The organism is Bacillus sp. SA1-12 (assembly GCF_000981385.1).
Lineage (GTDB): Bacteria > Bacillota > Bacilli > Bacillales > Bacillaceae > Metabacillus.
On the sequence record NZ_LATZ01000131.1, the window covers coordinates 173,014 to 230,684 of the forward strand.

48 protein-coding genes and 1 riboswitch (2 of these 49 only partly in view) are annotated in these 57,671 nt (G+C 37.5%); of the genes, 11 read left to right on the top strand and 37 right to left on the bottom strand.

What is annotated here, in order from left to right:
- The 11 genes from WQ54_RS28225 to WQ54_RS28275 form a co-directional block, all read right to left on the bottom strand.
- A protein-coding gene (locus tag WQ54_RS28225) for a sucrose-6-phosphate hydrolase (protein ID WP_046589650.1) crosses the window boundary here: on the bottom strand, positions 1–1,433 show its 5' portion. It extends 31 nt beyond the left edge of the window; the window shows 1,433 of its 1,464 coding nt (coding positions 1–1,433); it begins with the start codon at positions 1,431–1,433; its stop codon lies beyond the left edge, outside the window.
- A 235-nt stretch (positions 1,434–1,668) separates the two neighbouring features.
- The gene (locus WQ54_RS28230; protein ID WP_046589652.1) at positions 1,669–3,093 is read right to left on the bottom strand and encodes a sucrose-specific PTS transporter subunit IIBC; all 1,425 of its coding nucleotides are present in this window, start codon (positions 3,091–3,093) and stop codon (positions 1,669–1,671) included.
- 134 nt (positions 3,094–3,227) lie between these two features.
- Positions 3,228–4,262 carry a LacI family DNA-binding transcriptional regulator gene (locus WQ54_RS28235; RefSeq protein ID WP_046589654.1) on the bottom strand — a complete coding sequence of 345 codons (1,035 nt, stop codon included), beginning with the start codon at positions 4,260–4,262 and terminating at the stop codon, positions 3,228–3,230.
- Between the two features lie 325 nt (positions 4,263–4,587).
- A complete protein-coding gene (locus tag WQ54_RS28240) occupies positions 4,588–5,949 on the bottom strand; it encodes an aspartate kinase (protein ID WP_046589656.1) in 1,362 nt (453 codons plus the stop codon).
- Between the two features lie 222 nt (positions 5,950–6,171).
- Positions 6,172–6,894, bottom strand: a complete 723-nt coding sequence (locus tag WQ54_RS28245) for an amino acid ABC transporter ATP-binding protein (RefSeq protein ID WP_046589657.1) — start codon at positions 6,892–6,894, stop codon at positions 6,172–6,174.
- Positions 6,891–7,547 (bottom strand): amino acid ABC transporter permease, encoded by a 657-nt coding sequence (locus tag WQ54_RS28250; protein ID WP_046589659.1) that lies wholly within the window; start codon positions 7,545–7,547, stop codon positions 6,891–6,893. The genes WQ54_RS28245 and WQ54_RS28250 overlap by 4 nt, the downstream gene beginning before the upstream one ends.
- 458 nt (positions 7,548–8,005) lie before the next feature.
- Positions 8,006–8,827 (bottom strand): basic amino acid ABC transporter substrate-binding protein, encoded by an 822-nt coding sequence (locus WQ54_RS28255; RefSeq protein ID WP_046589663.1) that lies wholly within the window; start codon positions 8,825–8,827, stop codon positions 8,006–8,008.
- 451 nt (positions 8,828–9,278) lie between these two features.
- Positions 9,279–10,280, bottom strand: coding sequence for an ABC transporter permease (locus WQ54_RS28260; protein WP_046589665.1), 1,002 nt, complete (start codon positions 10,278–10,280; stop codon positions 9,279–9,281).
- Positions 10,281–10,282: 2 nt separating this feature from the next.
- Entirely contained in the window at positions 10,283–11,767 is a 1,485-nt protein-coding gene (locus WQ54_RS28265; RefSeq protein WP_046589775.1) for a sugar ABC transporter ATP-binding protein, read from the bottom strand.
- Positions 11,768–12,192: 425 nt separating this feature from the next.
- Positions 12,193–13,314 carry a sugar ABC transporter substrate-binding protein gene (locus WQ54_RS28270; RefSeq protein WP_046589666.1) on the bottom strand — a complete coding sequence of 374 codons (1,122 nt, stop codon included), beginning with the start codon at positions 13,312–13,314 and terminating at the stop codon, positions 12,193–12,195.
- A 141-nt stretch (positions 13,315–13,455) separates the two neighbouring features.
- Positions 13,456–13,565: riboswitch (SAM riboswitch) on the bottom strand.
- A gap of 110 nt (positions 13,566–13,675) precedes the next feature.
- Positions 13,676–14,911 (bottom strand): MFS transporter, encoded by a 1,236-nt coding sequence (locus WQ54_RS28275; RefSeq protein WP_156178214.1) that lies wholly within the window; start codon positions 14,909–14,911, stop codon positions 13,676–13,678.
- A 248-nt stretch (positions 14,912–15,159) separates the two neighbouring features.
- Here WQ54_RS28275 and WQ54_RS28280 point away from each other — a divergent pair, with 248 nt between their 5' ends.
- Positions 15,160–16,839 carry a glutamine--tRNA ligase/YqeY domain fusion protein gene (locus tag WQ54_RS28280; protein WP_046589668.1) on the top strand — a complete coding sequence of 560 codons (1,680 nt, stop codon included), beginning with the start codon at positions 15,160–15,162 and terminating at the stop codon, positions 16,837–16,839.
- Between the two features lie 536 nt (positions 16,840–17,375).
- Here WQ54_RS28280 and WQ54_RS28285 read toward each other — a convergent pair.
- The 8 genes from WQ54_RS28285 to WQ54_RS28315 all read right to left on the bottom strand — a co-directional run bounded on the left by WQ54_RS28285 (position 17,376) and on the right by WQ54_RS28315 (position 26,258).
- Positions 17,376–19,169, bottom strand: coding sequence for an ATP-binding protein (locus WQ54_RS28285; protein ID WP_046589779.1), 1,794 nt, complete (start codon positions 19,167–19,169; stop codon positions 17,376–17,378).
- Between the two features lie 18 nt (positions 19,170–19,187).
- Entirely contained in the window at positions 19,188–20,195 is a 1,008-nt protein-coding gene (locus WQ54_RS28290; protein WP_046589781.1) for a BMP family ABC transporter substrate-binding protein, read from the bottom strand.
- A 185-nt stretch (positions 20,196–20,380) separates the two neighbouring features.
- Positions 20,381–21,154, bottom strand: a complete 774-nt coding sequence (locus WQ54_RS28295; protein WP_052738023.1) for an alpha/beta hydrolase — start codon at positions 21,152–21,154, stop codon at positions 20,381–20,383.
- Positions 21,120–21,350, bottom strand: coding sequence for a hypothetical protein (locus WQ54_RS32265; protein WP_052738024.1), 231 nt, complete (start codon positions 21,348–21,350; stop codon positions 21,120–21,122). Before WQ54_RS32265 ends, WQ54_RS28295 begins: the two co-directional genes overlap by 35 nt.
- Before the next feature lie 137 nt (positions 21,351–21,487).
- Positions 21,488–21,718: an excisionase family DNA-binding protein gene (locus WQ54_RS28300; protein WP_046589670.1), complete on the bottom strand. Its 231-nt coding sequence runs from the start codon at positions 21,716–21,718 to the stop codon at positions 21,488–21,490.
- A gap of 72 nt (positions 21,719–21,790) precedes the next feature.
- Positions 21,791–23,737 (bottom strand): PTS fructose transporter subunit IIABC, encoded by a 1,947-nt coding sequence (locus tag WQ54_RS28305; protein WP_046589671.1) that lies wholly within the window; start codon positions 23,735–23,737, stop codon positions 21,791–21,793.
- Between the two features lie 323 nt (positions 23,738–24,060).
- Entirely contained in the window at positions 24,061–24,903 is an 843-nt protein-coding gene (locus tag WQ54_RS28310; RefSeq protein ID WP_046589674.1) for an aldo/keto reductase, read from the bottom strand.
- A gap of 161 nt (positions 24,904–25,064) precedes the next feature.
- Entirely contained in the window at positions 25,065–26,258 is a 1,194-nt protein-coding gene (locus WQ54_RS28315; protein WP_046589675.1) for an MFS transporter, read from the bottom strand.
- A gap of 223 nt (positions 26,259–26,481) precedes the next feature.
- Here WQ54_RS28315 and WQ54_RS28320 point away from each other — a divergent pair, with 223 nt between their 5' ends.
- Positions 26,482–26,847, top strand: coding sequence for a helix-turn-helix domain-containing protein (locus WQ54_RS28320; protein ID WP_046589677.1), 366 nt, complete (start codon positions 26,482–26,484; stop codon positions 26,845–26,847).
- 253 nt (positions 26,848–27,100) lie between these two features.
- Here WQ54_RS28320 and WQ54_RS28325 read toward each other — a convergent pair whose 3' ends face one another.
- Positions 27,101–29,044, bottom strand: coding sequence for a BglG family transcription antiterminator (locus WQ54_RS28325; protein WP_046589679.1), 1,944 nt, complete (start codon positions 29,042–29,044; stop codon positions 27,101–27,103).
- Positions 29,045–29,244: 200 nt separating this feature from the next.
- Between WQ54_RS28325 and WQ54_RS28330 the strand changes: the two genes are divergently transcribed.
- The gene (locus tag WQ54_RS28330) at positions 29,245–30,003 is read left to right on the top strand and encodes a DeoR/GlpR family DNA-binding transcription regulator (RefSeq protein WP_046589681.1); all 759 of its coding nucleotides are present in this window, start codon (positions 29,245–29,247) and stop codon (positions 30,001–30,003) included.
- Between the two features lie 28 nt (positions 30,004–30,031).
- The gene (locus WQ54_RS28335; RefSeq protein WP_046589682.1) at positions 30,032–30,910 is read left to right on the top strand and encodes a Cof-type HAD-IIB family hydrolase; all 879 of its coding nucleotides are present in this window, start codon (positions 30,032–30,034) and stop codon (positions 30,908–30,910) included.
- A gap of 419 nt (positions 30,911–31,329) precedes the next feature.
- Here the strand turns inward: WQ54_RS28335 and WQ54_RS34040 are convergent, their stop codons facing one another.
- Genes WQ54_RS34040 through WQ54_RS28345 form a run of 3 tightly spaced genes read right to left on the bottom strand, consistent with a single transcriptional unit; the run spans position 31,330 to position 34,270 of the window.
- Entirely contained in the window at positions 31,330–31,494 is a 165-nt protein-coding gene (locus WQ54_RS34040) for a hypothetical protein (RefSeq protein WP_156178216.1), read from the bottom strand.
- Between the two features lie 31 nt (positions 31,495–31,525).
- Positions 31,526–32,677: a Ger(x)C family spore germination protein gene (locus WQ54_RS28340; protein WP_046589684.1), complete on the bottom strand. Its 1,152-nt coding sequence runs from the start codon at positions 32,675–32,677 to the stop codon at positions 31,526–31,528.
- A 33-nt stretch (positions 32,678–32,710) separates the two neighbouring features.
- Positions 32,711–34,270 (bottom strand): spore germination protein, encoded by a 1,560-nt coding sequence (locus tag WQ54_RS28345; protein WP_052738025.1) that lies wholly within the window; start codon positions 34,268–34,270, stop codon positions 32,711–32,713.
- Positions 34,271–34,648: 378 nt separating this feature from the next.
- On the opposite strand from WQ54_RS28345, the gene WQ54_RS28350 reads away from it, so the two are divergent.
- The 4 genes from WQ54_RS28350 (at position 34,649) to WQ54_RS28365 (ending at position 37,066) form a co-directional block, all read left to right on the top strand.
- Positions 34,649–34,870 (top strand): aspartyl-phosphate phosphatase Spo0E family protein, encoded by a 222-nt coding sequence (locus WQ54_RS28350; protein ID WP_046589686.1) that lies wholly within the window; start codon positions 34,649–34,651, stop codon positions 34,868–34,870.
- Positions 34,871–34,995: 125 nt separating this feature from the next.
- Positions 34,996–35,883 carry a LysR family transcriptional regulator gene (locus WQ54_RS28355; protein WP_046589687.1) on the top strand — a complete coding sequence of 296 codons (888 nt, stop codon included), beginning with the start codon at positions 34,996–34,998 and terminating at the stop codon, positions 35,881–35,883.
- 279 nt (positions 35,884–36,162) lie between these two features.
- Positions 36,163–36,720, top strand: a complete 558-nt coding sequence (locus WQ54_RS28360) for an acyl-CoA thioesterase (RefSeq protein ID WP_046589692.1) — start codon at positions 36,163–36,165, stop codon at positions 36,718–36,720.
- Positions 36,695–37,066 (top strand): hypothetical protein, encoded by a 372-nt coding sequence (locus WQ54_RS28365; RefSeq protein WP_046589694.1) that lies wholly within the window; start codon positions 36,695–36,697, stop codon positions 37,064–37,066. Before WQ54_RS28360 ends, WQ54_RS28365 begins: the two co-directional genes overlap by 26 nt.
- 38 nt (positions 37,067–37,104) lie before the next feature.
- Here the strand turns inward: WQ54_RS28365 and WQ54_RS28370 are convergent, their stop codons facing one another.
- Positions 37,105–38,067, bottom strand: a complete 963-nt coding sequence (locus WQ54_RS28370; RefSeq protein WP_231597678.1) for a cation diffusion facilitator family transporter — start codon at positions 38,065–38,067, stop codon at positions 37,105–37,107.
- 197 nt (positions 38,068–38,264) lie between these two features.
- Here WQ54_RS28370 and WQ54_RS28375 point away from each other — a divergent pair, with 197 nt between their 5' ends.
- Positions 38,265–38,843 carry a YitT family protein gene (locus tag WQ54_RS28375; protein ID WP_046589696.1) on the top strand — a complete coding sequence of 193 codons (579 nt, stop codon included), beginning with the start codon at positions 38,265–38,267 and terminating at the stop codon, positions 38,841–38,843.
- A 201-nt stretch (positions 38,844–39,044) separates the two neighbouring features.
- The gene (locus tag WQ54_RS28380; protein WP_046589697.1) at positions 39,045–39,347 is read left to right on the top strand and encodes a DUF5634 family protein; all 303 of its coding nucleotides are present in this window, start codon (positions 39,045–39,047) and stop codon (positions 39,345–39,347) included.
- A 91-nt stretch (positions 39,348–39,438) separates the two neighbouring features.
- Here the strand turns inward: WQ54_RS28380 and WQ54_RS28385 are convergent, their stop codons facing one another.
- From WQ54_RS28385 to WQ54_RS28435, 11 genes are all read right to left on the bottom strand, one after another.
- Positions 39,439–40,857 carry a sodium:alanine symporter family protein gene (locus WQ54_RS28385; protein ID WP_046589698.1) on the bottom strand — a complete coding sequence of 473 codons (1,419 nt, stop codon included), beginning with the start codon at positions 40,855–40,857 and terminating at the stop codon, positions 39,439–39,441.
- Between the two features lie 253 nt (positions 40,858–41,110).
- Positions 41,111–42,301, bottom strand: a complete 1,191-nt coding sequence (gene megL, locus WQ54_RS28390) for a methionine gamma-lyase (RefSeq protein ID WP_046589700.1) — start codon at positions 42,299–42,301, stop codon at positions 41,111–41,113.
- Between the two features lie 391 nt (positions 42,302–42,692).
- Positions 42,693–43,820 carry an acyl-CoA dehydrogenase family protein gene (locus WQ54_RS28395; protein ID WP_046589705.1) on the bottom strand — a complete coding sequence of 376 codons (1,128 nt, stop codon included), beginning with the start codon at positions 43,818–43,820 and terminating at the stop codon, positions 42,693–42,695.
- 178 nt (positions 43,821–43,998) lie between these two features.
- Complete coding sequence (locus WQ54_RS28400; RefSeq protein ID WP_046589708.1) at positions 43,999–44,373, bottom strand: DUF5367 domain-containing protein; 375 nt, start codon at positions 44,371–44,373, stop codon at positions 43,999–44,001.
- 37 nt (positions 44,374–44,410) lie between these two features.
- The gene (locus WQ54_RS28405; RefSeq protein WP_046589710.1) at positions 44,411–45,013 is read right to left on the bottom strand and encodes a TetR/AcrR family transcriptional regulator; all 603 of its coding nucleotides are present in this window, start codon (positions 45,011–45,013) and stop codon (positions 44,411–44,413) included.
- Positions 45,014–45,252: 239 nt separating this feature from the next.
- Entirely contained in the window at positions 45,253–46,476 is a 1,224-nt protein-coding gene (locus WQ54_RS28410) for an MFS transporter (RefSeq protein ID WP_046589712.1), read from the bottom strand.
- A gap of 1 nt (position 46,477) precedes the next feature.
- Complete coding sequence (locus WQ54_RS28415) at positions 46,478–47,641, bottom strand: Glu/Leu/Phe/Val dehydrogenase (RefSeq protein WP_046589714.1); 1,164 nt, start codon at positions 47,639–47,641, stop codon at positions 46,478–46,480.
- Complete coding sequence (locus tag WQ54_RS28420) at positions 47,638–48,804, bottom strand: DUF3419 family protein (protein WP_046589717.1); 1,167 nt, start codon at positions 48,802–48,804, stop codon at positions 47,638–47,640. Before WQ54_RS28420 ends, WQ54_RS28415 begins: the two co-directional genes overlap by 4 nt.
- A gap of 22 nt (positions 48,805–48,826) precedes the next feature.
- Positions 48,827–51,475 (bottom strand): aminotransferase class III-fold pyridoxal phosphate-dependent enzyme, encoded by a 2,649-nt coding sequence (locus WQ54_RS28425; RefSeq protein WP_046589719.1) that lies wholly within the window; start codon positions 51,473–51,475, stop codon positions 48,827–48,829.
- A gap of 453 nt (positions 51,476–51,928) precedes the next feature.
- The gene (locus tag WQ54_RS28430) at positions 51,929–53,368 is read right to left on the bottom strand and encodes a protoporphyrinogen oxidase (protein ID WP_084822369.1); all 1,440 of its coding nucleotides are present in this window, start codon (positions 53,366–53,368) and stop codon (positions 51,929–51,931) included.
- 289 nt (positions 53,369–53,657) lie between these two features.
- Positions 53,658–54,266 (bottom strand): methyltransferase domain-containing protein, encoded by a 609-nt coding sequence (locus tag WQ54_RS28435; protein WP_046589721.1) that lies wholly within the window; start codon positions 54,264–54,266, stop codon positions 53,658–53,660.
- Positions 54,267–54,462: 196 nt separating this feature from the next.
- Between WQ54_RS28435 and WQ54_RS28440 the strand changes: the two genes are divergently transcribed.
- Complete coding sequence (locus WQ54_RS28440; RefSeq protein ID WP_046589723.1) at positions 54,463–54,987, top strand: YpiB family protein; 525 nt, start codon at positions 54,463–54,465, stop codon at positions 54,985–54,987.
- Positions 54,988–55,471: 484 nt separating this feature from the next.
- On the opposite strand, the gene WQ54_RS28445 is transcribed toward WQ54_RS28440, so the two are convergent.
- The gene (locus WQ54_RS28445; protein WP_046589790.1) at positions 55,472–57,043 is read right to left on the bottom strand and encodes a glycoside hydrolase family 32 protein; all 1,572 of its coding nucleotides are present in this window, start codon (positions 57,041–57,043) and stop codon (positions 55,472–55,474) included.
- Between the two features lie 141 nt (positions 57,044–57,184).
- Positions 57,185–57,671: the final stretch of a glycoside hydrolase family 68 protein gene (locus WQ54_RS28450; RefSeq protein WP_046589726.1), read on the bottom strand. 980 nt of this gene lie beyond the right edge of the window; 487 of the gene's 1,467 nt are visible here — the last part of the coding sequence; its start codon lies off the right edge, out of view; the stop codon is at positions 57,185–57,187.

A 57,671-nucleotide genomic window follows, 5' to 3' on the forward strand; every position in this document is an offset into this window, starting at 1 on the left:
ACACTGCCTTCATTCGCAAAAAAGCGAATTTCATCGCTTGTTTGTTTAGGGAAAATTCTGCTTGTGAAAACCTCCTCACCATCATTTACAAAAATTTCAACAGAGGATGTATCAACAAATAAGTGAAACTTGATATTTCCATCTCTTACTGAGCATTGCCTTTTCGTTCCAAATGACTCCCCGGCAGGTTGTCCAGACATACTTCTGTCTAACACAATTTTTCTCTGCCTTTTATCATACTTAACGATCGTTTTTTCATCATCTTTTGCACGGAACTCGATCCCCAATTCTTCTGAGCTGTTTTCGGCAAACTCACAAATCAGCTCAAAAGAAACTCCATTAAAAACATGAAGGGTTTCATTGGAAATTGGTCCTTTCCATACACTCTTATTCTTCCGTAGTGCTGCAAGTTCCTGCACAGGCTGCTGTATTAGTTTGCCGTTTTCGACCTTTAACTCTCTTGGCAAGGTTAAGCAATGTGCCCAATCATGCTTATCTGTTGGATATTCAAGCTCAGGAAGACCCATCCAGCCTACTAAAAGCCGACGTCCGTCATTCGCTAAGGTTGTTTGTGGTGCATAAAAATCAAAGCCACGATCAAGCTCATTGAAATGACCGTGAGAGAAAGACAGAGTATCTGGATCCAGTTTTTGTCCAATTAAGTAACCAGATTGATAGATATTTTGATAGTAATCCCCTTCAGGCTCAAGTCCTTGCGGTGAAAAAACAAACACACCATGACCATCTAATTCAAAGTAATCAGGACATTCCCACATATATCCGAACTGAGGTAAATTTGTTTTCATTTCACCAAGAAATGTCCAGTCTGTTAGATTCATAGACTTATATAATACGGCACAGCCTGTCTTATTTTCCCTTTGAGCGCCAATTACGGCGTAAAAAGCATCACCTGATTTCCATAGCTTCGGGTCTCTGAAATGGTCTGTATAACCAGTTGGGACATCAGCTATAACAGGTTCCTTTGGCTTGATCATTTCACCATTCTTATTCATCACAGCCATTACCTGATAGGGATGGCGTTCCCATTGCTCATTTCGGGTATTTCCTGTATACATTAAATATAACTGATCATGATGGACAATGGCACTGCCAGAATAAGCTCCATGACTGTCATATTCATGATCAGGCTTAATTGCAATCCCTGCATTCTCCCAATGAACCAAGTCCTTTGATTTTGTATGATACCAATATTTTAAACCATGAACAGGTCCAAGTGGAAACCATTGATAAAACAAATGATATTCACCGTTAAAATAAGAAAATCCATTTGGATCATTTAATAGGCCGGTTGGCGGTTGAATATGGTAGCTTTGCCTCCACTGACAGCTATTCACATTGTTTTTGATTGTTTCCAGCATTTCTGTACTTACATCTTCGAGTCGGCGATACCTCATCTCTTTCGTCCATTCCATGATAAATCGTTCTCCTTAACATTTACATATTTGTCTCTTTATGAAGCGAGACTTCTTTAGTAGCGGCTTTCTCTATCTCTTACCGGTAGTTATACTAAGACTTACTACATTTAAACCGTCATAACCTAATATCCTGTCAGATCTTTTACGTGAGGTATCCCCACTTCTCTCCCCGAATTCTCCTAAAAAATAGGAAAAAGTAAGAGAGGAGAATCACAATGATTCCCCCATCTTACTAGGCCTGTTTTGTTGCTGCCCTTTTTCCTAAAATGAATGTCGCGATAAACGCAACCGCACAAGAAATGAGCATGCCTATCACATAAATAGTAATGGATCCTGGTTTAATTGAGATAATACCAGGAAGACCTGCTGCACCTAATGCAATTGCCTTAACATGAAACAGTGCCAGAAAGCCTGATGCTACCGCTGCACCAATAATTGCACCGATAAATGGGTAACGAAGTTTTAAATTAACACCAAACATTGCCGGCTCTGTAATTCCTAATAAGGCAGAAATACCTGCTGCCGATGCTACACCTTTTACCTTTGCATCACGGGCAATTAACAGTACAGCAAGTGTTGCTGCCCCTTGTGCAACGTTTGACATGGCAGCAACTGGAAATATGAACGAACCTCCTGTTTTGGCAAGATCGGCAAGCAATTGTGTTTCAACAGCTATGAAGCTATGATGCATACCAGTTATTACGATCGGTCCATATGCGAAACCGAATATAGCTGCACCAATAAAGCCAGTTGTATCATATAACCAAATAAGTCCATCAGATAATAGATTTCCTGCCGTTCTGGTAATAGGACCTACAAATGTAAAGGTTAATATCCCAGTAATAAAAATAGATAAAAGCGGTGTTAATAAGTTATCCAATGATGATGGTGTAATCTTTCTTAAATTTGTTTCTATTTTTGCCAATATGAATGAAGCAACCAGTACAGGCAAGACCGTGCCTTGATAACCAATTTTTGCGATCTCAAAACCAAAGATATTCCAATATGGTATTTCGCCATTTGTCAGAGCTTCACCATAGCCCCATCCATTTAATAAATCTGGATGAACCATTAGCATTCCTAATGTTGCTCCTAAATAAGGATTGCCGCCGAATCGTTGTGTTGCGGAAAACCCGATTAAAATAGGTAAAAAGACAAATGCGGCATTTGCAAACGTATTAATGAGGGCAGCCAAATCCGCCATGCCAGGATTCGCTTCAACTAGTGACATCCCATCAATAAATAAGTCTTGTGCCGTTAATAGGTTATTAATTCCCATTAATAAACCGCCAGCAACAATTGCCGGGATGATCGGAACAAAAATATCAGAAAGCATTTTTACAAATCGCTGAAGCGGATTCATTTTCTTTGAACCAGCACTGTTTACCTCTTTTGTTGACATATCCCCTAAGCCTGTCAATGTGGAAAGCTCTTTATAAACATTGTTTACGATACCTGATCCTAAAATGATTTGATATTGTCCTCCTGTTGAAAATGTACCCTTTACAATATCCATCTCATCTAATTTCGCTTGATCGACCTTTTCTTCATCATGTAAAACGAGCCGCAGTCTTGTTGCACAGTGTGCGGCAGCAGAAACATTCTCTTTCCCGCCGATTGCTTCTAAAATCTCCTTTGAAATTTGCGGATAATTCATTTGTTATCACCCTTTACAAGTATTTAATCGGAACCGGTTCCATCAAGTGTCAAAAAAAATTAATAGGAACCAGTTCCGTTTCGCATTAAAACGAAAACCGATGTGGAACCGGTTTCAACTAAATTATATTTTTATTATGAAAGTTTGTCAACACTATTTCGTAGAATGATGTCGAAATTTGAAACTGTTACTTTTTCAACCTCATCCCCATTCACTAATTTTATTAATTTTTTCGCTGCAAGGACCCCTGCTTCCTGATAGAAAAATTTAGCAGTTGTAATGCCAGGATGAATAATCTCTGTTATCTCATAGCCGCCAAATCCAGTAATGGAAACATCTCCCGGGATTTGTAAACCCTCCATCTGTGCTGCTTTTAATACACCTAATGCAATATTATCGGTTGCACAAACAAATATTGAAGGGTTATAGGCCGCTAAGATATCGGGAACCATCCTAATGGCTTCTTTCAAATTGAAGCTTGTTTCAAAATAATTGACCTCGCAATCTTTTGCTTCCTGAACAGCTTTTTGAAAGCCGAGCTTTCGTTTGACTCCAACCGCGATATCCTTTTCCGTTACGCCGAGATAAGCAATTTTTCGATGTCCTTGATTAAGGACATATCGGCCTATTTCAAAGCCTGCTGCTTCATCATTATGAATTAAGCTATAGCAATGCTCATGCTGCTGTCCAACTAATAATACCGGAACATCTATTTTTTGGAATGCCTCTAAATGTTCGCCGGTTATTTGTGTAGCTAGCAAGATGATTCCTGCTATTTTTTGATTGGCTAAACTATATATACTTTCAATCTCGCGTTCTAAGTTTTGACTTGTATTGGATATTAATAGCTGGTAGTTTTGATCGCGCAGCTCTTCATCAATTCCGATTAATGTCTGTGATGTTGCATACGAATTAAGCCTAGGAACAATCGTACCGATAATATTCGTCTTTTTGGCTTTCAAGCTTCGTGCAAAAGTATTTGGAATATAGCCTGTTTCTTTAATGACACGTTCTATTTTTAATTTTGTTATTTCTCCCACCGAACCGCCGTTTAAATATCTTGATACGGTACTTTTGGCAACGCCTGCAAGTTTTGCTATTTCCGCTATTGTCATTTTCTTCACAACTCCGTTATTTTGCTCGTTACCAAGAAGTATACACGAAAACATTTGGCAGAATAACTCATTTTGTAAAAATTGGCCGATGTAAATAACTTATTTCAAGAAAAAAAGCGCAAGTGCCTTGAACACCCTAGGGCAAATAAGCCAGAATAAAATAGAAAGCGTTTTTTGCCTTCAATTTCATTTTAGCTAGACCATAAAGGGGCTAGGCGCTGGGTCTTGATTGTGGACACTTATCCAAAGTACAGAGATTTGATAGTTCTTAATCCTTAAGAAAGGGTCAATCTCCAAAAGTAAGATTAAAAGGTTTTATCTTACTTTTGTTGATCAGACCCTTTTCTGATACGTCTTTATCTAAATAACCACTAGAAGCTTAAACAAGTACTGCAACAAAGAATTCATTATATAATGCTTGTACAGCGCTGTTTTCTTGCGGCTCTTTTACGCCAAACATCATACTTACCTCTGAAGAGCCTTGGTTGATCATTTCGATATTTACCCCGGCATTTGCAAGTGCTTTAGAAGCACGTGCTGTAGTACCTACATTATGGCGCATACCTTCCCCAACAACCATGATCAAAGCAAGATTGTGTTCGATAATGACCTCATCTGCTTGTAATTCAGTCATAATTCGGTCGGTTATCTTTTCTTCAATCTCTTTATCCATTTGATTTTGTCGTAAGATAACAGTTACATCATCAATACCAGATGGAACATGCTCATAAGTTAAACCGTAATCCTCAAGGATTTGCAGGAGCTTACGACCAAAGCCGATTTCCCTGTTCATCAAATATTTACTGACATAAATGCTGCAGAAACCTTTATCACTAGCGATTCCTATGACCGGTCCATTTGTATTTGCCCGCTCATTAACAATTCTTGTACCTGGTGCCGATGGATTGTTGGTATTCTTTACATTCACAGGGATACCGGCACGGAATGCAGGGATTAACGCCTCATCATGGAATACAGAAAAGCCTGCATAAGATAACTCACGCATTTCACGATATGTTAATTCCTTAATTTCCTTTGGGTTTTCCACAATATTAGGATTTACTGAGTAAACGGCATCAACATCTGTAAAGTTTTCATATAGATCAGCTTTCATTCCGTTTGCTAGGATGGAGCCTGTAATGTCTGATCCGCTTCTTGAGAACGTTAAAACCTCTCCGCTTTTGCTATAGCCAAAAAATCCGGGGAATACAATAATTCCTGAACGATCACGCAACCTATACAAATTTTCATATGACTCTGGCAATACTTGTGCATTTCCAGGCTCGTCTGATACTAATAGGCCTGCTTCCTTTGGACTGACATATTGTGCATCCACACCGCTATGCTGGAAGTAAGCGGCAATCAGCTTTGCGTTATTATCCTCGCCGCTTGCTTTAACTGCATCTAAAAAACTTTCCGGTTTGCTTTTATCTCCATTTAAAAGATCTTTTAAATCCTTTGAAATAGTTTCAACAATATCTGAAGAAATCTCTAATTCTCTGGCAATGCTGGCATATCGTTCAATGATTGTGTCAAACACATCTTCAGCAGATTCATTTGCTAAATGCTTTTCCGCACATTCTATAAGCAAGTCCGTTACTTTAATATCATCAGAATAACGTTTCCCTGGAGCAGAGACAACGACAGCCTTTCTTTCTGGGTCTGAAACTACGATTTCCAATACTTTTTTAAGCTGTTCTCCTGAGGCTAAGGAGGAACCGCCAAACTTTACGACCTTCATGTCCACATCTCCTACTATTTATAATTTTCAGTCAAATTTTAGTTTTTATTATCGCTTGTTTTTAGTAAATAATCAAGAGTTTTCTTTTCTATAAAAACAATTGTTTTTATAGAGAGGACAAACGATGTGATTTTTGCCAAATAAGAAGGAGACTAACCCTGCAGTCTCCCATCTTCTATAGCCTATACTCAATTTACTAAAAAATAGTAAGTAAACGATCTGTTATAATACCTTGCTTAAGAAAGCTTTCGTTCTTTCATGCTGCGGTTGGTCAAATAGCTGTTTCGGTTCATTTTCCTCTATAATATATCCACCATCCATAAAAATTACGCGGTCTCCAACTTCTTTTGCAAAACCCATTTCATGCGTGACAACTACCATTGTCATACCTTCCTTGGCCAGCTGCTTCATTACCTCTAAAACTTCACCGACCATTTCAGGATCTAAAGCTGACGTAGGTTCGTCAAATAACATGATTTTTGGCTCCATCGCTAATGCCCTTGCTATTGCAACCCGCTGTTTTTGTCCCCCGGATAATGAGCTAGGATAGGCATGTGCCTTTTCCTCCAGGCCAACCTTTTTTAAAAGCATCATTCCTTTTTCTTTTGCTTGCTTTGCACTTATTTTTTTTACTTTTATAGGAGCTAATGTAATATTTTCAAGGACTGTTTTATGCGGGAACAAATTGAATTGCTGAAACACCATCCCGACTTCTTCACGGATCTTATTAATATCTGTCTTCTTATCTGTCAGATCGCTGCCATTCAATGTAACCTGACCGCCTGTTATCGATTCTAGCAAATTCAAACAGCGTAAAAATGTTGATTTACCCGAGCCTGATGGTCCAATTACCACCACAACCTCTTGCGGCTTAATTTGTACATTGATATCCTTTAATACTTCGTTTGAACCAAATGATTTTTTTAATCGTTGAACAGTTATCATTCTGTCTTCAGCCTTCTTTCAAGTAGATTCAGCAGGAAGCTAAGCGATAGTGTAAGGATTAAATAAATCAATGCAACCGTTAAGTATGGTTCCCATACACGATAGTATTGACTTGACATCGCACGGCCCCAATACATAATCTCTGGAGCCGCAACAACAGATACTAAAGAGGAATCCTTTATTAAAACAATGAACTCATTGCCAAACGGAGGAATCATTCTTTTTATGGCTTGAGGCAAAATAACATACCTCATTGCTTGAAAATGATTCATACCCAGTGAGCGCGCTGCTTCCATTTGCCCGCGATCAATCGATTGAATGCCCCCTCGAAAAATTTCGGCAATATAAGCAGCAGCATTTAAGGAAAGTGCAATAATTCCGGCTGCTATTCCATTTGTTTCACCTGTAAATAGGGGCACTACACCAAAATGAACTATCAATATTTGTACAAATAACGGCGTTCCGCGAAAGAACGTAATATACCAATTAAAGGGAAGTGCCAACCATTTATTCTGCATCATTTTCCCAAGCCCGATTCCTAGCCCGAGAATCATGCCGAGGATTATCCCCGCGAGTGATAAGCCAATTGTTAGCAGCATCCCTTTTATTAAAAACGGAGCATATTCAATAATAATATCAAAGCGAAAATCCATCTTCCTATCCCCCATAAGAAAAGCGCAAGCACCTTGACTAGCCTCAGGCAAATAAGACGCTCAAGAATAGAAGACGTTTTTTGTCTTCAATTCCTAAGTGGCTAGGCGGTAGAGCTAGACACCAAAATTAAGTATAAAAAGTTATACTTTCTTTTCTCCTAAAAAATTGCGCAGCACCTTTTCTAAGATGATACGCAATCATTTTCCCATTTCCCTCTCATAACGGGTTGTAATAAGACTGCCCGTAACGATCTGATAAATTTCACTACCTTTCAGTTGGGTTACCCCTCAACTGAATGAAGTCTCACTTTATCCCATCATAACGGGCAGTAAGGCCAGCACCTTTTAGATTCTGATTTCATAAAATTTCAAAGAAGGTAGTGATAACTGCCCGTAATGATCCGATAAGTTTCACTACCTTTCAGTTGGGTTACCCCTCAACTGAATGAAGTCTCACTTTACTGTTGTGCCTTTAAGTTTTCAACATCCGGATCAGAACCGAACCATTCATTATAAATTTCAGTATATTTCCCGTTGTCTAATATTTTGTTAATGGCCTCATCAAACTCTGCCTTTAATTCACTGTCTTTAGGAAACATTAATCCGTAGTATTCAGCAGCAAAACTATCGGCATCTTCTACCACCTTTAACTTTTTATCTGGATTATTTTTCACATATTCTTCAACAACCGTATTATCTGCAACTACAGCTTCTGCACCGCCGCTATTTAACTCCATAATAGCTAAGTTATTATTCTCAAACTTTTTAACATCAGGATTATTTTTTCCTACTATACTATCAACTGCTTCTTGACCTGTTGTACCTGTTTGTACTGCAATGACTTTACCCTTTAAGTCTTCAGCAGATTTTATGTCACTGCCCTCAGGGACTAAAATTTTATTTGTTGATAGGAAATATGGTACCGAAAAATCATATGTTTGCTTGCGATCATCGTTTATGGTTATCGCAGATAAGCCAATGTCTGCAATCTTATCTTTTACTTCAACGAATAATGGGTCCCAGCCAACGTTTACTACTTCTACTTCATAGCCGGCCTCTTTTGCAACAGCATTGATAAAATCAATATCGAATCCAACTACTTCACCCTTGTCCTGATATTCAAAAGGTGCATAATTGGCTTCTGTTACAACTCTAAGTTTTTCCTTAGCTTTTCCAGTATCATCTGATTCCCCTCCAGAAGTCTCCTGGCTTGTTCCACAAGCAGCTAAAACCATCATCATGGCAATAGCCATTATTAAAGAAAATATCCCTTTTTTCATCTTTAATTCCCCCTTAATCCCCCTATAATAAGATAATTCAGAAAACTCAAGTTGCTATGTAGCCATATAATTATTTATCCAAATAAAAAAGCATATAAACATTTTTAAACTATGACTACCTTTTTCTCTTTTATAGATATAAGATATGCATGTATGAAGTATATCAGTATATGTATTTAAATACAATAGTATGTATAAAAAACTTTTATTAGAATAGAATTTATTTTCAATTTATTTAATAACAAACCCCATTTTTCCTTATATTTTATGTTTTTACAAAAATCTGTCAACCAATTTGTAAGATACAATGACAAGAATTACCTTTTTAAATTATGAATCTCAACTTATAAAATTCGTTATATTTATGCACTTTCGTTCTGTATATTTACATCACAATAAAAGAATGAGGCTGCCTCAGGAAGGATAAAAACCATTTGAGACAGCCTTATTCTTATTTTTGTTTATAGTAAGTAAGAGCAAGTGCAAATGCTAGAACGGTACCTTTTACAATATCCATTGCATAGTAAGGAACCGACATCATGACAAGTCCATTTTGGAGGATTCCTATCAATACAGCACCTATAAATGTGCCAAATGCATTTGGCTTCCCTGCTCCAAGCACTGAAAATCCAATAAATGCTGCTGCAACAGCATCCATTAAATATGGTGCTCCTGCATTAATTTCTGCCGTCATAACCCGGGAAGCTAATACAATGCCTCCTATTGCAGCAAACAATCCAGATAATAGATAAGCCGCTACTTTATATTTATTAACAGGAATCCCTGACAGCCTTGCTGCTTCTATATTCCCCCCAATAACATACATATATCGTCCATGCTTTGTATAGGTAAGAAAAATATGAACAACCGCAACCACAATGACCATAATGATGATGATCCATGGGACCTGTCCGATTTTTTCAAAAGCAGGGCTGATAAGTCCTGTTGAAAATGTTCCATCAGGCATAACCATATTCTGTGAAATGGTTGCCCCTCTTGTGTATGTGAGGGCAATGCCTTGTACGATAAACATTGTTGCTAACGTGAGCAGCATATCAGGAACTTTTAATTTTACAATGATAAAAGAGTTTAATGCACCTACTATCAATGATGCCGCTACTGCAGAAAGGATCGCTATAAACGTGTTTTGAGAAAACCAGACAAACATTGATATAACAATCGCATTTGATAAGGATGCCACAGATCCAACTGAAAGATCAAATCCGTTGACTGATAACGATATCGTAATACCAATCGCGATAATGGTTACAATTGAAATGGAGCGTAAGATATTTATAAGATTATTGCCTTGGATAAACGTTGGATTTGATAAGGCAAATACAATAATAAGAATAAAGATCGTTAAGATCGTTCCATACCTATATAAAAATTGAAAGAGATCAAATGGCCTTTTTGACGGAATATTTGCATGTACAGGATTTGACTGCTTCATCCCTATTTGCCTCCTGTTGAATAAATTAATAGTTCTTCTTCGTTCGTTACATTTGTTTCTACTTCCTTAACAACTTGACCGTCGTATAAAACATAAACTCGATTTGTAATTCCAATAATCTCCGCAAGCTCGGAGGATGCATAAATGATTGCTTTTCCTCTTCTCGCCAAACCGCTGATCAATTCAAAGATATCTTTTTTAGCGCCAACGTCGACTCCCTTTGTCGGCTCATCAAAGATATAAACATCAGCATCAGCAATTAGCCATTTACCGATCGCAATTTTTTGTTGATTTCCCCCCGAAAGATTTTGAACAATTGCTTCCTCTGAAGGAGTTTTTATCCCAAGACTGTCAATCAGTTCTAACGCCTTCTGTTTCTCTGCTTTTCTGTTTAAGAAACTAAACGCCTTTGTAAAGGCACCTAAATTAGCTGATGTTAAGTTCGTGGCCACAGATTCTTTTACAAGAATCCCTTCTTTTCTTCTTTCCTCAGGCACTAAGGCAATTCCTTGCTTCACTGCTTGATATGGATCTGTTAATGAAAGCACCTTTCCATCAAGCTTAACTATACCTGTCTTTATCCTTGATTCTCCAAATAATGCTTTGCATAATTCTGTTTTTCCAGCTCCAACTAATCCAGCAATCCCTACAATTTCACCCTTGTGGACAGTCATGGATATATCTCTTAGCTTACCGGCATCGCAAAGTGCATTGACCTCAAATAGCACGCCTCCTACTTGAACAGACTTCTGTGGGAATTGTTCTTGAAGCTCTCTTCCTAACATTAACTCTACAACTTTATTTGGTGTAAGTTGAGCAACAAACTCATGTGATACTAGCTTCCCGTTCCTCATAATCGTCATTTCATCACAGATTTCAAAAATTTCTGGGAGGCGATGGGAAATAAAGATAATCCCTACATTCTTATCTTTTAGCTCCCGAACAATGCGAAATAGTTCTTTTGTTTCTGAATGGCTAAGGGGTGCTGTTGGTTCATCTAAAATAAGAAACTTGCAATCTGTTGAAACCGTCCTGGCGATTAGCACCATTTGTTTTTCAGCCAATGACAGTTCACTAACTAATTTTTTTGTAGATACACGGATATTTAAGCTTTTTAAAATAGTTGCTGCTTGTTTATGAATCTCTGCCCATTTTATAAATTGCTTTTTTCCCATATCATTAACCGTTCTTGTCAGCATGATGTTTTCCCCAACTGTCAAATAAGGGATAAGGGCTGTATCAACCTCTTGATGAACAATTTGAATGCCATTCTCCTGTGCATCCTTTGGTGTTCTGATCTCAGTCTTTTTACCATCTATAATGATGCATCCTGTGTAATGGGCATATGCGCCTGATAATACCTTCATTAAAGTAGACTTCCCAGCTCCATTTGCTCCGATTAGGGCATGGGCTGTACCAGCTTTCATCATAAAATTTACAGAATCCAGTGCCTTCACACCTGGAAATTCAATTGAGATATCCTTCATTTCTAAGATTGATTGATTCAATTTGCTTTCCTCCTCCCTTTCAAAAGCGTAAGCGCCTCGAACAGCCCCGAAAAACATAAGACGAATTGGAATAGAAGGCGTTCTTTTCCTTCATTTCCAATTTGGCTTATGACCTCGAGGGGCTAGGCGCTGGAGCTGGATGTCTTATAGTCTCCTAAATCACTAAGAAAACCGCAAGCGCCTTAAAGAACTAGACGATGGCAGTCAAAAATGCTTCCTCATTCCCATGACTGCACTTGCACGTCCTGTGCTTCAGAACCAGACAAGAATTTTCCTCTTTTTCACCTTTTAAAAAAGGGTTAACCCCCAAACATATATTGAGAGCCTAATCTAGCAGGAAGCTCCGTATATTAGTGTTTGTTTGGAGGTTAGACCCTTTTGTTATATGAAGAAATAAATACATGTTATTTTTTATAATATTCTTTTAATGTTTTTATCCATTCTTCTTCAAATGCTGTTGATTGCCCCCAGCCTTCTACTGTCTTTGCAAGATTCACCATATTAACTGGTTCGCTTGCTTTTAATAATGTCTCTTGAGAAATGAGTGAAGCCTCAAGATTATAAGTTTGCGGCGTTTCCTCACCAGCTAGCTTTTTAGCTAGTAATCTCATATCTACTGCCCCAATTAGCTTTGGATCAACGGCTGCTGTGTATTTCCAAGAGCTCCTTTTATCTTGAATTTCTTGAAGGTCTGCATTCGAAACATCAATTCCATAGATTTTGATTTCATCTCTTCCAGCTTCTTTAATCGCCCGGGCTGCTCCAATAGCAAATGCATCCCAAGTAGCAAAGATTGCATCTATTTCACCCTTTGGATGCTTATTAAGCATCGCAGCTACTGCATTTTGTGTTTGCACCGAAGTATCTGCAGCTGCTACACCAAAGCGCTCAATTTCTTTGATACCAGGGTTGTTATTTAATGTTTCTTGATAAACTTGATTACGTCTTACCATTGGAGGGAAGCCATCTACCCAAAGGTACACTATATTTGCTTCACCATTTGTATCTTTAATTAATTGTTCTAATGCTAATGTAGCAAGTGCTTCATCATCCTGTGAAGTTAATGTTACACCTTCGATTTGAGATAATTCTTCAGTAGAGTCGAAGGTAACTACGCTTTTTCCAGCATCAACAAGCTTTTGGACCGCATTAACCGTTGCTGCATCATCCCCGTGAGAAATTATAAATCCATCATAATCCTCTTCAAGTCCTTGTGCGATTGCATCATGGAATTTTGCTGTATCTCCATTTGCGGTAAATACATCAACTTGGAAGCCTAATGCTTCACCTTCTTCCTTCGCACCAGCTAAAAATTGTGCTGTATGATCATCACCGCCGATTTTACGGATGACTTTAATTTTTGCTCCTTCACCCTTAGCAAAGCGTTCTGGAACATTTTCCAATGATACGTTTGGATTCCCTTTTACAGGTTCAGCTGTTTCAGCTCCATTTGAAGAACAGCCTGTTACGAACAATGTAAGGACAAGTATGAAAATAAATGCAGAGTTAAATCGTCTGTTTTTCATGTTTGTAAACTCCCCTTTTCTATTTTTGTTATCATTTTTTCTTCCTTTACTCTTGAACTCGAGGTAATTAAGTTCATTTAGACGCAAAAAAACCTCTCAAAGATAGAGAGGTTTCGCCACATGTGTATATAGGAGTCTCCTCTCTTATCTTTCAAAACCTAATATAGGTTTTGCAGGAATTAGCACCAATTCTATAAAAGAACGGTTGCCGGGCATCATAGGGCCAGTCCCTCTGCCACTCTTGATAAGAGATTTACTATGCAATTAAGTAAAATTAAGAATATATTTACTTTAATCGGGTATAGAAGTCTTGTCAACTATTTTTTTGATAATTTTCAAAAAGGGATAACATGATTGATCACTATACATTTGCCTTTATCTGCTTTTTCACCGGCTTTTCCATGACGAGCGGGAGAACAAGAATTACGCCTATGATCATGCATATAGCAGAAACTTGGTAAGATATAACAAGGCCTATCCATGTTTTTAATACACCGGCTAAGCTCATCATTAGCACCATTGCTCCCATAAATAACGGTGTCATGATCCCATTTACCCGACCAACAAACGATTCCTCTGCATTTTGCAAAATCATTGTATTTATACTAATTTGAATCGCCGGCATCATTAATCCGGTAAAAAACTGGGCGATTAAAGAGAGCCAAAGAATCTCTGAAAATCCTATAATTGAAATCATGACTGAATTTACAATCATACCCGCAGCAAGCATTCGAATAGGCGTAATTTTTTTTGATAATGCTAAGGCAATGCCTCCGCCAATAATCATAGCTACGCCGTTTATTGCCATAAACCATTGAATGAATTCTTTTTCCATTAAAAGTTGTTCCGTCACAATGAAGATTCCTAATGGTTGGATTAAGCCAATAGCTAAACCTGCAACAAAGAAATTGGTTCCTAATATCGTTAAGAATCTATTTTTTGCCACATACTTAAATCCCTGAACAAACTCATCCAACACAGTTGTTTTCACAGACGACCTATCTACGATCTTATCAGCAGGAAGGAACATAAGCGCCGTAGCTGAAAGCAAGAACATTACACCCGTGATGGCGATTGATATTTCAATGCCAAATTGTTGATAAATAATCGTTCCTATTACAGGACCAATAATCATAAAAAGAGCAAACATCGTTTGATAAATGGACATTCCCATTTGAAGCTGCTCCTCTGGAACATGAACCTTGAACAGTTTCATTCCTGATGGCTGTGAAAATTGCGATAGAATTGACGATATAAGCATTGCAAAAAAGACAACTTGCCATGTTGAAAATACCAATGTTACTAATACAGCAAAAACCGAAAGTGCACTTAAGATATCACACCATACCATCGTTTGTTTGGGTTTCCACCGGTCCGCGAATGTTCCGCCTATTATGGAAAAAATAAAGATAGGTGCATACTCTGCAACAGAAATCATCGAGACAGCAAAAGGGTCCTCGTTTGTTTGCTCCATGATAAATAATAGAACAGCAAAATTCCTTACCCAAATTCCAATCTGCAAAAATAAACCCGAAAGCAATATAGCTCTTACAAACCGATTCCGCAGAAACTCCTTAAAACTTGATTCTCGTTTCATATTTTTCCTCCACTCTGCCATATACAGAATACTTTCAAACACACACCATATATCATAATTCCCCCTCACCCAAAAAATTCCTTTTTATAGATTTTTATTTTCATTCAGCTCGTATACAGATGAACGATTCATGTAAATATATATACTATTATCATAAAATTCATTTCGAAAATTAACCTTTTGCTTATGAATTGGTATAATGGAAGGCAGAACTTATTTTTACATATAAAAGAAAGGTTTGATCTGATTTGGAACACAATTCCTCAAACTTTATTAAAAGCATCATTAAAGAGGATCTTGAAACAGGAAAACGTGATTATGTCTATACTCGTTTCCCTCCAGAGCCTAACGGATACTTACACATTGGTCATGCAAAATCGATCGTCATTAATTTTGGATTAGCTGATGACTTTAATGGAAAAACAAACTTACGCTTTGATGATACAAACCCATTAAAGGAAGATACTGAATTCGTTGAAGCGATTAAGAAAGATGTAGAATGGCTTGGCTACCAATGGGATGGTTTGTTTTTTGCCTCTGATTACTTTGAAGAAATGTACAATCGTGCTGTTCTCCTTATTAATAAGGGAAAAGCATATGTAGATGACTTAACAGCAGATGAAATTAGGCAATATCGCGGTACACTTACTGAGCCAGGAAAAGAAAGCCCATATCGAAATCGTTCGGTTGATGAAAACTTAGCTTTATTTGAAAGAATGCGTAATGGTGAATTCGCCAATGGTGAGAAAGTGCTTCGTGCAAAAATTGATATGTCTTCACCTAATATAAATTTGCGTGATCCTGTTATTTACCGGATCTCACATGCAACACACCATAATACTGGTGATGCATGGTGCATTTATCCGATGTATGCCTTCGCCCATCCGCTAGAGGATGCCATTGAAGGAATTACCCATTCATTATGCACAACAGAATTTGAAGATCAACGACCTCTTTATAACTGGGTAATTGAAGAATGTGAAATGGAAAATAAACCGCAGCAAATCGAATTTGGGCGTTTAGGCATTAGAAATACTGTCATGAGTAAACGTAAGCTAAAGCAACTTGTTGATGAAAACTTCGTTGACGGCTGGGATGATCCACGAATGCCAACCATTTCAGGTTTAAGAAGAAAAGGATATACACCTGAAGCCATCCGTGAATTTGTCAAGGAAACTGGTGTATCTAAAGGATCTTCAGCGGTTGATGAGGCAATGCTTGAGCACTTCGTAAGAGAAGACTTAAAGTTAAAAGCTCCACGTACAATGGGAATTTTAAAGCCATTGAAGGTTGTCATTACGAACTATCCTGAAGATCAAGTTGAGATGCTGGACGCAGAAATTAACCCGGAAGTACCTGAAATGGGGATGAGACAAATTCCATTTTCTCGTGAAATTTACATTGAGCAGGAAGACTTTATGGAGGATCCTCCTAAAAAATATTTCCGTCTCTTCCCTGGAAATGAAGTGCGTTTAAAACATGCCTACTTCATCAAATGTGAGGAAGTTATTAAAGATGAAGCTGGAAATGTCATTGAAATCCATTGTACTTATGATCCTGAAACAAAGAGCGGTACAGGTTTTACTGGACGTAAAGTAAAAGGTACATTGCATTGGGTTGATGCAAAGCATGCAATTCCTGCAGAATTCCGCTTATATGAACCATTGATTCTTGATAATAGTGAAAATGAAGATGTCGAAACAGACGTGGATAACAATGAGGAAAAAACATTCCTCGATTATGTTAATAAAAACTCACTAGAAGTTTTACAAGGGTTCATCGAGCCTAATATGAAAGATAGTAAAGAACATGATAAATTCCAATTTTTCCGTCACGGATACTTTAATGTTGACCCTAAACAATCTACTCAAGAAAAAAAGGTCTTTAACAGAATTGTATCTTTAAAGAGCTCGTTTAAACTAAAATAAATGCAAAAAAAACAGAGTACCGAAATAAAAGAAATGACGTGTGACAATTCACACGTCATTTTCAGTTTTATTAAGGAAAAATAATTAACTTTTTATTGCTTGTTCTTAAGAGGCATTAGCAACGACTTTTGCTGCCAATTCTACGAGAGTTTTGGCATTTAGAACCTCGCTCAAAGACATTTGCTACCAATTCTAAAAGAAATTTGGTCTTCAGAACCGCTCTCAAGCACTTTTTCTATCGATTCAACAAGAGTTTTGGTCTTCAGAACCTCTCTCATGGACTTTTACTATCGATTCAACAAGAGTTTTGGTCTTCAGATCCACTCTCAAGCACTTTTACTTATCGATTCAACAAGAATTGTGGCCTTAAAAACCGATCTCAAGCACTTTTGCTACCACTTCAACAATAGTTCCGCCCAGCATAAGCGCTTCCAAGAAGATTCAATACCATTTCAACAAGGAATCTCTTTTCTCTTTGACAAAAATTAATTATGCCACATCTTAACAGAATCCTTTTCCCAAAAGGATTCTGTTTTTTATTTTGTTAGTGGCAAGCTTATAAGGAAAGTAGTGCCAGCATCTGATGTTTCATACAATTTAATACAGCCACCATGATTTTCCACAATCCGCTTGACGATCGTAAGCCCTAAACCAGTACCATTTTCCTTTGAACTAGAAAAAGGCTCGAATAGGGAATCCATAATAGAAGCAGGAATGCCCGGACCTGAATCTTTTAAAAAGATTTGATAGTCCTTGTCAGTTACCTGTGAAGAAATCGAGATAACACCCTTTCCCCCCATCGCTTCTATGCTGTTTCGGATCATATTATGGAAAACCTGTTTGATTTGCTTGGCATCTACTTCCAAAGGAATACGATCCAATTTGATAGTAAATTCAACTTCCTCAGATGAATGAATAATCAGCGGCAGGAAATCACCTAAAATATCCTCAAGATAGGTTTCTCTTTTAATTGGTGCCCCCGGCTTTGATAATAGCAGCATTTCTTCAATAATAACGTTAATACGTTCAATCTCCTTCATAATGAGAGACAAATGATACTTGCTTTTATCCTGTTCTGAAAAGGATTGATTCATTAACGATAAAAAACCGTGGACAACTGCAAGCGGATTGCGAATCTCATGTGCGGCCCCTGCAGCCATTTCCCCTACAGCCGCCAGCTTTTCAGATTGATGAATACGTTTCTCCAGTTTATCTGTCTCTGTAATGTCAATAAAGTTGATAATCCGGCCAATCACGAGGTGGTTTTGATTTAATAATTCTGTTTGCGACACTAATAGAAAGCGTTCATCTTCAGAAGTAGTAAAAGGCACCTTCGTATGCTTGTCATTTTTCTTTGACGACAATATGCTCCAAAACAGCTCATTCTCTTGATTGTGATAACTAGAAGCCAGCTGTTTTACCTGAAGTTCATTTGTATGCAGCAGCTTAACGGCTGCTGTGTTCAACGATATTTCAGAGGTCTGATCATTGATTGTAATGATTCCTACAGGCAAGGAGTTCAAAATTTGCTCACGATACATTTTGTCATTTAAGATCGTATTAAACGATTCTTGCAGCCTGCTTGACATTTGGTTAATGGAATGGGTTAAATGCTGCAGTTCTAGCTGATTTGGGGAATCAAGCGTTAATCCATATCTCCCATTTGCAATCAGGTCCACTTTATCGATCATTGTTTCGATTGGTTTCGTTAAACTGGCACTAATCCTGTAAGATACAAAAATAGATAAAGCAATTGCACCTGTGGTTAATAATATTAACAGCCACAAGGAATTCTTTATAATATCAGTAAATGAATTAGAGTGTCCATCTAGTCGCGAATAGGACGCTTCCTTAGCTGCTTCTAAATCTTTCTTTAACTCAGTAAGCTGCGGGAGATACTGGGTAGTAATATACTCCTCTGCAGCTTTTTTATCATTATAATTGAGAAGTCCTTGAACATTATTGATAATTATGAAATCCAATAGATTAATGCTTTTTATTAAAGGCTCGAGGGATTTAGGAATTGAATCCTCATTTCTCTCCGTAAGATCAGAAGAAGCATATGCTTGATACTCCTTGGTCAACTCACAGCACATCTCGTTTTTGATAGCATTTTTAACAATGTATTCTTTGACATCCAGCTCTTTCTCCAGCTGAGAAAGCCAAACAAGCTCAGGGATGTTTCGCTCCTTGATTTTATTACTAACCTGGGTAATGTCTTCTATTGATTGGACTAAGATAAGCGAAAAGCCGCTTAGCACAACGGTTAATAAAAGAAGAATTGTGAGAATCTTCGTTCGAAAAGACATATTTCTACTTAATTTCTTCATCACAATTCCTTTCCTCCTCTAAGGAAACATTAATTCCCTGCGATCATACTTCTTCATCTCTTTTTTGATAAATTGAATCTCTTTTTCCGTAAACATTGGTCCAAAAGGAGCTAAACTATAGACTCCATGGCTTTCATTTAATATAACTTTACCAGAATTCATACCCTTTTCGCTAAAAAAATCATTCATAATTGCTACATAAGTTTGTGAAACATCATTCATTACACTTGTTAAAACATGTTCTTTCCCCATGTAGGATTGATCATCAAGATAACCGATCACATATACATTCTCTTTTTTTGCCAAGTCAATCACATCACGATTATAGGAATTGCCCTTGCTATAAATAACATCAACACCTTCAGCAAGTAACTCCTTCATCAACTCAACAGCCTTTTTGCCATCATCTCTGCTTCCAACAACCTTCGTATAAATACTTACTTCTGGTTTATAATAGGCCAAACCTGTTTCAAATTCAGGATACTCATCTCCTGATTTCGTTGGATTAATAACCCCTACTCTATTAGTCTTCGTCTTAAGAGCAGCAGCTAACCCTGCAAAATACTCAATTTCACCCTGGTCAAAGGTGTAAACCGTTTGGTTAGGATATTTTGCTGTCCCATGTATGGTCACAAATCGCACATCCGGATTGGTTAGGGCTGAGGTTGCAAAAACCTCTGAAAACTCCCGGCCATGGCCAATAATCAGCTTAGATCCATCTTGAATGGCTTTTTTGATCGTTTGAAACATTAATTTTTCCGTATTGACTTCACTATATAGTGTAACATTCACCGGGAACTGTTCTTCTATTTTAAGCTGGCCTTTATAGGCAAGGCTTCCCCAGCTTTGATCAGCTACAACGTCTGAGGTAAGAATCGTCACCTTTGTTTTTTCTATTGTCCTGCTAGAGCTAGTCTCTGCCTCTAGCATAATCCCTTTCGTTTTCAGCACAATTGTTCCTACTAGAGCGATAACAACAATCAGCGTAATAAACCCTATTATTCTAAGTTGTTTTGATTGCTGCAACTTTTTTCTCCCCTTATCATATACCATCCTCCTTAACCATTATAACGAACAAAGCATTATCAATCTACAAATATCTCAAAATATCTACACAATTCGACATAATCTTCACAATTGAAAACAGACGAACAAAACGAAAGGCTCCGTCCCCAATAATAAAGGGATCAGAGCCTATAAAGCGAATAAATTTAGCTTTTTACATAGTATTTTATTAACCAGTCACTTAGCTCATCTTTTAAATGTTTGTGTATTGGCTCATTTGCTTCTTTTTTATATTGCTTTAATAAATTCAGAACCGTTTTCTCTCCTTTAAATTCCTTCAGCATATGGTCCATGTTTTTAATGACCACTGTCTTTGTATTTGGTTTTTCAAGATCGTCAATTCGTTTTAAATCTTCCAAATTTACCTGAACATCCTTATCCCCTGTTATAGCAAAAATTGGACAATTCGCCTGTTTCAAGGCCTCGAGGACATCTTCAGAACGATAAAGGAAATGCTCTCTAAACCACTTTGCCGGCATCTTTTTCATCTTAAACCTGATTGTATCACCGGTTGAGCCTTCCATTTTGCTAAAAAGCTCTTCAATCTGCTTTGCAATTTTATGTTCTTTAACAAGAAGCCTTAACAACTTTCCTTTTATGCCTTTGAGGTTCTTTATTTCCTTGATTGTTTGACGATTTTGATAAATAATTGGTTCTTTTAAATTTGTGCCTGCCCCTGCGAGCAGTACTAATCCTGTAACAGGGAGTGTTTCATTTACCTTTGTTGCCAAAATACACCCTTCACTATGACCAAGTAAAATGATCTGATCACTGTTAACTTTAGGGTGATTCCTCAAAAAGTTGATGGCACTTTTTATGTCATTAACTAAATCAAGCATTCCGCTTGTTTTTGGGTCTCCTTCACTTTCACCGATTGAGCGTTTATCATATCGCAACGTAACAAAGCCTAAATCTGTCAAAAAACGGGGCGAGCTCTTTGTATAAATCTGACATAAGGGCAGGCTTCTTCATATTTCCATCCCTATCTGCCCCACCTGAACCGTTTATAATAATAATCGCTGGATTCTGATATGCTTCTGTATTAGGACGTGCCAGTGTACCTTTTAATGTGACGTCACTTCTGAAACTAACCGATTCTTCTACGATAGAGTTCATACATGACTCTCCTCTTTTTATTATTATTATCAATAATAATAACATTAATTAATAATAAATGACAGTAGATTTAGCGATTTGACTAAAATAAAAAGAACTGGGCTCTAACAGTAAAAACCCAGTTCTTTTTCTCTTCATTAATCCTCATCCTTGACATCTACATCCTCTGGAATCGGTTCTTTCATATATTCATCATATAATGTTTTGTACTTTTCTAACTGCTCAAAATGAGTTTCAAATTGGTCTTTGTAAATAAGATACTGCTCTCCATCATATATAGCTCTAATTTTCTTTTGCAGCACTAAACTTGTCACAATTTCTTCTGACAGTGATAAATATTCTGCCGTTTCAGAAATGGTTAAATACATCATTATTCACCCTTTAAAAAAGCCTTCCCTAATAAGATTATTAGGAAAGGCTGAAAATGTAAAGATGCAATCTTATTCAATTTCATTTAACAGAGCAAAAGCTTCTTCTTTTGATTTAGCTGCTAATAATTGATCTCTAAAATGATCATCCATTAATTTTCGAGACAACATTTGCAGAATTTTCAAATGTGCATCACCCTGGCCCGTTTTTGGTACGGCAATCATAAAGATCAATTTTGCTTCCGTTCCATCAAGACTTTTCCAGTCCACACCATCCTGCTTAATACCAAATACCACTCTCGGTTTCGTGACTGCATCTGATTTACCATGGGGAATCGCGATGTTCATGCCAATACCAGTTGAGCTTTCATTTTCACGGTTTAATATGGCTTGTTTAAACTCTTCTCTTGATGTTAGTACCCCTTCAGCGTCTAGCTTCGCAATCATTTCATCAATAATATCGTCTCGAGATAGGCCGTCTAGATTTGTATCAATCAGCTCCATGCTTGTAAGATCCGTTAATTTCTTAACTTCATCGCCAGCTGCTTGATCATCTTTTTCTGGCTGTTTCTCTTTGGCAGGAACTTCAACGTGATCTGTTGGCTCCTCGTTTGGAATCGCCACGATCTCTACATCTCTTTTTAAAATATTTACTAGTATTGCTGCAACAAATGCACCAGCTATGATTGCGACAAAGAACATGATGACATTATCTACCGCACCAAGCACCGCAACGATTGGACCTCCATGTGCAACACGATCTCCTACATTACCAATCATCGCAATAACTGAACCTACCATAGAACCTGCCATGATACTTGGAATAACACGGAATGGATCCTGAGCTGCAAATGGGATAGCCCCTTCAGTTATTCCGAATAACCCCATTGTAAACGAAGCTTTACCTGCTTCTCTTTCTGATGGTTGATATTTCTTTTTGTTTAAGAATGTCGCAAGCCCCATTCCGATTGGAGGGATACAGATCGCAGCTGCAATCGGACCCATAATTTCATAGTTCCCTTCACCAATCATTGCCGATCCGAATAAAAAGGCAACCTTATTGACAGGACCACCCATGTCAAACGAAATCATTGCGCCAAGAATAAGCGCTAATAAGATGGAGCTTGAGCCTTGCATACCCGCTAACCAAGCTGTTAATGATTCAAATACTTGAGCTACCGGTGCACCAATTACATATATGAATGCTAATCCAATAATTAATGATGCTAACACAGGAATGATAATGATTGGCATAATCGGTTGAATTGCTCTTGGCACCTTCATTTTCTTAATGGCCAATGCTACATATCCTGCTAAAAACCCAGCGATAATTCCGCCAATGAAGCCAGCACCTGCTTCACTTCCATAAAAAGAGCCATTTGCTGCAATATAGCCGCCAACCATACCAGGAGCCAATCCAGGTCTGTCAGCAATACTATATGCGATAAACCCTGATAAAATTGGAATCATGAATGTAAAGGAGGCTGCGCCAAGCTTTTCAATTGATTTCCAGAAAGAATCTTCTGGGATCACCAGTCCGCCAGGCGTTTTCTCTCCTCCAAGTGTTAAAGCAACAGCAATTAATAAACCACCGATAACAATGAATGGAATCATATAGGAAACACCATTCATTAAGTGACGATAGATTGGATTTTGCTTCTCCTTCTTCGCCTCCTTGTCATCACCGGCTTTTTTGGTTTCCCCTTTAAAGATCGGCACTTCGCCCTTCATATGCTTTTGGATAAGCTCTTCAGGTTTGCGAATCCCTTCTTGAACACCAACAACTAATAGCTTTTTACCTGCAAAACGATCCTTATTTACTGTTTTATCAGCAGCTATAATAATCCCATCAGCTTCCATGATATCCTTTTCAGTAAATTCGTTTTCTACTCCAATGGAGCCTTGGGTTTCAACCTTCATTGAAACACCCAATTTATCAGCTGCTTTTTGTAGATTTTCTGCAGCCATATACGTATGTGCAATCCCATTCGGGCATGATGTAATCGCTAACAGCTTCATGCTGTAACCTCCTATTGTACAATCTCTAATCGCTTACATTTACTATACGGCAAGAATTCGACAAAAAAAGATCATTTTTTTACCGTTGCTGCGGAAAAAAGGAGGGAAATGAATATATTTATGGTAGTTTATATCACAAAAACATAATTATTCTTTTTAATAAAGGCTGTTTTTTAAGAGAAGGTTGTTTTTAACCAGGTTCTTAAAGAAATTGCAAAACAGTTTTAATGAATGAAAGACTAAAACTAAAGAAACTGCCTCAGATAGGGTCATGCGACCTTTTTTTGAGACAGCCTCTTCATTATGTTTAGCTTAACTTTTCATTAAAAATCAAAATTATCAGGATCTGGGCCAACTCTCAAGTCCTGATTTAAACCGTCGATTCTTTCCATTTCTGCATCTGATAAGACAAAATCAAATATTGAAGCATTTTCAATGATTCGCTGTTCTCTTATTGATTTTGGTATTGTCACAACACCATGTTGCAGATCCCAGCGTAAAATAACCTGGGCAATGGATTTATTATGCTTTTCTGCAATTTCTTTTAGTATTTCGTTATCTAACAAGTGACCTTGCATAAGTGGTGACCATGCCCCCATTTGAATACCATGTTTTTGACAAAAATCTTGAAGCTCTTTTTGTGTCAAACGCGGATGGTATTCTACCTGATTTACCATCGGTTTTATTTCTGATTCCTTCATTAGTTCCTCTAGGTGGTGAATTTGGAAATTACTTACACCTATTGCTTTAATCTTTCCGTCTTTATAAAGAGTCTCTAATGCTTTCCATGCCGATTTAAATTTTCCTTCCACCGGCCAATGAATGAGATATAAGTCTAAGTAATCCAGACCTAGTTTCTTTAAGCTTTCTTCATATGCAGCAATGGTAGTTTCATATCCTAAATCAGCATTCCAAACCTTTGACGTTATAAATAATTCTTCTCTAGCTATGCCTGTTTCTTCCATAGCTTCCCGAATCGCTTGTCCCACACCGGCTTCATTCTCATAAATAGCTGCTGTATCAATGCTGCGATAGCCATGCTTTATCGCAGATTTAACCGCATTGATCAGTTCAGGGCCTTCCTCTACTTTAAATACCCCCAGACCAAACCAAGGCATTTTTACTCCATTACTCAAAATTGTTGTATCTTGCAAATTTTTAATCATTTTATATAACCTCCGTGATATTTAATGCTTTATACTTTTTTCTTTTAAGATCTGTTACTTGCCTGTTTGTTGATTGGAGTTTTCAGTGCCATTAGCCTTCGTCTCCAATCAACATATGGCAATGTCAGCTATGAGAATTTACATTGTTTTCTTATAAAAAATTAAGATTGTACAACCCGATCCTTCCGTTCGAGCGCCCGGCTTAATCCTGTTAAAATGACAGCAGCTGCAACCATTAACGAGCCGATCCATGAGGTGTGAATAAGCCCAATGGAATCGGTAATCATACCGCCTAAATAAGAACCAATTGCGATTCCTGCGTTAAATGCTGCAATATTGATTGCTGACGCAACATCTACCGCTTTTGGAACAAAGCGCTCCGCTAGAATGACGACATATACCTGCAGTCCCGGCACGTTCATGAACGCTAGTAAACCCATTAATATAATCGTAATAAGACCTGCTATTTTAAAAGGTGCAGTGAACATGAGAACAAAAAGGACAATTGCTTGGATAATAAACATATAAAACAGTGAACCAAGTGGATTTTGATTGGATAACTTCCCGCCAATCATATTTCCAATCGCAATTGAAACTCCGTAAACAAGCAATATAACCGCAACTGTACTTTCCTCAAAGCCAGTTATATCCTGAAGCAATGGAGATAAATACGTAAAGACAACAAATGTTCCTCCATAGCCTAAAGCCGTAATAATGAATAATAGTAATAACCGGCCATTTGTTATCAGCTTGAACTGGTCACGAAAAGTTGTTCGATTACCTTTACGCAAATTTGACGGGACAAGCATGCTATTAGCAACGAAAGCAACGACACCAATAATAAGAATTGCTATAAAGGCCAGTCTCCAGCCAAATTGCTGACCTATAAACGTTCCAAATGGTACACCTGTTACAGTAGCAACCGTCAATCCTGTAAACATAATTGAAATCGCGCTTGCTCTGCGATCCTCTGGCACCAGATCAGCTGCTATCGTAGATCCAATGGACATAAAGACACCATGTGAAAATGCAGAAATAATCCGGGCAACTAATAAAACGCCAATACTAGTAGCACTTGCTGCAAGACCGTTACCTATTATAAAAATAACCATAATCCAAAGTAACAGCGTTTTTCTTGACATACTTGATGTTAAAGACGTAAGGATCGGTGCTCCAAAGGTTACTCCTAATGCATATAAGGAAACCGTTAACCCCGCCGTTGTGACAGGAATGTTTAAATCCTCTGCAATTAATGGAAGCAATCCTACACTGATAAATTCTGTTGTTCCTATAGCAAATGCACTGACTGCTAATGCGAGCAGCGCGAATGTACTTTGTCTTTTATCTAAAGCCATCATTTCTCCTCCTTCTTACGTGTAAATGTTTATCCTAGAGCAAAACCTATAGTGAGACTTGGTTTTATTGCTCGTATAAAATAATGAAAGTATGGTAAAGATCGGCCGGCAAATGCTATTATGAGCTATAAGGAATTTAAAGAAAAGTACGCACTTTTTTGTGATATAGATACTTTAAAGTTCTATAGGTACTTTTTAGTACCTATTAAATGGGAGGATTTTTATGAAGCAAAAGAAATATAATATTTCAGTTGAAGCAACCTTAGAGGTTATAGGAGGAAAATGGAAATGCGTCATCCTCTGCCATTTAACACATGGGAAAAAACGAACCAGTGAGTTAAAGCGTCTCATGCCATCGATTACACAGAAAATGTTAACTCAACAGCTGCGTGAGTTAGAGGAAGATGGAGTTATTAATCGAATCGTATATAATCAAATCCCTCCAAAGGTAGAGTATGAGCTTAGCGAATATGGCTGGAGCTTAAAAGAAATTTTGGATTCTCTTTGTGCTTGGGGAGAAAGACATATCATAAAGGTGTACGGAGATAAGTTTTCAGTCTTAGAGGAAAGTATTTTAAATAATGATTAACCATAAGAGACTGTCTCTAAATGTAAGGGCAAGACCCTGTTGAGACAGCTCTTATGTCTTCTTTAATCTCCTTATCACAAATCTTAATGGGCAGTAACCACTACTAGTTAAGAAGAAAATGGGGAATAACTGCCTGTTAAGACCAACGAAGCTTGTTGTCCAAGTAAGCCGAAACATAAAGTCGTGGCAGTTTATTCATAATAGTCTCGGATATCCATCAGTGAGACTGAAGAATTCTCCGCTTATGAAAGTCTCATTTTAGCAATGATAAAAATTGATCAATTGATCTGGCATCAGTTAATTTCTTCAGCAGTGCTGGCTGCTCACTTATTGATGATAGCTCACGAAACAGCTGCTTTGTTGTTTGCTGATCTTGATTTGGGACGGCCAGCATAAAAACCAATGAAACATTTTCTCCTGACCATTCGATCGGATGCTTGAGTGCTGCGACAGCAATAGCAGGCTTCTTAATAAGCTTTGGGTTTCCATGCGGAATCGCTATTCCTGAGCCAATCGTTGTAGCTGACATTCTTTCTCTTAAGATGGCACTATAGCCGTATTCCTTACCGACAAAACCCCCATCATATAATGCATTAGCAAGCTCCTCAATGATTTTAAAGCGATGTTCGCTGCTATACTGTAAGAACAAAGCAGATGTTTCGACATACTGAACCAATGCAGAATTCAATTGATTTGCGCCAGCTGTTTGTTGGGCTATAAATTCTTTTAGTCTCTTTTCTTCTGCTCCTTCTAATAAAGGAGAAATGACTATATGAGGAATTTTTAAGCCGACTAGATCAATGGTTGAGATAATAAGGTCTAGATTATGATGGTCTAAATATTCTCGTAAATCAGCTTTTGCGATACTATCAATGATGTTAAGTGATTGAAATTTTTTCTCAAGCTTTACATTTAGCAATTGGGACATCCCAATCCCCATATGACAAACAATAATGGCATTCAATTTGTTTCTATGATTTTGGCGAAGCCGCTCAATCGAAGCTTGAAAATGAATGGTTAAATATGCAGCCTCTTCCTCAGGAATGGAAATAGAAAACTTGTTGTTGAGTTCCTCGATGACATGAATAACAGAATCAAATATATATGGGTACATTCTTTTTATTTCATTAAGCATCGGGTTTGAGACAGTAAGACCAAATTTTATCCGATTTAAAGCTGAATATAAATGGATGGATAGTCCTTCTCTTAATGAGTCATCATCCGTAAAATCAAGCTTTGTTAGTTCTGTCATTTGCTTGAGAAGATCCTCGATAATTGCCGCATGCTGGTCACGCCCTTGCAAATCATCAGTCTTTTCACTTGTTCCATGATGCTTTGGAAGGCGGTGCCTTCCACCTAATAAATGAAGCGTGAAATACGCGATTTCTTCCTCTGAAAAATGCACAACAAAAATGATTTCTAATTTTTTTAAAAATGTGGAGGCCCATTTAAATTCCTGTTTCTCAGAAAGATACTCAAGTTCTTGCTTAGCTAGTGATATCGCTTGTCCCAGCTTCGTTCTTCTGATCATCATGAGAATATGAATAACTAATCTTTCAGTTGTTTCATCTGTAAAAAATAGTGAGTATTGTCGCTGGAAATCATTTAGTTCTCCTTGAATAATCGTTATTTCATGGGAAGAAAACTGCTTTGAGATAAAGTCGGCGCCCTCTGCTGTATCCTTGTTCAGTTCTGGTAATTGGGCAAGTGCCTTTCTTTTATTTGTTTCTGTCCCTTCAACACTTACCCCGACCTTCTGCTTTGAAACTAAAGTTAAGCCTTTTTGATCCAGCCACTTTTCAATCGTATCTAAATCTTTTTTGATAACGGATTTATTCACATAATATTTTTCAGCAATCTCCTGAGCTGAAACAGGCGCTTTACTCATTAATAACTGATAAGCAATTTGCATAACCCGAAAAGACTCCTCAACATCCTTCTGCATCGAACTTGTCTCCTGAAGCATTTTAAAAAGCTGAGTCTTTTCCACTTCATCAATTTCTATGTAAACACCTAAGCCAGGTTTACGTACCAGCTTAGCAGTTAAATGGCCGTTTAAGAAGGTTTCAATGATTTTAAAATCATTGCGGACTGTTTTCTCTGAATACCCAATACGTTCCGCAATCGATTGAACAAACAACGGCTTTCCAATTTCGGTTAATAAAATCATTAGGATTTCCTTTTGTCTTTCATTCATGCTTTCACCTATTTCAACGTTGTAACTCCTGCATTATTCCTATTCCCTTTATACCATATGTAACAATGTAAAACCAAAAGCAGAAGGTAATTACTTACCTACAGAATCATTCACCTTGCTGTATGGCGGAAAACACCTTATAATTAATTACAAATGCTTATATATACTTATAAATACTTAAGAAGAAGCAGGCTGATGACATGTACCAAGAAGAAAGATTACGTTTGATTATTGATTATTTAAAAAAAGAAAAACGAATATCTGTTGACGAAATTTGCAAAATCTTTGATATTTCAAGGGATACGGCGAGAAGGGACTTAGTAAGACTCGAGGAAGAAAAAGCAATTATAAGGACACGTGGCGGAGCTATTCTCCCTTCTACTAAACATATCATTAAGGACTATTCTAATCGTCTAAGCCTTGTCTCAGAAGAAAAGAAACGGATCGGTAAAAAAGCTGCAGAACTAATAAATAGCGGTGATACGATTATTCTCGATACCTCCACAACCGTACAGGCTTGTGCTGAACATTTAATGGAACTTGAATGTACCATTGTCACCAATTCCATTAACCAAGCAGATCTCTTATCAAAAAATCCTCATGCTCGTATTCAATTGCTTGGTGGTGAATTTCATAAGGAGCATCGTTATTTATTTGGAACATCCGTCATTGAAAAGCTTTCCCAATATCATGTAGACAAAACATTTATAGGCTGTTATGGCCTCTCTGAAAATGGCATCACTGTTGCCCATGAAGAAGATGGGATGGTTATGCACAAAATGATGCAGCAGGCAGACCAGGTTATCCTTTTAGCCGACCACACGAAAATTGGAGTAACTGGCTATTTTCGCTGTTCAACCTTGCAAGATATTGATTTATTTATCACAGATCAAGAACCCGATGAGAGTTTTCAAGAGTTACTTAAAAAACATGGGGTGGAATTACTGATAGCTCTTTAATCAAATTATTGCAGGAGGGTTTTTAACCATGACAAAATTGATTGCGATTGACCTAGATGGCACGCTTCTAACTAGTAAAAGCAAAATAAGCCCGGAAAACCTTGAAGCCATAAAGGCAGCCAGACAAGCAGGAATCGAGATTGTAATTGCAACAGGTCGTGCCCATTTTGATGTAAAAGCCTTGTTTGAAAATACTGGCGTGAAAACTTGGGTAATCGGGGCAAACGGTGCTACAATTCATGACCCTGAAGGTAATCTTTATCATTCACAGCCAATTGAACCTGCTCTAGCTTATGACATTTTACGTTCATTAGAAGAGGATGGCTATTATTACGAAGTTTTTAGTAATGAATGCATCTATACTCCTCAAAAAGGAAGAGAGCTTTTGGAAATTGAGATTGATCGTATTAAAAGTGCAAACCCGGACGTTCACATATCGGAGTTAAAGGAAGCCTTAGTCAAACAATTTAGTCAAACAGGCTTTTCCTTCATTCACTCTTATAAGGAAATTGAAGAATCAGGTGCTGACCTTTATAACATCCTTGCCTTTTCATTTTTCGAAGAGAAGCTTGATGCAGGCTGGAAGAAGTTTGGTCACATCGATGGGCTGACCATCGTCTCCTCTGCCCATCATAATTTTGAACTGGAACACAAAGACGCATCAAAAGGAATTGCATTAAGGAAGCTTTCCGAAAAATTAGGCATCCCAATTACCAGCACTGTGGCAATTGGGGACAGCATGAATGATGTTTCGATGCTAGAACTAGCTGGCAAAAGTGTTGCAATGGGGAATGCAAGACATGAGGTTAAAGAAATATGTGATGAAGTCACCTTTACAAATGATGAGCATGGAGTTGCAAAAGTCATCCGTGCAGCAATGGAAAGTACATTAACAAATTTTGCATAAAACCGCTAGGTACCAACTCCCAATACTTGAGCAGATACTAGTTCCTATTTTAAAATACAAGAAAAGCGAACCGCAGAGAGTAACAGAACACCTGTGGTTCGCTCTAATGTAAAATTGAACATTATTCTTCTGTTTCGGCTTTGAAATACCTGATTCGCAATGCAGAAGCCCCTGTTCAGCCTTAGGCAAATAAGCCGCTCTTGAATAGAATACGTTCATTGTCTTTAATTCAAGAGCGGCTAAACCCTGGAGGGGCTGGGCGCTGCAGCAAGACAAGGTAGCAGCGGGACAGTCTTGTTGGCCACACAGACGTTTACGCAAAGGAGCTCACCATGTATGCCTAGCGTAAAGCGAGCTTCTGGAGTGGAGATATCCAATCTGCACTAGTTTGTAAATAGCAAAAAGTTTTCAAAAACAGCCTAAATAAAAGACCGTAAGACCACTAAAATACTCAAAATAAACCCGATTAGCCCTAAAAAGGAAAAGACAAGCAGTTCTTTAATCTCCTTTTTCTTTATTAATTTCGGTATTTCACTAGCAAAAATAATAATAAAGATGACCACGATAAGTATAATCTTAAACATAGACCAATCCTTCTTTTAATTGATATGAGTCCTATTTCGTTAAGCCGATTCTTCTTACATATACATTTGGATGAACCGAAACGTCTAGTTCTTTAAACCTTTCATTCCAATCCTTTTTATATTTTTCATTCCACTGTTTTGGGTATTTTTTGTATACAGCTTCACCAAAGCCAAAAATATCTGAGCCTATGTCATCCTTCGCTTTAACTAATACTTCTTGAATTCTAGTCTGAATTTCTTTTTCAAGTTGTTCCTGTAATTTCTCAATGTTTTTCGAATTATTTAAATCTAAATCTGAAGCATTCTCCATTACATTCATCTCTGAAGTCGTATTCACGTTTATTTTGACTTCGCCTTTTTTAATTTCAGGAACAATTTTTGTTTCAGATCGAATAATATTGGCACTAATATTGCCGCCGCCTTTCTCCTCTTCTACCTTGACTGTTATGACGCCAAGATTCATTTGATCCCTTAACCATAGAATCCCTCTCGTTTCAGAGTCGTTCATCCATCCTACTAATTTATCTCCCTTAAATACTGCTGCACCTATGATCGCTTGCGTTTCTTCTGATTTCTCTTTAACTTTTACTTCCAAAGGCTCTGTAGCAAATTGAGGAGCTACAGGTTCCAGCCCTTCTGTAAGATACATATCTAAAAATTCTTTAATATTGATTGAAAGCCCTACACTTAGTTTTGTAAGTTCTCTTGTCTCTTCAGCAGTAACACTCTCTAAACTAGGTTTGTTTTTAATGACTTCAAAGGCATTTCCTTTTGTAAACATAATATAACTATTCATCCTAGGCTCATGATACCTTGAATAGAAATCGAGAATAGAGGAGACTCCTTTCCTTGCAAAGTCTTCCCCAATTAATAACACCCTGCTATGTGAAAAAAAGATTCGTCTTGACAGTTTCCCTTGAAGATGTCGATAGGCTTCAGAGAATGTTTTGCCAGTATCTGAAATCATAAATGTACTATTTTCCCCGCTGCCAGCCGGTCCAGTAGTTGGTCCAAGCTTTGAAGGAATCGCTACTTGAAGAGTTAAACGAATTTCTTCATCCTCTATAAGATCTATTCCAACAGCAGTAACAATAGCAATATCATTGATCTCAATTCGATTCCAGCACCCAGTCAGCAAGAAGAATGAGATGAGCAAAATAAATAAAAATTTAGTGGTTTTCATCTTAGCACCATCCTGCCTATTTTAAGAGAACGTCTAGTTTTTACGATTCTGTGCACCAAGCCTTTTCAAATTCTTTTTTCCCACCTGTTCAGGCCGTTCATCCATTTTCCACCAAGGCGCCCGTATAAAGAGATCCTTGAGGTTATTAAAATTGAATGGAGCAATTGGCGCTAAGTAAGGGACACCAAATGATCTGAGCTGAACAAGGTGAACAAGGATAAAAAATACCCCTAGAAGAATTCCGTAAAAGCCGAGCAAGGCTGCAAGAAACATCATTAAAAAACGAAGCAGACGAATGGCCCCTGTCATGCTATAGCTGGGAAACATAAACGAAGCAATCCCGGTAATCGATACAACGATAACAAGTGGTGCCGACACAATTCCTGCCTCAACTGCGGCTTGACCAATAACTAAGGCGCCAACAATACTAACCGTTGATCCAATTGGTCTCGGCAGCCTCAAACCCGCTTCCCTTAAAGCCTCAAAGGTAATTTCCATTAATAAGGCTTCTACAACCGCTGGGAAGGGAACTTTTTCCCTTGAAGCTGCAACACTAAACAACAGGTTTGTTGGTAATAATTCCTGGTGAAATGTTGTTACAGCTATGTAAATAGAAGGGAACAATAAAGCAATTAATAAAAATAAATAACGAATAAACCGAATAAAGGAAGACATCATGAACCTTCCATAATAATCCTCCGGGGAAGCCATCATTTGGAAGAAGGTTACCGGTACAACCAGAGCAAAGGGGCTGTTTTCAACAATGATCCCTATTCTTCCTTCAAGAAGATTGCCGACAACCCGGTCTGGTCTTTCTGTTTGTAAAACCTGCGGAAATACCGAATAGGGCTTCTCTTCAATAAATTCAATAATATATCCACTATCCTCAATCGCATCTATATTTATTTGTTGCAGCCTTTTTCGCACTTCCTTAACTAATGATTCCTCCGCTATACCATCAACGTACGTGATAATCACTTCTGTTTTAGAAAGTCTGCCAACCTTCATGCTTTCTAATTTTAGCTGTGGTGTACGGATTCTTCTGCGTATCATACTTGTATTCGCGCGAATATTTTCTGTAAAGCCCTCCCTCGGCCCTAAAACAACAGCCTCTGAAGCCGGTTCATCAATGGAACGCTGCGGCCAAGACTGCTCACTTATAAATAGAGCTTGTTTAAATCCATTGATGATTAACACGGTCCCGCCAATAAAGAGGTGATCAGCAATTTGTTGGATCGTTTCCCCTTTCTTTACTTGGCTTGAGCTGATTTCATCTTCAATATCCTTGAGGGTTAACTGACTCTTTTTCAGAAAATCCTCATTTTGGTTTAATAACGGCTCTAAGATAGTATTTTCCATTCTTTTCATATCTACTAGACCATCAAGATACAAAACAATAGCTGTATACGCATTATTTATTTCAAATTTTCGAAACGTAAAATCAAAAGAGCCTTCAAACAATCGTTTAATTTTATAAAAATCTTCCTCAATGATTCCTGTTAAAAAATCTGTTTCACTTTGCTGTTTTTTAGCATCTTTATTCATAACCTTTTGTGTTGATCTAAGCAGCTTCATCCACCTATTTATACTCATAAACACACCTCCCTAACCAACTTGCTATACCGACTATTGAAATATATACCGTTAATTCACCTTTTCAATTCTTTTCTAGTTGAATTTATCTTTTCCGAATTTATCCATGTTATGCGAACTTTAACATTTAAAATTCAGCTCTGGTAAACACGTTTAGTAATCAGCTGCAGACATTAACATAAAAAACTTCATTGTTAAAAAACAAGTAAGATATTTTGGTTCTTTTTGGATCTATTTGATTCTTTTTGTCAATCTACTAGGAATGGTAGAGAAAAAAATGTCTTTTTCATAGAAGAATTGTCGAAAGCATTTCAAAATCTATCAAAATCATTAATAATAAAGGATATAATTAATATAATTGTTGTGGGAGCTATAAAAATGATGAATATAGATGAGCACTCTGAATTGACTAATAAAATTAACTTAGTTAGAAAATTGATGATTGTTACTGCGCAAACAAAAGGAATCAATAATCCTGAAACAATTAAATACAGCGAAGAATTAGACCGATTAATATTTGAAACACAATTATTACTCAAAACAAAAGTAAACAAACCATTTAATGCACCTGTCAATGCTTATCACCTTTCAACTACTTGAAATTCAGACTTCATGATAAAGTGAAACTTATTGGATATTCGGGAAGTTATATTACCTGCCTTTTCCTTTGCTTCTCCCCCATCTTAGGTAGGTGGCTGCCCGTTTGAAATAAGGCAGGTGGATCTATGGATATTAAACAATTACAATATTTTATTGAAGTGGCCAATATGGGCAGCTTTTCACGTGCAGCTGAGTCATTGTTTATTACTCAGCCTACGATTAGTAAAATGATTAAAAATCTTGAAGAGGAATTAGGAGTGACATTATTTGACCGCTCCCGAAAGAAGCTGCTTTTAACAGATACGGGACAAACTATATTAGAACAAGCAAAATTGATCGACAAAGCGTTTACTAATTTAGAAATTGAAGTAGACAATCTTTTAGGTTTGAAAAAAGGCCATATTAGAATCGGTTTGCCCCCAATTTTTGATGCCCATGCTTTTCTCAAGATCATTGGAAGTTTTCATGAAATATACCCTGGGATCACCTTCCAGTTTGTTGAGGACGGATCAAAAAGAATTGAAGATGATGTGGATAAACATATTCTTGATGCTGGTGTTGTTGTGCTTCCAACAAAGGATGACATCTTTGAACATTTTGCTTTTATGGAAGAAGACTTGAAGCTAATCATTCATCCTTCCCATACTTTAGCTGAAAAAAATGAAGTACATTTAGCAGAACTAGCAAATGAATCGTTTATTTTGTTCAACAAAGACTTTGTATTGAATGATCATATTATCTCTGCCTGCAATCAGACTGGCTTTAATCCGCATATTATTTCTGAAAGCTCACAATGGGCATTTATTGAAGAAATGGTTGCCTCGAAACTTGGCGTCTCTTTGCTTCCAGAAAGCATTTGCCGCCATCTCAATAGAAATGTCCGGGCAGTAAGGGTAATAGAGCCATCCATTAGCTGGAATCTTGCCCTTATTTGGGGGAAAAATACATACCTCTCCCATGCAGCAAAGGCATGGTTACAATTTACGAAGGAACATTTGAAAGCCCCATTGTAAGACTAACAACGAAATATACCTTACCCAACAGAAATATGTTTTTGAGGATTCACTAGATGAATCCTCTTTTTATTTTGAAATCATTTACATAGATAAAAGCTATACTTCAGATAAAAATTAACCATTTTACTTACCTTTAGCGCAGGCGTACACTTGTAACAGGTTAACAAACCTTTCTATAGAAATGATCTTTTGTTGGTACCAGCCATTTTTAGCCTTTACGGCAGCAGAAAAAGCCGTACATCTTAATGTCAGTCTTGATGAAAGGAAGTTATAAAAATGGAAGCAAAAAAAACGAAGGAAAGCCGTATTGTTAGTACTGACCAAGTATTATCATGCGATTTAAATAATTATAATACCCTTTTTGGCGGAGTTTTGATGAAAAAGCTTGATAATGTCGCTACCTTATCAGCTCGAAGACATTCAAGAGTCAAAGAATGTGTTACAGCATCAACTGATTCAATCGATTTCTTATGCCCTATTCACCAAACTGACTCCGTTTGTATTGAATCATTTGTCACTTACACCAGCAAGACGTCTATGGAAATTTTTTGTAAAGTTATTGCCGAAGATATGATGACAGGCGAACGCAGAATGGCAGTAACAGCATTCTTAACATTTGTAGCGTTAAATGAAAACAAACAGCCTGTTGAAGTGCCGGGAATCATTCCAGAAACGGAAGAAGAAAAGTTTCTTTACAATACTGGTAAAGATAGAGCGGAAATGCGACGACTAAGAAGACAAAAAAGCAAGGAATTAGCTGAATATATTACCGTTAGAAAACCATGGGACAAGTTAGGAGGAGAGAAGGATGATGCTAGTAACGAATCAAGCTGAATTAACATCGACCAATGAAGCTCTGCAGACATTCAAGAAAGACTTTCCCACACTCTTTAAAAAGCTAATGCATGTTGTCAATCTAACACGTGCATTGCAATTCAACTATCAATATATGGGCTGTCTTTTAATGGACGAAGAAGCTGAGCATTATACTCCCAACTTTGTTTATGGCTCTGTATTACGTTTGTATAAGAAGGAAGTTCAAAACCTAAGGGATGATGAAAATTATGACCGAATAGCTGATTTCCTTTCACATTATAAAAAGATTGGATATGCAAAAATCTCCTTATTAATTCTTGGCCATTCCCCTGAAACATTAGTTGGCCCTTCTTCTATTAAATAAAAAAAGTTGAGGCAGTCAATTAGACTGCCTCTATTATTTTATATAAGCCCATTTAACCGCTCAGGGGACAAATCCACGATTCCGTCATCTTCGATAATACTTAGGGTAACATCGGTAATATCCTGATCGGATATGATCCGATCCTGAACCCTGAATTTTATATCATCTGCAACGGCAAGTGACAGACCTTTTCTTAACTCAATCAGCCCTTCAACATGATAATAACGGCCTTCCTGAAGGATTCTAAGCTTTTTAATATCTGTAACATCTTCATCACTTAAAATGGTTTTTAACACTTTTTCCTCAATATCCTTAGGTGCAGCTACACCAATTAAACCCATCATATTATCAAACCCTACTCTAAATGCTACACCGATCATTAAAAAGCCAATCAGCAATGTTGCGACGCCATCCAAAAGATTAAATTGAGTAAAGGCTGTTACGATGATTGCAATCAAGGCTAATAATGCCCCTGTTACAGCGACAATATCTTCATAAAAAACTAAACGGGTTGGCGGTGCTGCCCGACGAACATTTTTAAATGCACTAACAACAATTCCAGCTCCTGTTTTTTTCTCGACTCTTGCTTCTCTTAAAATTTCCTTCATTGCCTTCAAAAGAATGGCTCCATCAACTACTAAGTTAATAATAAGAACAATAATACTCAACCAAAATCCGCCTGTATGGTCAGCAGGGTGCTGCATCAAGTGCAGGCCTTCTTTTATTGTTTCGTAGGCCATAATTGTGACCACAATAACCGCAATCATACAAAAGATATTAATTACCCGGCCAAAACCGGTCGGAAATTGCCGTGTCGGTTTTTTTTCAGAAAGAACACTCCCTATAAAAACAAATCCCTGATTAACTGCATCAGCCAGTGAATGCATGGCGGATGCAAACATAGCACCACTACCGCTCATAATATAGGCAATGGCTTTTGAAGCTGCAATTACGCTATTGCCAATCATAGCAACTGCAGAGGATTTATTCCCCTTTTTCATCAAGGTTAGAAATCTATTATGTTTTACCTCACTCAACCTTACCGCCTCCATAATTAGCATTTTTATCTACCTTTTTTGTGTAAAGAAAAATGATGTTCATTAAAAGCAGCAAAAAACAAAATAATAAGTTTGCTCACTTCATTTTAGAACGAGTACATTCATATGATAGAACATGTCCATATTTGGAGGGTCAATCCATGTACTTTATAAGAAAAGGGTTTATGATCATCATTGGCAGCCTTTTATTATCCTTAGGTATTAACAACTTTTTAGCCCCCCACAAAGTGTTAGATGGCGGAATTATTGGGATTGGCTTAATTGTAAATTATTTATGGGGACTGCAAGCAGGCCTCATGATGATGATTTTTAGTATTCCAATCTTTTTAATTGCTTGGTTTTACTATCGTGATTATTTTTACAACAGCCTACATGGTATGATTATATCTTCCTTTTTTATCGACGTTTTAAACCCGTTAAAAGGACTTTTTCATTTAGAAGCTGTACTTAGCTCTATTATTGGAGGAATTTTGATTGGCCTAGGTATCGGCTTAATGTTGAAGATGAAAACAAGTACAGGCGGTACGGATCTTGTTGCACAATTTATTTCCGATAAAACTGGAATAAATGTAGGTATTATCATTTTTATGATTGATGCAATTGTGATTTTATCGGGAGGCCTTTTATTTTCAACAGACACGCTGCTCCTCTCCATCATCACCATTTTATTTGTTGGCATAACAACTAGTTTATTTACAAGAAATGTGATTCATTCATAGTGTAGGTTTCATCATCGTTCAAGTTTATAAAGTGAGACCTGCCTATGTAGATTTAAGGGTAAGGAGCGACACTTTTTCAAAAACAACTGGACAAAGGAGACAATCCTGCAGGAGTCTTCACAAACTACCTGCTAAAAAATGATTAACAATTAAAAATGAACACATATTAAAAGAAGGAGCATTTGAAAGGAGATACTAAAGATGGATTTTTTACCGAGAGAACAAATCATTAATGAGTTACAAAATTCCTTCCAACCATTTATTACGAAATATGGAATAGAAGATATAGGTATTTTTGAAGAAGAAGGACAGGATCAACATTACTACTTAGGCTATACAGTCCGAAAAGATGGTAAAACCTATCATATTCATTCGCCTTTTATTAAAAATCAAGCTGGCGGGTTAGCACCTGAAAAACGAGAATGGACATTAGAAACTGATGAACCTATGAATAAAGATCTAAAAGGCTATAAACAATTAGAGGATGCTCTTCGCGAAATATAATCAACAAGTTCAAAAAAACCTTAGCCATTCCATTTGAAACAGCTAAGGTTTTTTCATCATCATTAATTTCAATCTATCATTTGGGCAAGCCTTATTTCCCGTTCTCCCCTTGTTTAGAAGAACTACCCCATGCCTCAACATTTTTCAGTCCTTTAATATTTGACACATGGAAGACTGGGTTTTTCCCATTCGCTTTTTGCTTCATATAGTCATTGAGAGCTGCGATCGCAATGTTCCCAAGCAGCACAATCGCAATCAAGTTGATAATCGCCATTAGTGCCATTAGTAAATCCGCAAGACTCCATACAAAGCTTAATGAAGCGAGAGAACCAAATGCAACCATCGCAACAACCGCGATACGGTAAATGTTTAGCCATATTTTATTTGAGTTAATAAACTCAATGTTTGTTTCACCATAGTAATAGTTTCCAACAACTGAACTAAAGCAAAATAAGAAGACAATTAGGGCTAAGAATATGCTTGCCCATGATCCCATTGAGGTTTCAAGTGCATTTTGTGTCAGAACAATACCGTCGGATTCTGTTGACGTATAAAGACCAGACAATAAAATAATAAATGCTGTTGAACTGCAGATTAAAAGTGTATCAACGAAAACGCCAAGAGATTGAATGAGCCCTTGTTTGACAGGATGGCTGACATCAGCTGTTGCTGCTGCATTTGGCGCACTACCCATTCCAGCCTCATTCGAGAACAAACCGCGTTTTATCCCATTCATCATCGCAGCTCCCAGCGCCCCGCCAGCTACCTCATTAGCACCGAAAGCACTAGTAAAAATTAAACTGATAACACTTGGAAGTTCAGAAAAATTCACTACCATGACATAAAGAGCCATCAAGATATATGCTCCTGCCATAACAGGAACAATGATTTCTGATACCGTTGCTACCCTTTTAAGGCCGCCAAAAATGATCACTGCTGTAATTACTGTCAAGACAATCGCAATTAATACCTTATTAATACCAAACGATTCATTAAGGGCACTTGTAATCGTGTTTGCTTGTACTGAATTAAATGCCAGACCAAATGTTAAAGAGATAATAACTGCAAATGTAACACCCATCCAGCGTGCATTTAATGCTCTTTCCATATAGTAGGCTGGACCGCCTCGGAAAGTGTTGCCATCTTTCACCTTATAAATTTGAGCCAGTGTACTCTCTATAAACGCAGATGCAGAACCAATTAATGCAATGAGCCACATCCAAAACACTGCCCCTGGACCGCCTAATGTAATAGCAATTGCAACCCCAGCTAGGTTTCCAGTCCCTACACGTGAAGCTGTGCTTATACAAAAAGCTTGGAAAGAGGATACTCCTTTTTTATCAGCCTTAGCCCCTTCGCCTAATAATCTAAACATTTCTCCAATTAAACGGAACTGTACAAACTTTGTGCGAATCGTAAAATAAAGACCAGCACCTATTAACAAAATAATTAGAATGTAAGACCAAAGTAAAGTATTTGCTCCATTAATAAAAGTTTCAATTATCTTCATCTATACCACCCCTATCTGTATTTTCTTTAAGCATTCATATCATGTTCATTTCCTGTAAGGGATACACTTTTACTATATTAGCATATTAAACACTTTCTTTGAAAACGTTTTAATTTTCAGATTTTTACGAAATTAAATACTAAATAAACTGTTTTCACAGAGTATAGTGAAGCTATTTATTTTATTACAAATTAATGGGTCAGTTTCCCAATTGATTTGGTCGCTGACCCTTTTTTAGAAAGTTCTGCTTTTCTTATAATAGAGTATCCAACGCTTGCTTTAAGTCTTCCCAAATATCCTCCCATGCCTCGAGACCAACTGATAAGCGCAGCAATTGATTTGAAATGCCCATTTTCTGTCTAGCTTCTTCTGGAACGACTGCATGTGTCATGGAAGCAGGGTGTTGAATTAATGTTTCTGCATCACCAAGGCTTACCGCAATGGGAATAAGCTTGAGCGCGTTAACTGCTTTTAGGGCATCTTCATAGGTTCCTTCAAGTTCAAAGGAAAGGACACCACCGCCTTTTTTCATCTGTCTGTTCATTATTTTATAGTCGGGATGGTCTTTGTCACCTGGGTAATAGACTGCCTTAATTTTCGAATGCCCTTTCAAACAGGAATGAAGTTTTTCTGCATTTTCGCAATGGCGATCCATCCTAACCGCAAGCGTTTTGATTCCCCGAAGCAAAAGCCACGCATCAAAGGGGGAAATGATTCCGCCAATATCCTTCTGTATGGTTCGTTTTAAATATTGGATGGTCTCTTGACCTCCGACAATGATGCCTGCTATAACATCACCATGCCCGCCAATGTATTTGGTTCCGCTATGGACGACAAGATCACAGCCTAATGTTAATGGCTTTTGTAAGTATGGTGTTAAAAATGTATTATCTACAACGACCTTAACCCCTTTTTCTTTCGCAATCTTTGCGACCAATGCTAAGTCAATTAATTTCATGGTTGGATTAATCGGAGTTTCAAGAAAGATACATGCAGTATTTTCTTGAATATTTGAGATGATCTCATCTACTGTAGATAATTCGGAAAAAGAGTAATCGATTTGATATTTTTCCTTTAGCAATTGTAATAAACCATACGTACAGCCGTACACACCCTTTGAACATAATATATGGTCATTTTTCTTTGTTAATCCAATTAAGGCTGCTGAAACTGCTGCCATGCCTGATCCAAATGCAAGTGCAGCCTCCCCTTCTTCAAGAACGGCCATACGTTCCTCTAAAACTTCAACAGTTGGATTTGAAAGCCTAGAATAAATATACCCATCTTCTATACCGGCAAACCTGCTTGCTCCTTGTTCCATTGTTGAGAATGTAAATGTGGATGTTTGATAGATAGGCGGGGTTAGACTGTCATGATAATTTTTTGGAGAATAACCTGCATGAATGGCGATTGTTTCAAAATGAGCCTTACTTTCTTTCTTCATTGAAATTCCCCTCTTCCGATAGGATAAATCTGAAGTGTTTCTGTCTATAAATAGGCGCTTTTGCTATATCATATTTATTCCAGATTGATTTCGTCACATATTCCACTCATCATTTTATTTGGAAAACCTTTTGAACTTTTAAAGAAACATATTTTCGGAAACTTTGTTGCTACTTACCAAGCGGGGCAATTTCCGCTTCAAAAGCTTGCTTTCCGCGAAGCGGCGAGTCCCCTCTATGTAAACACCTGAATGAGTCTTATTCCTCCAGCAGAGTCTGGTAACCCAATTAACATGAAACAGTTTTTTCAAAGAACCTATTTAATAACAACATTCTCTTAGAAAAGAGCTAATATAAAAAAGCACCTACAATGTAGATGCTTTAAATCATGATTTAAATGGTCACTTTCTCTAATAGCTGACTTTCATCTCCATATATGTACTGTTTAAAAAGTTCTAAACGTTCCTGTTTTGACGGTGGATGAAATGTAAGTAACTGAGATACTAACAGGAGATAGGATGTATCCAACGAGGTTAAGAAGTTCATTCCGCCTAATAATTTTGCAGATTGGGTTGATATTTGTTCAATTTTCCTTTCAATACTCTCTCTTACAAGTAAAACCTCGTTTAATAATAAATCTACAAATTGATTATTTATAAATTTATACGCGATTCCTTCAAGAGCATTCATGGACTGAACTAAATCGGCTGTCAATTCATGAACTTTCTCAATATTTATGTGTTTTCCCGATTTGATAACCCGTTCCATCATCGATGATACAACCCCAATATAGGAAGCTGTTGCAAGTATTTCAAACCAAATTAAACCGTTGAGGATAACCGGACTTACGTTTTCCTCTGTTCCGGCATGAAAAATATCTTCATCTGCAACAAATACATCTTCCAGTACCACTTCATGAGTATCCGTTCCTTTAAGTATCCAATGATTCCAAAAATCATTTACCTTTATACCAGGTGTATGACTAGGAATAATGATGATTGCCAACTGGTCACCTGGGAGCTTAACACTTGCCGTCAATAAATCCATCCTGTGAGATAAGGTACATGGTTTTTTCCTTCCGTTAACAAGGATTCCACCTGGAGCAGCTTTTGCTTCCACAGAAGGAGAAAAAATCGACTGTTGAATCCCTTCAGCAAATGCCGAAGCCACTAAAAGATTCTCTTCCGCCACTCTTCTCAGCAGTCTTTCAAGATCAGGCTGTACGCTCATCGCACCGATTAAGGAGGCTACTGAAAATTGATGCATCGTCATGGCTATTGCTAACGAAGGGGACCGTGAGCCAATCGCTCTTTGAATATAAATAGCATCCAGTGCACTAGCACCCTTGCCGCCAAATTCCTTTGGGATCATAAGGGAAGGTACGCCAGTTTCTTTAAGTAAATTCAAGCACTCATTCTCCTTGGACTCTCGATCCATAAAGGCATAAACTGATAATTTTTCATCCAGACCTGGAAAATAGGTCTCTAATACGACGCGTTCCTTTGCTAATAATAATGACATCCGTGCACTCTCCTTCGTTATTTTACCTTCTAAAATATTTCTTTTATCCCAATCTTAACGGTCAGTATTGACCTGAGCTGCGAAGATTTAGTTTAGCTTTACTGTCCGTAAAGATCCGATAAGTCTCGCTTACCATCATCGGGGGATGAAGTAACCCCCCTCTGATGGAAGTCTCGCTTTAAATGGATTCATCTTGTTTTCCGATAAAGCCGGATAGAATGATAAGAGAATAAGCCCACAATAACCATGAAGCAAAATACTTATCCGTATGAGGCTCAAGGTTTGGAAATAGATTTTGGAAATAGATAAGAACGATAGCATCGATTAACATGCCTGGCAGAGCGATAAAGAGTGCTGCTTTTATTTTTTGATTCGAATTAACTTTTTTCCATTTATAAATAGGGAACGTTAAAACAGCGATTAACGGTACAACCAGAATATATGACAAAATCATCAGCATTGGCTGATCATACAGGAAAAAGAACTGTCCTCCTAATCGAAAAATCAATGACGCTCCAAGCCAAACTAGAAATCCCCAAAATAGAAAAAACATGTTGAACACTCCTCTAACTTTTTTTGCTAATTGCCATTTAGTTGTTTGTCTTTGAGTTATCTAAAAGATTTTTTAACAATTGCTGCAAATCATGATAAATGCGTTCCATATCATTCTCTTGATTCATTAAAGCTTGTAAAGCCAAGCCATCAAATAATGCATTTAGTAAGACACTCCAAACATCTGTGGAGACGCCGTGGAGAGTTGAATCTTCAATTAAACTGTTAATTTGATCTTTCAAAGCCCGGTTCTCATAACTTAATAGGCTTCCTAATTGTTCTCGTATTTGTTCATTATTAAAACCTGCAACGGCTAATGATAAAAATAATTTATGATAGTACGCATCCTTTGTTGTCCGTTCGTAAGCAGACTTTAAGGCGAGTTCAATCCAATTTTCATTAAGATTTTTCTTTTGATCAGCAAGCCGATCCAACTCTCCCCAAGAATTTGTACATACATCATTTACAATTTCCAGCATCAATTGATCTTTGCTGCGAAAATGGTAATAGACTGTGCCTTGAGAAATCCCGGCTGCTTCTGCAACAGATTTTAATGTAAGACTTTGCATCCCCTTTTCAACAATACAACGCTTGGCAGCCTCGATTAATTCTTCTTTGGTAACAACATTTGGTTTAGCCATATCTTTACTCCCCTTCTTACTTCCTCAGAGCCATTTTTACTTTTTTAGGCCGTTAAACTTGCTGTTGATTAGAGCGAGAGGTGCTCCATTTTTCGCAAAAGGTCTGGGATCCTCTTGGTGCATGACACGCCTGTGAGTCTCCCTTTGCCTTACTTTTTATAGCAGGCGCCGCATTAATCCATACCAAAATGGTGCCAAAATCAACAATCAACTTTAACATAGCCTTTCTATAAGTTACTTTACATTTTTTCTTGGACATTGTGAAAAGATTTATTTTTTCGCTGCCAATATAGTTGGACAATGAGGACCAGCATGAGCAGGGTTGCCGGAAGCAGTAAAGATGTATAGAAATAATTTGCTCCATTATTTACACCGCTTAGCGCATAATGACGGTAAATCTGTGATGAAATAGTGCTTCCTATTACTGCACCAAGCAGGCGAGACATATTGATCATTGAGGAGATAAAGCTATGATGCTTTATTTCCATTTCAATCATTGCCTGTGATGTACTGCTAATGATAATAAGCCCTAATCCCAAACCAACAAACAAGTTGACCATTGCAAGAGAAAACAATCCGAAGTTGGAGGTTAAGATAATAACCAACAGACTGCATACTAAGAAGGCAACTCCAGCAAACGCTAAGGTAACTAGTGATACCTTTTTTTCCATCCTTCTGATAATAACGGCTGCTAAAATAATACTGATGCACAATGGAACAACCCCAACCGCTATCCCAAAGGTAGAATCAATAAAGGTTGATAGGATAAATGGTTCTACATATAAAATACTATTTAAAATAAACCCTACGCCAAAATTTAATAGCATGGTATAAAGTAAAATAGATCTTTTAAATAGGTCCTTTAACTGAAGAGTTCCAAATAACTCTGTATCTTTTTGCTGCTGGATTTGAGCGGTAAATAGGAAAATCACGAAAAAAACGAGCACGTTTATGAGAAAAACGATTTTCCAGTTTCCAAATTGCCCAATAACTCCGCCAAGAATCGGACCGACTGAAGCAGCTAATGCACCAATTGCTCCCCATATCCCGATTATTTTTGTATACCCCTCTTTATTGCTTTGATTTAACATAAGCACAAGGCTGATTGGAACAATGATAGATGAGCCAATTCCTTGAATAATACGTGAGAGCAACAAGGATAGAAAAGATGGGCTTAACGCTCCGCACAAGGCCCCGCATCCAAACAGCAAGACCCCAATAAAGAACATTCGTTCATTCGCAATTCGTTTTGAAAGAATGCCTACTAAAGGCATCAATAATGCAAACGGCAAAATATAGCCATTCATAATCCAAATGGATTGCGACATATTGATTTGCAGATCTGTCTGGATGATAGGTAATAAAACATATAGTAATGTTCCATCCTGCATGACAAAGAATACACTAAGACCGATGATCCAAAGATAAACTTTTGGTGAAATGCCCTTACTTAGCTTCATCATTTTAAACTCTCACTTTTAATGGATTTTTTTCGCTTTCTGCCTCAATCATCCGCTGTAAATTAGCATCAGCGATTTCCATTGCGATTTCTCTTGTAGTTTTACTTTGCTTGCTGCTTTCAACTAATAGTTGCTTGACCTTTTCTCTAATGCGTTTTGAACATTCATAAAAGACATTTTCAACATCTGCTTGAGCTGTAATTAACAAGCCGAAGCCTGTGGCAGAACCAGAGTTGACGACAAAATCCGGTAAAACGGTGGTATGCTTGTTTTTTAATATCGTGTCAGCCTCAGCTGTTGTTGGCATATTGGCTCCTTCAATAATTAAATTTGCCGCTATATGATTGGCATTTTCCTTCGTAATGACTCGTGAAACTGCAGCAGGGATAACTATATCCACAGGTAATGTGAAAATATCATGAGCATCCAAAAATGTATAATTCGTTAAATGGTCTCTGTTAATTAGACCATTATCGGTTCTGGCCTTCTCAAGATCGTGAAAAGGTATTCCATTTCCAGCAAAAACAGTCCCATGTTTGTCACTGATAGCACAAATTTTCACACCCTTTTCTGCAAGCAAGTGAATAATACCGCTGCCTACTGTGCCAAACCCTTGTACGGCGACCTTTACAGATTGAAGATCTAAATGTAAATAATCGATTGCTTCCTGAATGGCTTCTAATAACCCAAAGCCCGCCAGGTAATCCATAAATTCTTCACTTAGCAGATCATCAATGGTTTTCCCTTCAGGCAGACGGACATCAACTCCCATTTGACTCCATCTTTCAACGACAAGCTTGCTCGGATCAAATTGGATACTTTGATATACATGCTTAACATCAGAGCTCGTTATTCCCATATCTTCACCAACTAACAGCATGGTTCGTAAAATTGGTTCTGCCATTTTCGCAAAGGCGGCAATTATCTCTTGCTTATTCTCGGAATTAGGATCACCAACAATTCCAATTTTCGCACCGCCTAACGGGATATCCATGATGCTGTGCTTATAGGTCATGATTTCGGCTAGATTTCGTATTTCATCCATTGTGACATTTGGATCCATTCGGATGCCTCCTGCTGCCATCCCGCTTATTAGCCGGTCAATGACAATAAACGCTCTCGTTGATGTCTTGGGATCAAATAGTTCTATTTCATACTGTGCATTCATGGGGTAACCTCCTTTTTTGCTACCTGAAAAGAAAAGGCAAACGCACAATCCTCTTTATCCAATCTTTCCATCATCTCTTTTTGCAAGGTCAAACGCGGGAACTTGGCTTCAGGGAACTTCCGCTTTGCAAGAAAATTTCGAAAACAAACAATTCCATTTGTCCGCATCGTTCTTTCCACTTGAGTTAGGATGGTTTCAAATTCTTCCTTTGGAATCCAGCCTGAAATATCTGAAAGTGAAAATTTATCAAGTGCTTCGTCAGGGCTTTGTGCTAAAAATTGATCAATTCTTTCCGTCACAATCTCAACACAATCGATATTCTTTTTGATTGTCTCATAATGTTTTTTTTGCAGGTATACAGGGAGTGCCTCATCATTCATGTATTTACTGCAAAATAAAAAGGTCATAAAATGATTCTCTCTCACTAAATGCTCCCTAAAAGAGTGGTCAAACCGAGAGAGCATATAATCCCCTATCGAAAAACCATCTTCCACTTGGTTAAAATAACTAGGATCACCTAAGAACATTTCAAAAAACTTCTTTTTACTGCATGTTCGAACAAGCCATCTCCAAAAAGGGGTATTCCATTTTTCCTCATAAAACCTTCTCTGTTCTTCTATCGTTTTACATTGTAATAACTGTTTAAACTGTGGTCGTTTTACTCGGAAAATAAGTGAGCCTAAATACTTTTTATAAAACATCTCATGCTTGCCTAAGTAGATCAATCCTTCTTCTATCTTTGAAAGATGTGATTGCCAAAAAGCTTGGGCAGGCTGTGAAAGGTGATGTTTTAATACTAAATATGTTTCTTTTCGTAACACTTTACTTGATTTAATTCCAAGAAATGCTAAACACTCATCATGACTAAGTTCTTTTATAGCTGCCATCTTTAGTTCCAAAAGAAAATTTTGGTTTGGATTTGCATCAACCGAGTATAACTTTTTAGGGGCATTTACTAGTAATGCAAGACTTCGGCAACCGCTGCCAGTGATTGAAACAACCGTATCATCGGGTTGTATTTGCAAGGCTTTTAATTCCGACTCCGAATCCTCATCACTTGTCGTATAAAGCAGCCATTGATCGCGGTAAATGCTGTGCTCCATTTTTTCCTCAGTCCAGCTTACATGTTCTGGTTTAAGAGATTGATTTGTCTGAATGGTCATTCTTTTAAGAGCTCCTTTCTTATTAAACCTCTATCACCATTTCAGGGCTTTCTAAATGTTGATCATCTAAGCCCTCTGTTTCTGCCAGCTTGAACTGATGCTTTTTAGCAATTTTTTGAATATAGTAGATATCATCCATCGTGATTCTCCCACCTATCCCATAACTCTTCTTGTCATTCTCCAGAGCTAATAGCATCGTTTCTGACAAACAGGCTAAATTAATGCCTGGTCTATAGCCCAAATTCTGTCCAAACGAGATTGGTTCAGGGTATTGGACAAGCCCGCCTTCGATGACCAGCACATCCTTCCTAAGCTCTTTCACCAATGAACCAACATTGGCAGGACGCGATACATCACAAATTATTGCTCCATATTTGATCTTATCAACAGGGATAATTTCCTCCATTGAACTTGTTGCCGTGATCATCATATCCAGACTATGAATCACATCGTTAATTTCCACACTATATTGGATTGGTGACTGAAGCTGTAAAAGTCGGTACATCGCTTCAATTTCATCTATCACATTTAGTGAATCAATTTCATCAGGTCTATACATTTTGTGTACAAGCCTTTCAATTGTGGCCGATTGATACATTGGATAGTGTTTTTGGATCAAGGTAAGCTTTGCTAATACTTCCTTACGAATGCCTTCCTCCTCTTCATTTATGCATAACGCATGAACGTAGATAAGATTCGCTAGCTTTCTAAGTCTTTCGATGTTTTTAGCGGGATTGCTGTTTCTGCCGATAAGGGTAATATTTGACGTTTTTTGTGCTAAAATCATCGCGCATTTTTGCCCGATCGATCCATTCGCACCTAAAATTCCGATTTGTGCCTTATGGATGTCATGCCCTTTTTTCATAGCAGCATCAACTAAGGCTTCTACCGCAGTAATGATCGTTAAGGTATTTCCAGTTGTTAATGGAATATCCTGATCACGAAGATCATAGCCGCCCCGGGTAACAATTGATGTATATGCACCTAAACCGACAACATCTGCTCCGAGCTCCTTGGCTATTTTTACTGCCTTCTTGATGGCGTCTACTACTTGACTGCGCGGTCTTTCTAAAATTTGCTTTCCTCCATATGTGATTCCGATCAGCCACCCCTCTGCATATCCGCCGGCAGGTGTTCGTACTGAAGGCATATGACATAAGACTCCAGCGCCAGAATAATCAGCTTGCCATTCGAGAATTTTATTAAGTTCATCAAGAGAAAACCTTTCAAACGATGGTGTATTTATGACTAGATCTTGTGGTGAAGGATAGTGACATATGAAGGCAAAAGAAGTCTTAGGCTTTTCATTCACATCTAATAGAGATGAAATGATCGGTGAATGACAATGACGGTAATCTTTGATGAGCTCAGGTCTTCGATAATTTCCTGTCGTATAGCGATATAGATAATAAAAATCTCTTTTGTATAAAATTTCACATAACACATTAAACGCCTCAATAAAGCGGTCAATTTCTTTTTGATCAATAATTAATGGCGGTTGGATTCGAATCGTAAGAGAATCATTTAGGAATGGCATGACTCTAAACTTATGTACATTTAACAAATAGCCGCTGATTAAAAAGCCCATACCTCCAGCACCCGTCATATTCGCAACCTCAAAAGAATCACTTGCATCAATTTCTTCGAATTCTACCGCAAGCATTAACCCTTTACCACGCACTTCACGGATAACACCAGGCCATTTCTCATTGATTTCTTCTAATCTGGACTTGAAATAAGAACCCTTTTCGTTTATTTCACTAAATATTCCGTCATTTCTTTGTAAATAATGAATAAACGATAAACTCACACTAGAAGTAAAGTTATTATTGGCAAAGGTTGAGCTATGGTTCAAGCCAAAATCATCTGTCCATATTGCGGAGCGACTAATGCAAACCGATATTGGAACCATACCTCCCCCTAATGCTTTCGATAAGACAACCATATCAGGGAGTAAATTTTGTTCAATCGTCACCGCCCAGTTTCCAAGTCTCCCAAGGCCCGTTTGTATTTCATCGATAATGACTAATACATCATATTGTCTGCATAATTCAATTGCTTTTGAAAGGTATTGTTCATTTGGGATTCTTACCCCGCCTTCTCCCTGTACCGGCTCTACAATAAAGGCAGCAATTTCTCCGCTGTATTGCTCCAGAGCTTCCTGAAGAGCAGATAGATCATTAAAGTTGATCTTTAAAAACACATCTTGCTGAATAAAAAACGGTTTTTGATAAGTTGATTGTCCGGTTGCTGATAAGGCCCCTAATGTTTTCCCATGAAACCCTTTATGACAGGACAATATTTTTTCTTTCTTTGTTTTTGCACGTGCCAGCTTGATCGCTGCTTCAATCGCTTCAGCTCCGCTTTGGCCAAACGTACAAATATTTAAATCACCAGGAAATAAGTTAGTTAGTTGAATAGCTAACTCTCCTGTTACGACAGGTGCAGACGGCTGGCAAAAGCTTGGTGTATTATTTTCCCTAAATTTAACTATGTTCTGCCAAATACCCTCATGATTATAGCCTAACGGAAGAGCACCATATTGTGCAATAAAATCTGTATATTTTAGTCCCTCCTTATCATATAAGTAGCAGCCTTCCCCTCTTATAAATACTTTATTCATATGAAATAAGTGCATAATTTTACTTACAGAGGGATTTAAATATTCCATAATAACACTCCTTTCTAAATAGAATATGTTTGTAAATTATTCCTTTCATTACCAATTACATACCCATTCTACTTAGATTATGGAGGATTGTATTGTGCGAATCGCCCTATTTTTTCCAAAAATTATCCTACCGAGAGAATTGACCTACGACATTTTTACCTAAATCTTTCCATTCCACTTTTGATAACTAGCCAGCTATATCAAGTGATTTCGGGCTTTCCTCTTTTTGAAAAAGAAAGGGCTTTCTTTTTGAAAGGAGGGAAAACAGAATATAGGAAATTTTACCTGAGTGAGAACAAAAGCTTTGGTCTCACGTTATTTCATGTCGTGACACGACTTTTTGGTTAGAGTGTTACATCGATTCTCTTCTTTGTGGAATCCGCCTTAATCAGCACAGACACAAATAAGCCGCCCATGAGTAAAAGGTGTTTGTACCCTTCTATTCATGAGCGGCTAGGCACTTGAGCTGGATGCCGTGTACTTATTACATCTCACCAGTTTAAATTTTTTAAAAAACGTGATAATCTTTTCCGCGGTGCTTCGCCCGTTTTCAATACAATCCGGAATCCCAACACCATAATAGGAGCATCCTGCAACAAAGATTCCTGGATATTTTTCGAAAAGCTTGCCCTCAATCGCTTCAACAGTATGGGGATGTGTCATCCGGTAATTTGGCATACTTTCCAACCAGTTGGTTACTTCGCTTGCAACCGGCTCAGCTGAAATGCCAAGGCTTTGTTGGATATCAGTCCGTGCCACTTGAAGAAGTTCTTCCTTGCTCATGTTTTCTAAGCTCGGAAAACGAGAATGACTGCTTTTATAAAATAGCCTTACTAACAGGTTTCCGTTAGATGACGTATGCTCCCATTTTCTGCTTGTCCAAGTGCAGGCATTGCATGATAAGTCATGATTGCTTGCAGAAATAAACCCGGTTCCCTCTTCTGGAAGGAGGTGGTCTGGGACGTCAAAACCGACATACACACTGATTAGCGAACTGTTTTTCAGTTCAGCAAAATCATTTTTGAGATCCCTGTCATTAATTAATTTTTCTGCAGCTGTATGTGGAACACTAAGCACTACATAATCAGCCTCTATTGAATCATGATTTATAAAGGAGATACGATATCGATCTTCTGTTTTTTCTATCGCTGTTGCTTCTAGATTTTTTAAAACTTCAACATCATCCAATGTTTTTTCATATGCATCAATCAGCGTCCCTAAGCCATTTCTAAAGGAAAGGAACTTTCTCTCTCCATTGCTTTGAAACTTTTCCTTATTTACTTCAAAGCCTTTTATGATGCTGCCATACGTTTCCTTATAATCAAACACATATGGTAATGTTGACGCAATCGTTAAATCCATTAAATCGCCAGAATACACACCAGAAAGCACAGGTGCAATTTGCTTCTCAACTAGTTCTTTCCCAAGAAAAAATTCAAGAAATTCCCCAATGGAATCATTTTTCGTAAATCTTTTATTCCTTGTATAAAAATCTTTTAATGCCTCTGCTTTTCCTTCAGCCGAAACAAGTGTTGACTTCGCTAATGACTCAATACTTGCCGGAATTCCGAACACTGAATCTGGCGGAATCGGCTTTAACTGGTCGTCAGAGTAAATAAATGAGCGCCCTGTTGCATTATAAACAACCTCTGTTTGCAGCCCTAAATCTTCAATAAAGGACATCGTATTCGCCTTGCGCGAAACAATGGAATCTGCACCTGTTTCCATAACAAATCCATGTTTTTTTATTGTGCGGATCTTTCCCCCAAGTTCTGAAGATCCCTCTGCAAGAACAAGCCTTACATCCGATTGCGTGCTTTTTTTCCACTTATTCAATTCATATATGGCAGATAGACCAGTAATGCCGCCGCCAATAACGAGAACGGTTTTCACTTTTTTTCACACCTCTATTTAAGGTCTATATTACTTATTTTTAGTTTACAATACTTTCTGGGTGGTATTAAACAAACGTTTATTTAACTTTTTATTTACAAACCTCTTTTCTTAGAGAGGGCAATTGGAGCTGGTTGCATTAATCGAGAGCTGCGGGTCAGGTGAAACCCTACAGGCGTTTACGCTAAAGAGTCCCTCCCGACTCGCGGAAGGAGAGCTTTTCTCTCTTCAATCAACCACTCCGCATTACTTGGTAAATACAAAAATTTAAGAAAACTGCCTCACGAAACTACCTTATCAATCGGTAGATTAAAAATCTCTCGTTTGGATTATGTTCATATTGTCCGGGCAGCTTGATCTCCTGTTTTAATTCAAAAGCGGGATGATTTTCTAAATAATGAATATAATCAGCTGCTACATAATATAAAATTAGTTCTATATCCCGTTCTGACTGCTCGGCAGAAAGCAAAATATTATTTATAACCCTTATGAAAATTTGAACTGAAAAGGGATTAAAAAAGTAAAATCGATTATCAAGAGGGAGTATTTGATATTCTTCGGCAAGACAACAGTAAAAATGAATATTGCCATTACTCTTTTTTGTTTTTTTTACATACTGATATAGATTTTTTAGTGCCTCTTGATAGAAGATCTCGTTCATCTCTATTCCTACAACCGTAGCATTAAACAGATAATGGATAAAAAAGTTTAATCTTCCCTTCCCGCATCCGAAATCAATTATACGATCACTGCTCTTCAATTCATAGTGATCAAATAAATATTGTAAAGCAGCATATGGTGTCGGCTCATATCGGTGATAATGATGGGATTGGTTAAAGCCCATTTGATCTCCTCTTGTTTTAATGCCAAGTAACTTATCAAAAAACAGTTCCTTCATTCAACGTGCTCCCTATGGTTGTTTTTTTCCCTTTTATTACCTCTTCTGACGCCCTAATCAAGATAAGTGGCAAAATCAACAGGGAGTCGGAATATGGCCAAAATGAAAAAAGCCAGTAATGTTCATTCCTTACAACAGCTCCGCGAACATGGTATGATAGGTAGTAAGATTGATAGCTGAGATAAGGTGGGATTTAATGAATTGGGTATCCTCCGTAAAAAAAAGTGATTTTCTCAAATGGTTTTTAACTCATCATCAACTAAAAAATCCAGAATCTCGAAGGCTGCTTGAATATATAGTAAAAAATCACCACATCATTGGAAATCTTTCCTTTACAGATGCCATTCATCCAAAAGAGAGAACCATTATTATTTCAAGCATTCACTCAGATGAACCCGGCTTTCTTTATTATCACAACAACTTGAAAACCGAAGATGTTTCAAGGGCGATTGGTTCTTTGATGAATCATCCTGCAGATAAAATCTATCTTATCCTTCATTTCTTTGGAAAACAATCTAATTACAAGTATACACAATTAATTGAACCATCTAGATTACAATCCATCAAACAATATGAACAATCTGAGAAAGATGCAAAGGCAGCTAATTTCCTCGTTGAAATTTCCTTGCTGAAAAGTCAGATTAATAAGGCGCTTGATGATCGAAATGAAGAGCTTTTTAAAGAATTGGCCAATCGCTTAAAAGAGCTTCAAAATACGTAAATTGCAAAGGCTGTCTCAAAGTGGATTTGTCCTTATCGAGACAGCCTCTTCTATGCTATTTCTATAAATGCACGTATACTTCTGCAAAAGCAATTTCTTGATTCAATCGGTCCTCAGATCATGGTCTGATTATGAAGCCATGTCAGATGTTATATTTAGGGAAAAAGAAAAACATATTATTTAAATTGCCAACTATGGAAAGATGATAACAGAATGGCAGTCCATTGCACTGGGCATTCTTCAAGTCATAAAAAGCAAATTGAATCCATCTATGACTATGTGATAAAAAAGATTTAACATAAAAAAGGCTTACCTTATGTAACTGGGGCTGAAGTAAGTCTGAGGGATTGATATGAGATTGGGAAGGAATTAACCATAGGGTCTTAAGCAGTGAAATAAACTCCTTGTTTCCTTTCTGCTCTTAACACAATAGTTTAAGAAAAAATAAGTGCATGATTTTCCTATTTCATGCACCAAATCTATTTCAATGAATCGAACCGAGTTGCTTGATTTTTATATTTTTAAACATCGCTCGGCCGCCTTCCGTATAAAGGGTAATTCCTTTATCTTCTTTTTTAGGGAATATTAAATTTGAATGAGCGACTTTTCCGTCGTTAACAAAAACCTCGATACTGGTTTTATCAACTAAAATGGTTAAGTGGGCTTGCCTCTTGCTGCTATCAAATGGCGCTGTGCTTTTAACTAATTGATTCCTTTTATCAGGATGGCTTGTAAACGCTCGATTCACATAAGAGTTTTGTTCTTCTGCAAAAATACCGACGTCAACATGCCGCTGGCGATCATTTGATTCTCTAAGTCTTATACCAACATTTTTGAGATCTTTCCAAGTGATATCTGTTTCTAATTGATAGACCTCACCTGTAACATCAAGGGTTTCCTCCCCATCAACTTCTATTTGATCATAAGAAAATATCGATGTGATTAAGTTATTTAATTCTTTCATTGGTTGGGAGCGTAAATAATATTCATTCTCTCCAGCATGCATCAATTCAATTTGCCGAACAACCGAATCCATGCCGTTAAATCCTTCTTTTAAGGTTGGCGTATTATGGGCATAATCCCAATTATTCATCCATGCCAAGGCATAGCGCTGGTTGTATGGATCCTTAGCCGTTCCATCCTCAAACGTAACACCGCCATACCAATCAAATCCATAATCTACCCATTTCGGTTTATTGTTGTCAGGAAAAAAAGCCTTCCCATCAAACATTCCTGTCCAATAGGCATACGTGTTTGGTTTTCCTTGCGATTTTCCATTCGCACTGACACCCAGCACCCATTTTAATGTCCCGTTGTTCGCTCGCATTAAAAAAAGGTCTGGGCACTCTACAAGCCCAATATCTTTTGTCATGAATCCACTCAGATAATGCCACTCTTTTAAGTTATGAGACTCATAAAACCCTATTTTATTCCCTTCCGCCATAACCATAATCCATTTTTGGTGCCTATCATCCCAAATGATTTTCGGATCTCTAAAATCCTTCGAACCTGGATTTTCCATAATCGGTTCATCGCGAAAGGAAGTGAACGTTTTTCCAAAATCCTTACTATACCATAAAAATTGCTCCTGTTTACGGCCATCCTTGGAAGGCTGCGTGACAATGGCGATAAGTGTGTTTTTTCCAAAGCCTGCCGTATTTTCTTTATCAAGTACAACTGACCCTGACCATGGATCCCCATTTTCATTTGTATATTTCGGAATAGCGATCCCTTCATCCTTCCAATGCACCAAATCCTCTGAAGTTGCATGACGCCATTCTGTACCATTGCCATTTGGGTAATCACGATTATAGAGATAATAGTAATGATACTTTCCATTTAAATAAATGGGCCTTTGAGGATCATTTTTCCACTTATCAGGTGTCGTGAAATGGTAATTGGCTCGATATGATGGTTCAACTTGCTCTTTAGGATTATTTATAGGATGTTTAACAGGTGCTTCTCTTAAGTGAAGAGCTGGATATGTCATTAACCCCGTAAGAATGATTAAGAAGCCAATGATGACATAACACAGATAGTATCCCTTCCTTTTCATTCTTTTTTTATCCAAGGTAACTCACCACGCTTTTCAAATTCTTTCTAATATAAAAGAAAAAATGTCAATTAAATAACCGACATTTTTTCTTTTGCATGCTCAAAGGATCAAAGATCCCTTTTTGAGATATCAAGTAGTAAATTATTTATTTATTGTTATTTGCCCTTGCTCAAGGATCCCATCTTTTACAACAGATGTTTTTGATCCTTCAATGTTAAGTAAGAAGCTTGGTGCAAATGTAGATTTATGATCTTCGAAGTAACCTCTGTTTGTCATATAACTTGTTACTACAACATTATCACTATTCTTTTGCGGAATCGCAAAGTGTGCGTACGACCAAGTAATATCATAAGGATCAAGATCATGATGTAAGACAATTCCTGTATCATTTAACGGCTTGTATGGTCCAGTTAACGAATCTGAAACATAACCTAACAAGTAAATATCGCGATCATCAATTCCATCAATCGTCATTTTTGATCCTCTTGAACTTGTGAATAAGTACCATTTTCCATCCTTCTTAAAGATATTAGGACGCTCGATTTCATCTGTTACCGTATTTGATGCAATCAACGGTTTCATCACATTCTTGACTGTGTAATCATCATTTATTTCAATAATACCCATT

Bases quoted from the DNA above. Each gene is read 5' to 3' on its own strand.
- WQ54_RS28230 (WP_046589652.1), bottom strand. From the start codon at position 3,093: ATGAATTATCCGCAAATTTCAAAGGAGATTTTAGAAGCAATCGGCGGG.
- WQ54_RS28235 (WP_046589654.1), bottom strand. From the start codon at position 4,262: ATGTTTTCGTGTATACTTCTTGGTAACGAGCAAAATAACGGAGTTGTG.
- WQ54_RS28240 (WP_046589656.1), bottom strand. From the start codon at position 5,949: ATGAAGGTCGTAAAGTTTGGCGGTTCCTCCTTAGCCTCAGGAGAACAG.
- WQ54_RS28245 (WP_046589657.1), bottom strand. From the start codon at position 6,894: ATGATAACTGTTCAACGATTAAAAAAATCATTTGGTTCAAACGAAGTA.
- WQ54_RS28250 (WP_046589659.1), bottom strand. From the start codon at position 7,547: ATGGATTTTCGCTTTGATATTATTATTGAATATGCTCCGTTTTTAATA.
- WQ54_RS28255 (WP_046589663.1), bottom strand. From the start codon at position 8,827: ATGAAAAAAGGGATATTTTCTTTAATAATGGCTATTGCCATGATGATG.
- WQ54_RS28260 (WP_046589665.1), bottom strand. From the start codon at position 10,280: ATGAAGCAGTCAAATCCTGTACATGCAAATATTCCGTCAAAAAGGCCA.
- WQ54_RS28265 (WP_046589775.1), bottom strand. From the start codon at position 11,767: ATGAAGGATATCTCAATTGAATTTCCAGGTGTGAAGGCACTGGATTCT.
- WQ54_RS28270 (WP_046589666.1), bottom strand. From the start codon at position 13,314: ATGAAAAACAGACGATTTAACTCTGCATTTATTTTCATACTTGTCCTT.
- WQ54_RS28275 (WP_156178214.1), bottom strand. From the start codon at position 14,911: ATGAAACGAGAATCAAGTTTTAAGGAGTTTCTGCGGAATCGGTTTGTA.
- WQ54_RS28285 (WP_046589779.1), bottom strand. From the start codon at position 19,169: ATGAAGAAATTAAGTAGAAATATGTCTTTTCGAACGAAGATTCTCACA.
- WQ54_RS32265 (WP_052738024.1), bottom strand. From the start codon at position 21,350: ATGAACTCTATCGTAGAAGAATCGGTTAGTTTCAGAAGTGACGTCACA.
- WQ54_RS28300 (WP_046589670.1), bottom strand. From the start codon at position 21,718: ATGTATTTAACCATTTCTGAAACGGCAGAATATTTATCACTGTCAGAA.
- WQ54_RS28305 (WP_046589671.1), bottom strand. From the start codon at position 23,737: ATGAAGCTGTTAGCGATTACATCATGCCCGAATGGGATTGCACATACG.
- WQ54_RS28310 (WP_046589674.1), bottom strand. From the start codon at position 24,903: ATGATTAAAAATTTGCAAGATACAACAATTTTGAGTAATGGAGTAAAA.
- WQ54_RS28315 (WP_046589675.1), bottom strand. From the start codon at position 26,258: ATGGCTTTAGATAAAAGACAAAGTACATTCGCGCTGCTCGCATTAGCA.
- WQ54_RS28320 (WP_046589677.1), top strand. From the start codon at position 26,482: ATGAAGCAAAAGAAATATAATATTTCAGTTGAAGCAACCTTAGAGGTT.
- WQ54_RS28325 (WP_046589679.1), bottom strand. From the start codon at position 29,044: ATGAATGAAAGACAAAAGGAAATCCTAATGATTTTATTAACCGAAATT.
- WQ54_RS28330 (WP_046589681.1), top strand. From the start codon at position 29,245: ATGTACCAAGAAGAAAGATTACGTTTGATTATTGATTATTTAAAAAAA.
- WQ54_RS28335 (WP_046589682.1), top strand. From the start codon at position 30,032: ATGACAAAATTGATTGCGATTGACCTAGATGGCACGCTTCTAACTAGT.
- WQ54_RS34040 (WP_156178216.1), bottom strand. From the start codon at position 31,494: ATGTTTAAGATTATACTTATCGTGGTCATCTTTATTATTATTTTTGCT.
- WQ54_RS28340 (WP_046589684.1), bottom strand. From the start codon at position 32,677: ATGAAAACCACTAAATTTTTATTTATTTTGCTCATCTCATTCTTCTTG.
- WQ54_RS28345 (WP_052738025.1), bottom strand. From the start codon at position 34,270: ATGAGTATAAATAGGTGGATGAAGCTGCTTAGATCAACACAAAAGGTT.
- WQ54_RS28350 (WP_046589686.1), top strand. From the start codon at position 34,649: ATGATGAATATAGATGAGCACTCTGAATTGACTAATAAAATTAACTTA.
- WQ54_RS28355 (WP_046589687.1), top strand. From the start codon at position 34,996: ATGGATATTAAACAATTACAATATTTTATTGAAGTGGCCAATATGGGC.
- WQ54_RS28360 (WP_046589692.1), top strand. From the start codon at position 36,163: ATGGAAGCAAAAAAAACGAAGGAAAGCCGTATTGTTAGTACTGACCAA.
- WQ54_RS28365 (WP_046589694.1), top strand. From the start codon at position 36,695: ATGATGCTAGTAACGAATCAAGCTGAATTAACATCGACCAATGAAGCT.
- WQ54_RS28370 (WP_231597678.1), bottom strand. From the start codon at position 38,067: ATGAAAAAGGGGAATAAATCCTCTGCAGTTGCTATGATTGGCAATAGC.
- WQ54_RS28375 (WP_046589696.1), top strand. From the start codon at position 38,265: ATGTACTTTATAAGAAAAGGGTTTATGATCATCATTGGCAGCCTTTTA.
- WQ54_RS28380 (WP_046589697.1), top strand. From the start codon at position 39,045: ATGGATTTTTTACCGAGAGAACAAATCATTAATGAGTTACAAAATTCC.
- WQ54_RS28385 (WP_046589698.1), bottom strand. From the start codon at position 40,857: ATGAAGATAATTGAAACTTTTATTAATGGAGCAAATACTTTACTTTGG.
- megL (WP_046589700.1), bottom strand. From the start codon at position 42,301: ATGAAGAAAGAAAGTAAGGCTCATTTTGAAACAATCGCCATTCATGCA.
- WQ54_RS28395 (WP_046589705.1), bottom strand. From the start codon at position 43,820: ATGTCATTATTATTAGCAAAGGAACGCGTCGTATTAGAGACCTATTTT.
- WQ54_RS28400 (WP_046589708.1), bottom strand. From the start codon at position 44,373: ATGTTTTTTCTATTTTGGGGATTTCTAGTTTGGCTTGGAGCGTCATTG.
- WQ54_RS28405 (WP_046589710.1), bottom strand. From the start codon at position 45,013: ATGGCTAAACCAAATGTTGTTACCAAAGAAGAATTAATCGAGGCTGCC.
- WQ54_RS28410 (WP_046589712.1), bottom strand. From the start codon at position 46,476: ATGATGAAGCTAAGTAAGGGCATTTCACCAAAAGTTTATCTTTGGATC.
- WQ54_RS28415 (WP_046589714.1), bottom strand. From the start codon at position 47,641: ATGAATGCACAGTATGAAATAGAACTATTTGATCCCAAGACATCAACG.
- WQ54_RS28420 (WP_046589717.1), bottom strand. From the start codon at position 48,804: ATGACCATTCAGACAAATCAATCTCTTAAACCAGAACATGTAAGCTGG.
- WQ54_RS28425 (WP_046589719.1), bottom strand. From the start codon at position 51,475: ATGGAATATTTAAATCCCTCTGTAAGTAAAATTATGCACTTATTTCAT.
- WQ54_RS28435 (WP_046589721.1), bottom strand. From the start codon at position 54,266: ATGAAGGAACTGTTTTTTGATAAGTTACTTGGCATTAAAACAAGAGGA.
- WQ54_RS28440 (WP_046589723.1), top strand. From the start codon at position 54,463: ATGAATTGGGTATCCTCCGTAAAAAAAAGTGATTTTCTCAAATGGTTT.
- WQ54_RS28445 (WP_046589790.1), bottom strand. From the start codon at position 57,043: ATGAAAAGGAAGGGATACTATCTGTGTTATGTCATCATTGGCTTCTTA.